The sequence below is a fragment of the Plantactinospora sp. B24E8 genome (assembly GCF_039871735.1).
Classification (GTDB): domain Bacteria; phylum Actinomycetota; class Actinomycetes; order Mycobacteriales; family Micromonosporaceae; genus Plantactinospora.
In genome coordinates, this window is record NZ_JBDPMH010000050.1 from 1 (window position 1) to 40,887 (window position 40,887).

At 72.9% G+C, this 40,887-nt stretch carries 39 protein-coding genes; 23 read left to right on the forward strand and 16 right to left on the reverse strand.

Features of this window, described 5'->3' with window-relative positions; all coding sequences use genetic code 11:
- Positions 1-38: 38 nt before the first annotated feature.
- Positions 39-1,346 carry an extracellular solute-binding protein gene (locus ABGB21_RS35025; protein WP_347658438.1) on the reverse strand — a complete coding sequence of 436 codons (1,308 nt, stop codon included), beginning with the start codon at positions 1,344-1,346 and terminating at the stop codon, positions 39-41.
- Positions 1,347-1,761: 415 nt separating this feature from the next.
- Positions 1,762-2,307, reverse strand: a complete 546-nt coding sequence (locus tag ABGB21_RS35030) for a plasmid pRiA4b ORF-3 family protein (RefSeq protein ID WP_347658440.1) — start codon at positions 2,305-2,307, stop codon at positions 1,762-1,764.
- A gap of 148 nt (positions 2,308-2,455) precedes the next feature.
- Between ABGB21_RS35030 and ABGB21_RS35035 the strand changes: the two genes are divergently transcribed.
- The 10 genes from ABGB21_RS35035 (at position 2,456) to ABGB21_RS35080 (ending at position 15,546) form a co-directional block, all read left to right on the forward strand.
- Positions 2,456-3,217 carry a pyrimidine reductase family protein gene (locus ABGB21_RS35035; protein ID WP_347658442.1) on the forward strand — a complete coding sequence of 254 codons (762 nt, stop codon included), beginning with the start codon at positions 2,456-2,458 and terminating at the stop codon, positions 3,215-3,217.
- Between the two features lie 178 nt (positions 3,218-3,395).
- A complete protein-coding gene (locus ABGB21_RS35040) occupies positions 3,396-5,153 on the forward strand; it encodes an ATP-binding protein (RefSeq protein ID WP_347658444.1) in 1,758 nt (585 codons plus the stop codon).
- 18 nt (positions 5,154-5,171) lie between these two features.
- A complete protein-coding gene (locus ABGB21_RS35045) occupies positions 5,172-6,317 on the forward strand; it encodes an exonuclease SbcCD subunit D (protein WP_347658446.1) in 1,146 nt (381 codons plus the stop codon).
- Entirely contained in the window at positions 6,317-8,800 is a 2,484-nt protein-coding gene (locus ABGB21_RS35050; protein WP_347681467.1) for an SMC family ATPase, read from the forward strand. The genes ABGB21_RS35045 and ABGB21_RS35050 overlap by 1 nt, the downstream gene beginning before the upstream one ends.
- On the forward strand, positions 8,797-9,783 hold the full coding sequence (locus tag ABGB21_RS35055) for a hypothetical protein (protein ID WP_347658450.1): 987 nt from the start codon (positions 8,797-8,799) through the stop codon (positions 9,781-9,783). The genes ABGB21_RS35050 and ABGB21_RS35055 overlap by 4 nt, the downstream gene beginning before the upstream one ends.
- A gap of 56 nt (positions 9,784-9,839) precedes the next feature.
- Positions 9,840-10,697 (forward strand): fused MFS/spermidine synthase, encoded by an 858-nt coding sequence (locus ABGB21_RS35060; RefSeq protein WP_347681469.1) that lies wholly within the window; start codon positions 9,840-9,842, stop codon positions 10,695-10,697.
- A 186-nt stretch (positions 10,698-10,883) separates the two neighbouring features.
- The gene (locus tag ABGB21_RS35065) at positions 10,884-11,573 is read left to right on the forward strand and encodes a sigma-70 family RNA polymerase sigma factor (RefSeq protein WP_347658453.1); all 690 of its coding nucleotides are present in this window, start codon (positions 10,884-10,886) and stop codon (positions 11,571-11,573) included.
- The gene (locus ABGB21_RS35070; protein ID WP_347658454.1) at positions 11,570-12,316 is read left to right on the forward strand and encodes a zf-HC2 domain-containing protein; all 747 of its coding nucleotides are present in this window, start codon (positions 11,570-11,572) and stop codon (positions 12,314-12,316) included. The genes ABGB21_RS35065 and ABGB21_RS35070 overlap by 4 nt, the downstream gene beginning before the upstream one ends.
- A 1,218-nt stretch (positions 12,317-13,534) precedes the next feature.
- Positions 13,535-14,530 carry a Pecanex-like protein 1 gene (locus tag ABGB21_RS35075; protein WP_347658455.1) on the forward strand — a complete coding sequence of 332 codons (996 nt, stop codon included), beginning with the start codon at positions 13,535-13,537 and terminating at the stop codon, positions 14,528-14,530.
- 89 nt (positions 14,531-14,619) lie between these two features.
- Positions 14,620-15,546: a DNA-3-methyladenine glycosylase 2 family protein gene (locus tag ABGB21_RS35080; RefSeq protein ID WP_347658456.1), complete on the forward strand. Its 927-nt coding sequence runs from the start codon at positions 14,620-14,622 to the stop codon at positions 15,544-15,546.
- 132 nt (positions 15,547-15,678) lie between these two features.
- Here ABGB21_RS35080 and ABGB21_RS35085 read toward each other — a convergent pair whose 3' ends face one another.
- The 3 genes from ABGB21_RS35085 to ABGB21_RS35095 form a co-directional block, all read right to left on the reverse strand.
- A complete protein-coding gene (locus tag ABGB21_RS35085; protein ID WP_347681471.1) occupies positions 15,679-20,046 on the reverse strand; it encodes a S8 family serine peptidase in 4,368 nt (1,455 codons plus the stop codon).
- A 273-nt stretch (positions 20,047-20,319) separates the two neighbouring features.
- Positions 20,320-20,454 carry a hypothetical protein gene (locus tag ABGB21_RS35090; RefSeq protein ID WP_347681491.1) on the reverse strand — a complete coding sequence of 45 codons (135 nt, stop codon included), beginning with the start codon at positions 20,452-20,454 and terminating at the stop codon, positions 20,320-20,322.
- A complete protein-coding gene (locus tag ABGB21_RS35095; RefSeq protein WP_347681473.1) occupies positions 20,397-21,014 on the reverse strand; it encodes a DUF5937 family protein in 618 nt (205 codons plus the stop codon). Before ABGB21_RS35095 ends, ABGB21_RS35090 begins: the two co-directional genes overlap by 58 nt.
- Before the next feature lie 167 nt (positions 21,015-21,181).
- Here ABGB21_RS35095 and ABGB21_RS35100 point away from each other — a divergent pair, with 167 nt between their 5' ends.
- Together ABGB21_RS35100 and ABGB21_RS35105 are read left to right on the forward strand one after the other, a co-directional pair.
- Positions 21,182-21,484, forward strand: coding sequence for a hypothetical protein (locus tag ABGB21_RS35100; RefSeq protein WP_347658460.1), 303 nt, complete (start codon positions 21,182-21,184; stop codon positions 21,482-21,484).
- A 133-nt stretch (positions 21,485-21,617) separates the two neighbouring features.
- A complete protein-coding gene (locus ABGB21_RS35105; protein ID WP_347658462.1) occupies positions 21,618-22,649 on the forward strand; it encodes a glutathione S-transferase C-terminal domain-containing protein in 1,032 nt (343 codons plus the stop codon).
- 60 nt (positions 22,650-22,709) lie between these two features.
- On the opposite strand, the gene ABGB21_RS35110 is transcribed toward ABGB21_RS35105, so the two are convergent.
- From ABGB21_RS35110 to ABGB21_RS35120, 3 genes are read right to left on the reverse strand one after another with little or no spacing between them, the layout of a single operon-like run.
- Positions 22,710-23,135, reverse strand: coding sequence for a hypothetical protein (locus ABGB21_RS35110; protein ID WP_347681475.1), 426 nt, complete (start codon positions 23,133-23,135; stop codon positions 22,710-22,712).
- Positions 23,113-23,316: a helix-turn-helix transcriptional regulator gene (locus tag ABGB21_RS35115; RefSeq protein WP_347681477.1), complete on the reverse strand. Its 204-nt coding sequence runs from the start codon at positions 23,314-23,316 to the stop codon at positions 23,113-23,115. The genes ABGB21_RS35110 and ABGB21_RS35115 overlap by 23 nt, the downstream gene beginning before the upstream one ends.
- Positions 23,317-23,358: 42 nt before the next feature.
- Positions 23,359-23,667 (reverse strand): hypothetical protein, encoded by a 309-nt coding sequence (locus tag ABGB21_RS35120; RefSeq protein WP_347681493.1) that lies wholly within the window; start codon positions 23,665-23,667, stop codon positions 23,359-23,361.
- Positions 23,668-23,701: 34 nt separating this feature from the next.
- Between ABGB21_RS35120 and ABGB21_RS35125 the strand changes: the two genes are divergently transcribed.
- The 3 genes from ABGB21_RS35125 to ABGB21_RS35135 all read left to right on the forward strand — a co-directional run bounded on the left by ABGB21_RS35125 (position 23,702) and on the right by ABGB21_RS35135 (position 25,158).
- The gene (locus ABGB21_RS35125; RefSeq protein WP_347681479.1) at positions 23,702-24,202 is read left to right on the forward strand and encodes an FAD-dependent monooxygenase; all 501 of its coding nucleotides are present in this window, start codon (positions 23,702-23,704) and stop codon (positions 24,200-24,202) included.
- Positions 24,199-24,801, forward strand: a complete 603-nt coding sequence (locus tag ABGB21_RS35130) for an FAD-dependent monooxygenase (RefSeq protein WP_347681481.1) — start codon at positions 24,199-24,201, stop codon at positions 24,799-24,801. The genes ABGB21_RS35125 and ABGB21_RS35130 overlap by 4 nt, the downstream gene beginning before the upstream one ends.
- A 153-nt stretch (positions 24,802-24,954) precedes the next feature.
- Positions 24,955-25,158, forward strand: a complete 204-nt coding sequence (locus tag ABGB21_RS35135) for a hypothetical protein (RefSeq protein ID WP_331217862.1) — start codon at positions 24,955-24,957, stop codon at positions 25,156-25,158.
- Between the two features lie 176 nt (positions 25,159-25,334).
- On the opposite strand, the gene ABGB21_RS35140 is transcribed toward ABGB21_RS35135, so the two are convergent.
- The gene (locus tag ABGB21_RS35140) at positions 25,335-25,550 is read right to left on the reverse strand and encodes a hypothetical protein (RefSeq protein ID WP_347681483.1); all 216 of its coding nucleotides are present in this window, start codon (positions 25,548-25,550) and stop codon (positions 25,335-25,337) included.
- A 131-nt stretch (positions 25,551-25,681) separates the two neighbouring features.
- On the opposite strand from ABGB21_RS35140, the gene ABGB21_RS35145 reads away from it, so the two are divergent.
- On the forward strand, positions 25,682-26,779 hold the full coding sequence (locus tag ABGB21_RS35145; RefSeq protein WP_347681485.1) for an ATP-dependent DNA ligase: 1,098 nt from the start codon (positions 25,682-25,684) through the stop codon (positions 26,777-26,779).
- Positions 26,780-27,033: 254 nt separating this feature from the next.
- A complete protein-coding gene (locus ABGB21_RS35150; protein ID WP_347681495.1) occupies positions 27,034-28,575 on the forward strand; it encodes an alpha/beta hydrolase in 1,542 nt (513 codons plus the stop codon).
- A gap of 128 nt (positions 28,576-28,703) precedes the next feature.
- Here the strand turns inward: ABGB21_RS35150 and ABGB21_RS35155 are convergent, their stop codons facing one another.
- Complete coding sequence (locus tag ABGB21_RS35155) at positions 28,704-30,437, reverse strand: cellulose-binding domain-containing protein (RefSeq protein WP_347681487.1); 1,734 nt, start codon at positions 30,435-30,437, stop codon at positions 28,704-28,706.
- Between the two features lie 366 nt (positions 30,438-30,803).
- Positions 30,804-31,436 (reverse strand): hypothetical protein, encoded by a 633-nt coding sequence (locus tag ABGB21_RS35160; RefSeq protein WP_347651989.1) that lies wholly within the window; start codon positions 31,434-31,436, stop codon positions 30,804-30,806.
- A 166-nt stretch (positions 31,437-31,602) separates the two neighbouring features.
- On the opposite strand from ABGB21_RS35160, the gene ABGB21_RS35165 reads away from it, so the two are divergent.
- Positions 31,603-32,124 (forward strand): GNAT family N-acetyltransferase, encoded by a 522-nt coding sequence (locus tag ABGB21_RS35165; protein WP_347651990.1) that lies wholly within the window; start codon positions 31,603-31,605, stop codon positions 32,122-32,124.
- Between the two features lie 62 nt (positions 32,125-32,186).
- Here ABGB21_RS35165 and ligD read toward each other — a convergent pair whose 3' ends face one another.
- Both ligD and ABGB21_RS35175 read right to left on the reverse strand, forming a co-directional pair.
- Positions 32,187-33,224 carry a non-homologous end-joining DNA ligase gene (gene ligD, locus ABGB21_RS35170; RefSeq protein ID WP_347651991.1) on the reverse strand — a complete coding sequence of 346 codons (1,038 nt, stop codon included), beginning with the start codon at positions 33,222-33,224 and terminating at the stop codon, positions 32,187-32,189.
- 78 nt (positions 33,225-33,302) lie between these two features.
- Positions 33,303-33,782 carry a hypothetical protein gene (locus ABGB21_RS35175; protein ID WP_347651992.1) on the reverse strand — a complete coding sequence of 160 codons (480 nt, stop codon included), beginning with the start codon at positions 33,780-33,782 and terminating at the stop codon, positions 33,303-33,305.
- A 187-nt stretch (positions 33,783-33,969) separates the two neighbouring features.
- Here ABGB21_RS35175 and msrB point away from each other — a divergent pair, with 187 nt between their 5' ends.
- Genes msrB through ABGB21_RS35190 form a run of 3 tightly spaced genes read left to right on the forward strand, consistent with a single transcriptional unit; the run spans position 33,970 to position 35,223 of the window.
- Positions 33,970-34,404, forward strand: a complete 435-nt coding sequence (msrB, locus tag ABGB21_RS35180) for a peptide-methionine (R)-S-oxide reductase MsrB (protein ID WP_347651993.1) — start codon at positions 33,970-33,972, stop codon at positions 34,402-34,404.
- 34 nt (positions 34,405-34,438) lie between these two features.
- The gene (locus ABGB21_RS35185) at positions 34,439-34,699 is read left to right on the forward strand and encodes a Prokaryotic metallothionein (protein WP_347651994.1); all 261 of its coding nucleotides are present in this window, start codon (positions 34,439-34,441) and stop codon (positions 34,697-34,699) included.
- Positions 34,700-34,728: 29 nt separating this feature from the next.
- Positions 34,729-35,223 carry a GNAT family N-acetyltransferase gene (locus ABGB21_RS35190; RefSeq protein ID WP_347651995.1) on the forward strand — a complete coding sequence of 165 codons (495 nt, stop codon included), beginning with the start codon at positions 34,729-34,731 and terminating at the stop codon, positions 35,221-35,223.
- A gap of 5 nt (positions 35,224-35,228) precedes the next feature.
- Here ABGB21_RS35190 and hemQ read toward each other — a convergent pair whose 3' ends face one another.
- The 3 genes from hemQ to hemE are packed head-to-tail and all read right to left on the reverse strand — an operon-like array spanning position 35,229 to position 38,502.
- Complete coding sequence (gene hemQ, locus ABGB21_RS35195; RefSeq protein WP_347651996.1) at positions 35,229-35,945, reverse strand: hydrogen peroxide-dependent heme synthase; 717 nt, start codon at positions 35,943-35,945, stop codon at positions 35,229-35,231.
- Positions 35,942-37,396, reverse strand: a complete 1,455-nt coding sequence (gene hemG, locus ABGB21_RS35200) for a protoporphyrinogen oxidase (RefSeq protein WP_347681489.1) — start codon at positions 37,394-37,396, stop codon at positions 35,942-35,944. Before hemG ends, hemQ begins: the two co-directional genes overlap by 4 nt.
- A 23-nt stretch (positions 37,397-37,419) precedes the next feature.
- Positions 37,420-38,502, reverse strand: coding sequence for a uroporphyrinogen decarboxylase (gene hemE, locus ABGB21_RS35205; RefSeq protein ID WP_347651998.1), 1,083 nt, complete (start codon positions 38,500-38,502; stop codon positions 37,420-37,422).
- 188 nt (positions 38,503-38,690) lie between these two features.
- Between hemE and ABGB21_RS35210 the strand changes: the two genes are divergently transcribed.
- Both ABGB21_RS35210 and ABGB21_RS35215 read left to right on the forward strand, forming a co-directional pair.
- Positions 38,691-39,263 carry a DUF3000 domain-containing protein gene (locus ABGB21_RS35210; RefSeq protein WP_347651999.1) on the forward strand — a complete coding sequence of 191 codons (573 nt, stop codon included), beginning with the start codon at positions 38,691-38,693 and terminating at the stop codon, positions 39,261-39,263.
- Positions 39,264-39,468: 205 nt separating this feature from the next.
- A complete protein-coding gene (locus ABGB21_RS35215; RefSeq protein WP_347652000.1) occupies positions 39,469-40,791 on the forward strand; it encodes a ribonuclease D in 1,323 nt (440 codons plus the stop codon).
- Positions 40,792-40,887: the final 96 nt, after the last annotated feature.

Genomic DNA, 40,887 nt, shown 5'->3' on the forward strand with positions numbered 1-40,887 from the left:
GGCAAGGGGCGCCCGCGGACCGACAGGTCACCGGCGACTCAGCTGGCCGCCTTCTTGGCCTCGTCCATCGCCTTGGTCCAGGCGGCAGCCGAGGCGATCTGGCCGCGCTCCGCCGCCTGCATCTGCGGCTCGACGATGGTCTCCCAGACCTGCTGGTGCTTGGCACCGAGGAAGACCGGCTTCATGTTCTTGACGCTGTCGCTGAAGATCTGACCGATCGGAGCGTTGCTGAAGTACTCGCTCTTCTTGTCCTTGAACGCCGGGTCCTCGAGCGCCGGGATGCTGGACGGCATCGCCGCCGCCTCGGCGAACGCGGCCAGGTGGCCGGCCTTGCTGGTCAGGTACTTGGCCAGCTCGAAGGCCTCCTTGGGGTGCTTGGTCTGGGCCGGGACCGCCAGGTACGAGCCACCCCAGTTGCCGCCGCCACCCGGGATGGTGGCGATGTCCCACTTGCCGGCGTTGGCCGGGCCGGACTTCTGGGCGATGATGCCCTCGGTCATCCAGGACGGGCAGGGGATGGTGGCGAAGGCGGAGTTCTTGAACGCCGCGTCCCAGTCGGCGCTCCAACGCTGCGCCTTGGCGGTCAGCCCGTCGGCGGCCATCTGCAGGCCCAGGTCCCAGGCCTGCTTGACCACCGGGTTGGTGTCACCGATGAACTTGTTCTCCTTGTCGAAGAAGAAGGTCTCGGAGTTCTGCATGATGTACGGCTGCATCAGGCTGGTCGCGCTGTCCAGCCAGGCGGCCTTGACCCCGCTGGCCTTGAACTCCTTGCCCAGCGCGACGTAGTCCTGCCAGGTGCTCATCCGCTGCGAGACCTCGGTCCGCTCGGTCGGCAGCTTGGCCTGCTCGAACAGGTCCTTGCGGTAGCACATGGCCAGGCCGCCGACGTCGGTGCCGAGACCGATCAGCTTCTTGCCGTCCGGGGTGAGGGCGTTGTTCCACTTCCACTCCGGCCAGTTGCTCTTCAGGTCCGCGGCACCCAGCTCGAGCAGGTTGGCGAACTTGTCGTGGTTCTGCACGTACTGCAGCAGCACGCCCTCTTCGAGACCGACGACGTCACCGGCACCGCTGCCCGCGGCGAGCCACTGCACCAGCTTGGGCTGGAAGTCGCGCAGCTCACCCATCCGCTGGTGCTCGACCTTGATGTTCGGGTGGGCCGCCTCGAAGTCCTTGAGGGCCTGGTCGTAGCCGAAGTTGCTGAAGGTCTGCAGGACCAGCTTGACCTGGCCGCCCTCGCCGGTCGAGCCGCCGTCGTTGCTCTTGCTGCAGGCCGCGCTGCCGAGAGCCATGCTCGCGGCGACCGCGGCGACCGCGGCGGTGCGGAGCCGGCGCCTGATGACGCTCATCCCTGACCCCTCTCAGGTGGGTGACTCGTGATGTGGTGGTGGTTGCTGTGTGTCCGACCGTGCTGCGTCGCAGCGGGTGTTCCGGGTGTCACAGATCTTTTCGGTATGTCCGCCCGCCGACGGCTCCGAGGCTGTCGCCGCGGAGCCGTGCGGTGGGGTTTCGGTTTTGGACGCTGCCGCGACGTGCCAGGTGGCTTGCGCCACAACCCGCCGGGAGCGCTCCCATGAGATTGCCGGCGGGTTACCGGAGTGTCAATGGGCCAGTGGGAGCGTTCCCATTTCGTTACCGACGGCGTACGGTCACTCACCCGCAAAGCGGACGTTATCCCCGAGGTAACGAACGGCACGACCCGTCACCGGACCGGGACCCCGGCCCGGGTCAGGTCCCGCTCACCAGCTGGACGGGGCGGGCGGGTCAGCCGAACCGGCGGACCAGGGTGCTCGCCCGCTCGACGTCGAAGTCCGTCGGCACGAACGGCCGACCGAGCCAGCCCCGCATCGCCTCGTACTCCGGATGGTCCGGGTCGGCGTACGCGGCCAGGAACCGCCGGTAGCCGAACGGTCCCCCGACGTCCTCCGGCGGGCACGCCCCGGCCCCGGCCGCGCAGCGCGGGTACCGCTCCTCGGGATCCGCGCCGAAGACGTCCTCGACGGTCACGTCGTGCTCCCACCAGTCGCCGAAGTCGTACGTGTAGCGGAACCGGCCCCCCTTGGCCGCCACCTCGTCCAGCCGGGTCTCCAGTTCGTCCCGGAACGCGAGTTCCTCGTCCGGATCCGGCTCGCCGTACTGCACGCCGTTGATGTCGAACGAGTGCAGGTGACAGTTCTGCCAGCCCATCGCGGACTGGAACACCCGGTGTACCCGGTCCAGGGTGTAGCCACCCGGCACCAGCACCCGCCGCCACACCTCCGGCGTGACGTCGGCCAGGGTCACCCTCAGCTGGAAGATCTGTCGCGGCACGTCTCCGAACCTCCCGGCATAGGCTTACCGGCATGATCTGCCGAGCGTGCCGGGAGGCACGGCACGACAACTGCCGGGGCCGCAACTGGTGCGACTGCCAGCACCGTACCCCCGGACCAACGCCTCCGGTCACTGGTCCGGCCAGCGAATGACGGAGAATGTCGCGATCACCCGCCTCTGGCCGCTGCCGGACGCGGGTCCGCTGGACGACCCGGCGCTGGCCGGGCTCTACCCCCGCACCACCACGTCCCACCTGCGGATGAACTTCGTGACCAGCATCGACGGCGCGGTGGAACTCGAGGGGCACTCGGCCGGGCTCTCTGGTCCCCCGAACGGACCGGACAAGCGCGTCTTCGGCGTGCTCCGGATGCTCTGCGACGCGCTGCTGGTCGGCGCCGGCACGCTGCGACACGAGGCGTACCGGGCACTCCGGCTCGACGAGCGCCGCCGGGCCTGGCGCCGGGAGCAGGGACTGCCGGAGTACCCGACCCTGGTCGTGGTCTCCCGGACGCTGAACCTCGACCCGGAATCGGCGGCCTTCGCCGAGGCACCGGTCCGACCGGTGGTGCTGACCCACGCCCAGGCCACCGCGCCGCCCGGTCTCGAGACCGTCGCCGACCTGGTACGCCGGGGCGACGAGCGGGTCGACCTCGCCGCCGGACTGGCCGAACTGCGCGACCGGGGCCACCGACATCTGCTCTGCGAGGGCGGTCCGCACCTGTTCGGTTCGCTCACCGCCGCCGACCTGGTGGACGAGATCTGCCTGACGGTGGCGCCGCTGCTCACCGGCCCGGGTGCCGGTCGGATCACCGCCGGCCCGACCACGCCGCCCCGGGGCATGGCGCTGCGGCACGTCCTCGCCGGTGGCGACAACTCGCTGTTGCTCCGGTACACCCGGTCCGAGAGCTGACCCCTCCGGCACGGGGCGGTACGGCCCCCCGGTCGGGGTCCGGCGGATGTGACCGCCGGGACGGCCGGTGTGACCGGTACGGCCCGGCCGCCGCGTCGCGTGGCGCACTGTCGTACCCGTGAGGCAGGATGCGACTCGTGTGTCTTGACCTGATTCCCACCCTGACCGGGTCGCCGCGGTGACCGACATCCCGCCAACCGAGCCCGAGACGGCGGTCGGTCGGGTGCTCGGCACCGCCGACGCCACCCCGCTGCAGTTCTGGACCGCGGTCACCCCCGGCAGCTACCTGCAGCTCGACGACGTGGTGGTGACCCGGCGGGAACTGCCGGACCGCGAGCCGGTCACCATCGCGGGAGTGGTCACCCAGGTCCGGGCCCGGCACGAGGGCGCGCAGTTCGACTCCGACGTCTTCGCCATCGCCGACGGCACGCTGCCGGCGCTGGTGCAGGAGGCGGCCGAGATCACCACCACCCGGGTGGACCCGGAACTCTACGTCCCGCCCTCCCCCGGTGCCCCGGTCTTCCGGGCCGAGGGCGACGCCCGGTCCGCCGCACTGCACTTCGACCGGATGGAGCGGCGGGTGCCGATGGGGATCGGCCGGGACGGCGTACCGGTCTACCTCAACGCCGACTTCCTGGACGGCACCCGCGGAGCGCACGTCTCGATTTCCGGCATCTCGGGGGTGGCGACCAAGACCAGCTTCGCCACCTTCCTGCTCTACTCCGTCTTCCGCTCCGGGGTGCTCGGCGGCGACGCGGTCAACGCCAAGGCGTTGATCTTCAACGTCAAGGGCGAGGACCTGCTCTTCCTGGACCACCCGAACAGCCGGCTGGACGCGGCCACCACCGCGACGTACGCCAAGCTCGGGCTCAGCGCCGGGGCGTTCCCGGACGTGCGGGTCTACGCGCCGCCCCGGGCCGGGGACTCCTCCGGCACCCCGGACGTGAGCAGTCGACTGACCGGGGTCGACAGCTTCTACTGGACGCTCACCGAGTTCTGTGCCGACCGGCTCCTGCCGTACGTCTTCGCCGACGCCGACGACGAACGCCAGCAGTACACGATGGTGGTGCACTCGGTCGCCGCCCACCTGGCCCGGTACGCCCAGCCCGCCGACGGCGGGGTGAGCATCGACGGGACCAGGCTGAACTCGTACCCGGACCTGGTGGACTTCGTCGTCGAGCGGCTCACCGACGAGGAGACCCGCTCGGACTGGGCCGGCAGCGCGATCAACACCGGTACGGTCAACGCCTTCGCCCGGCGGTTGATCGGCAGCAAGAAGGACCTGGCCCGGCTGATCCGCGGCGACCTGGCCACCCGCCGGCCGCACCGGGTCAACACCTCCGAGTCCGCCCAGGTCACCGTGGTCGACCTGCACAACCTGCCGGACCGGGCGCAGCGTTTTGTGGTCGGTGTGACGCTGAAGAGCGAGTTCGAGCGCAAGGAGAAGGCCGGCACCGCCAAGCCGTTGCTCTTTGTCGTCCTGGACGAGCTCAACAAGTACGCCCCCCGGGAGGGCTCGTCGCCGATCAAGGAGGTGCTGCTCGACATCGCCGAGCGGGGCCGCTCGCTCGGGGTGATCCTGATCGGCGCGCAGCAGACCGCGAGCGAGGTGGAGCGGCGGATCGTGACCAACTCGGCGATCCGGGTGGTCGGCCGGCTCGACCCGGCCGAGGCGTCCCGCCCGGAGTACGGCTTCCTCCCGGCCGCCCAACGCCAGCGCGCCCTGCTGGCCCGCCCCGGCACGATGTTCGTCAACCAGCCGGACATCCCGGTGCCGCTCTGCCTGGACTTCCCGTTCCCGGCCTGGGCGACCCGGGTCTCCGAGGCCGGGGCGACCCCGTCCGGCACGCTGCGCTCGATCACCCAGGCCGCCGACCCGTTCGCGGTGGTCGGTTCCGGTCACGGGGCGCTCTCCGACGACGACATCCCCTTCTAGCCTTCTCAGGGACGGCGTGTGAAGATCCTGCACACCTCCGACTGGCACGTCGGCAAGGTCCTCAAGGGACAGTCCCGGCTCGGTGAGCAGCGCGACGCGCTCGCCCAGCTGGTCGAGGTCGCCCGGGCCGAGTCACCCGACCTGGTGATCGTCGCCGGCGACCTCTACGACACCGCCGCGCCGACCCCGGAGGCGACCCGGCTGGTCACCCGGGCGCTCTCCGCGCTGCGCCGGACCGGCGCCCAGGTGGTGGCGATCGGCGGCAACCACGACAACGGTCCGGCGCTGGACGCGCTGCGGCCGTGGGCCGAGGCGGCCGGGATCGCGCTGCGCGGCGGCGTACGGGACGACCCGGCCGAGCACGTCATCGACGGCGCCACCGCCGCCGGGGAGCCGTGGCGGCTGGTCGCGCTGCCGTTCCTCTCCCAGCGGTACGCGGTCCGCGCCGTCGAGATGTACGAACTGACCGCCGCCGAGGCGGTGCAGACGTACGCCGACCACGTGGGGCGGCTGCTCGGCCGGCTCACCGAGAGCTTCGACTCGGCCGACCGGGTACACCTGGTCACCGCGCACCTCACCGTGGCCGGGGCCCGGACCGGTGGCGGCGAGCGGGAGGCGCACACCGTACTCAACTACGCGGTGCCGTCGACCGTCTTTCCGGGCAGCGCCCACTACGTCGCCCTCGGGCACCTGCACCGGGCCCAGCCGGTGCTCGGCCCCTGCCCGATCCGGTACAGCGGCAGCCCGCTCGCGGTCGACTTCGGCGAGGAGGAGAACATCCCCTCGGTGACGATGGTCGAGGTGAGCACCAGCAGCGCGGCCCGGGTACGGGAGGTGCCGATCACCGGCTCGGCGCCGCTGCGCACCGTACGCGGGACCCTGGCCGAGTTGGCGGAGCTGGACGACCCCACGGCCTGGCTGCGGGTCTACGTCCGGGAGGCCCCCCGGGCCGGGCTGCGCGAGCAGGTGCAGGAGCTGCTCCCCCGGGCGCTGGAGGTACGGATCGACCCCGACCTGCTGCCGGCCCCGGGCGGCTCCCGGGCCGCCCAGCGCGCCGGACGCTCGCCCCGGGAGCTCTTCGGCGACTACCTGGACAGCCGGGGACACGCCGACGACGGCGTCCGCGAGCTGTTCGACGAGCTCTACGAGGAGGCGACCAAATAGTGCGTCCGCTCCGGCTCGACCTGGCCGGCTTCACCGCCTTCCGGGACGCCACCACCGTCGACTTCACCGACGCGGACTTCTTCGCCCTGGTCGGTCCGACCGGCGCCGGCAAGTCCAGCGTGCTCGACGCGATCTGCTTCGCGCTCTACGGCACGGTGCCACGCTGGGGCGGTGCCCGGGGCCTGGCGAACGCGCTCGCCCCGTCCGCCGCCGAGGCCCGGGTCCGGCTGGTCTTCGAGTCGGCCGGCGCCCGGTACGTGGCGACCCGGGTGGTCCGGCGGGACAGCCGCGGCACGGTGAAGACCGGCAACGCCGGACTGCAGCTGATGCCGCCCGGCTTCGACGTCACCAAGCTCGACACCGGGCTCAGCCCGGACGACCTCGGCGAGGTGATCGCCGGCACCCCGGCCGAGATGGACGAGGCGGTGCTGGAGGCGGTCGGGCTGCCGTACGAGCAGTTCACCAGCTGTGTGCTGCTGCCGCAGGGACAGTTCGCCGACTTCCTGCACGCCAAACCGGCGACCCGGCAGCAGATCCTGGTCAACCTGCTCGGGCTCGGCGTCTACGAGGAGGTCCAGAAGCTGGCCACCGCCCGGGCCGGAAAGGCCGAGGCCGCCCTCGCCGCCGTCGACCGGGTCCTCGGCGGGCTCACCGGGATCGACGACGAGGCGCTGGCCGCCGTCTCGGCCCGGGTCGACCAGCTCCGCGACCTCGCGGCCGGGGTCGACGCGGCGGTACCCGAACTACTCCGGGCCCGGACCGCCGCCGGTGCCGCCGAGCAGGCGCTCGCCACGCTCGACGCCGAACTCGCCGAACTGACCCGGGTCCGGCCCCCGGCCGACCTGGCCACGGTCGCCGAGGCGGTCGCGGCGGCCCGGGCCGAGGCGGCCGAGGCGACCGCCGCGGTGGCGGTCGCCGAGGAGCGCGAGGAGAAGCTGCGCGGTGAGCTCGCCGCCGCCGGTGATCCGGCGGCGCTGCGGCTGCGGCTGCAGGCGCACACCGAACGGGACCGGGTCGCCGTCGAGGCGGCGACGCTGGCCGAGACGGTGACCGAGGCCGACGACGCGCACCGGGCGGCGGTGACGGCGGTGACCGCGGCCCGGGCCGCCGCCGAACGGGCCGACCAGGAACTGGAGGCGGCCCGGGCGGCGTACCAGGAGGCACAGACCGCCGACCGGGCCGCCGCGCTCCGCGCCCACCTGCACGCCGGCGCGCCCTGCCCGGTCTGTACCCAGCCGGTGACCGAGGTGCCGGCGCTGCCGGCCGGCTCGGCGGTGCCGGCGGCCGAGGCGGCCGGAAAGTCCGCCCGGGCCGCCGCCGACGCCGCCAACCGGCAGGTCACCGACCGGGACCGGGCCGCCCGCGAGCTGGAACGGACGCTGGACGCGGCCCGGGCCCGGCACGAGCAGCTCACCGCCCGGCTCGCCGACCTCGACGGAGCCCTCGCCGACTCACCCGGCCCGGAGACACTGCGCCGGGAACTCGACGGCATCGCCGGGTTGCGCCGGGACCTGGAGACCGCCGGCGGCGCGGTCCGGGCCGCCCGGGAGACGGCCCGGCGGGCCCGGGCCGGCGTCGAGGCCGCCGAGGAACGGTTGCGGGGTGCCTGGCGGGCCTTCGACACCGTCCGGGACGCGGTCGCCCGGTTCGGCCCGCCGGCCGCCGACCGGGACGACGTCACCGCCGCCTGGACCGGGCTCTGCGACTGGGCGGCCGGGGCCGCCGACGAACGCCGGGCCGGCCGGGCCGCCGCGGTCGGGGCGGTCGACGCCGCCCACGCCGACGCCGAGGCGGTGCTGGCCCGGATCGGTGCGCTGTTCACCGCCGCCGGCCTGGACGCGCCGGCCGGCGACCACGACCCGGTACGGCTGGCGGCGGTCGCGGTGGAACGGGCCGAGGCGGAGCACCGCCGGCTGGAGGAACGCCGCGAACAGGCCCGGGAGCTGACCGAACAGCGCGCCGGACACGAGCGGGAGAGCCAGGTCGCCCGGACCCTCGCCGGGCACCTGCGGGCGAACAACTTCGAACGCTGGCTGCTCGCCGAGGCGCTCGACCTGCTGGTCGACGGCGCCTCCCGGATCCTGCGGGACCTCACCGGCGGGCAGTACGACCTCGGGCACGACAAGGGTGAGTTCTTCGTCGTCGACCACCACGACGCCGGGCTGCGCCGCAACGTCCGGACGCTGAGCGGCGGCGAGACGTTCCAGGCCTCGCTGGCGCTGGCGCTGGCCCTGTCCGAGCAGCTCGCGGGCATGTCGACCACCACCGCCAGCCTGGAGTCGATCGTGCTCGACGAGGGCTTCGGCACCCTCGACGCGGCGACCCTGGACACCGTCGCCGCCACCCTGGAGAACCTCGCCGCCCGGGGCGACCGGATGGTCGGCGTGGTCACCCACGTGCCGGCGCTCGCCGAACGGATCCCGGTCCGGTTCGAGGTCCGCAAGGACGCCCGGGGCGCCCACGTGGAACGGGTCGGCCGGTGAACGCGGCCGGCGCGGCGCCGGAACCCCGGACCGACCGGCCCCGGCTCTACGTCGACGCCTGGGATCCGGCGTACGGGGCGTCGTTCGAGGCGGCCGGCGGCCCGGCGGCGCCGAGCAGCGCCCAGGTCGACGCCGGGGTGGAACTGCCGCCGGAGGAGTGGCGGGCGGTACCCGCACCGGACGGGGTCGAGGCGCCGGACGTCGTCCTGCTGGTGGACGGGGTACGTCGGATCGACGCCAGCCTCTGGATCGAGGAACCGGACGGTGGGTCGTACCCGGGGGTGGCCGCCTCGTACGCCGCCGGGGTGGTCCGGTGCGACCTGCGCCGGGGCGCGGCGGAACTGGCCGGCGCCGAGGTCGAGCGGGGGCTGTTCACCGCCAGCCCGTCGGCCGGGGACGTGCTCGCCGGGCAGATCCGGTACGCCGTACACCGGCTCGGCGGCAGTGGCGAGTTGAGCAAACTGCCGGCGGCGGTCCAGGGCCCGTTGACCGCGCTCGAGGTGAAGGTCTCCGGCGCGGTCCGCGACGACGGTGACCTGCTGGTGGTGGACGGTCCGCTGCGCAACCGGCGGCAGCTTCCCCGGACCATCGGCTACATCAAGACGCAGCACAGCCAGTACCTGGACGCCCGGCTGAGCGCGGTGGTGACCGGGCTGCGGGCCCGGGAACGGTCCCCGGTCTTCCGGCTCGGCACGGCGTGGGGCGGCTACTCGTGGTATCTGCGGCTGCCGGGTTCGGCGCGCGGGCCGTGGGCCGGAATCGTCCGGGTGGAGTGCTCGGCCGACCTCGACGAGCGGAAGGCGATCGAACTCGCCGACCTGTCGCTGGTCACGCTGCCCCGGTTCGCCTCCACCGCGTACAAGGACCCGCGCGCGCCGCAGAACCTGATCCCGATCGCCGGCCTGGAGCGCCGGCTGCGGGCCCGGCTCGGCGACGGTCGGCTGCTGCACCGCGCGCTGACGTTGAGCAGCCACCGCCGTTAGGTGTGCCCTTCCTGTACCCGAGCAGGTGTGGAGGACCCCTTCCCTAGACTGGGGCGGTGGGACGGAGGCGGCGTACGGACCTGGTGGCGGCGCGGGTGGAGAGCGGGCTGGCGGAGGTCTCCCCCGACCCGGACCGGCCGCACTCGTACACCCTGCTGGTCGACGGGGCACCGCAGTCGCACGTCGACCTGACCGACCCGACCCACCTGGAGTTCGAGTACGTCCGCCGGATGGCGATCATGATCGACCTCGCCGCGCCGGCCGGGGAGCCGCTGCGGGTGCTGCACCTCGGCGGCGGCGCGTTGACCCTGCCCCGGTACGTGGCGGCGACCCGGCCGGGGTCCACCCAGCGGGTGGTGGAGGTGGACGGGGCGCTTGTGGAGTTGGTCCGCCGGGAACTGCCCTGGCCGGCCGATCCCCGGTTGCGGGTCCGGGTGGGTGACGCCCGCGCGGTGCTCGCCTCGGCGCCGGACGCGGCGTACGACCTGATCGTGGCGGACGTCTTCGCCGGCGCCCGGACGCCGGCGCACCTGACCTCGGTGGAGTTCGCCGCCGAGGCGGCCCGGGTGCTGCGACCGGACGGCAGCTACCTGGTGAACATCGCGGACGGGTCGCCGCTGCGGCACGCCCGGGCCCAGGTCGCCACGGTGCGGACGGTGCTACCGGAGGTCTGCGTGATCGCCGACTCGGCGGTGCTGCGCGGCCGGCGGTACGGCAACCTGGTCCTCGTCGCCGCCCGGACCGCACTGCCGGTGGCCGACCTGACCCGGCGGGCCGCCGGGGACTGGTTTCCCGGCCGGGTGCTGCACGGTGCGGAGTTGGAGCGGTTCACGGCCGGGGCCCGGGCGGTCGGGGACAGCGGGGCGCAACCGTCGATGCCACCACCGCCCGGCACCTTTCACGTCGCCCGCTGAACCGCACCGGGCACCTTCCACGTCGCCCGCTGAGCCCCACGACGGGTTGGCCGACGGGGTCCGCGAAGTTCGCGGGGCGGCCGTTGATCCGAGCCGGGTCGAAATCCGTATGCAGGGTCGGCCCCACCGTGGGCCCGGTGGGGCCGACGGTGGAGCCGACACGTCCGACGCGGAGGTAGGGGTGCGATGCAGGCGGTAGCCGGCGGCTGGCGCGGTGACCTGGTCATGCCGGGGCGAATGTGCTCGACCGCGCATCGCCGGTCAATTCGGTACCGCAAAGGTCTCGACGCGCGGCCCGTGGACCGGAATGATGAGCCGGTGACGTCGCGACCGGCTGCCGGCCGCCACCACGCAGAACCGGCGAATACCCGACATTCCGAAGAGCTCGTCCGGTTGCTGTACGAGGAACACGCCAAGCCACTCCTGATGTTCGTGCTGCGGTTGACCGGTGGCGACCGGCAACGGGCCGAGGACGTGGTACAGGAGACCCTGCTCCGGGCCTGGCGCAACGCCGACCGGCTCGGCGCCAACGGGCAGTCGGTGCGTCCCTGGCTGGTCACCGTCGCACGGCGGATCGTCATCGACGACCACCGCAGCGAGCAGGCCCGGCCGGCCGAGACGTACGACCGCGACCTGGACGCGTTCTCCGAATCGGACGCCACCGACCGGGTACTTCGGACGATGACGGTGACCGACGCCCTGCGTACGCTCAGTCAGCCGCACCGGGAGGTGCTGGTGGCGACGTACTTCCAGGGGCGTACCGTGCCGGAGGCCGCGGCCGAGTTGGGGCTGCCGCTCGGGACCGCCAAGTCCCGGGTCTACTACGCGCTCCGCGCGCTGCGTTCCGCCTTACAGGAACGGGGGGTGACCGGGTGACCGGCGAGGCGCACCGGGACGTCGCGTCGTACGCGCTCGGGGTGCTGGACGACCGGGACAGCACCCGGTTCGAGGAGCACCTGGCCGGGTGCGACACCTGCGCCGCGGAACTGGAGTCACTGCTGCCGGTGGTGGAACTGCTCGGCGACGTCGACGGCCAGGACCTGGCGACGGTGGAGGAGTACACCCCGGAGAGCCCGCATTTCGAGCGGGTGCTGGCGGCGGTCGGCGAGGACCGGCGGCGGGCCCGCAGCCGACGGCTCTACACCCTGGCCGCCGGGATCGTCCTGGTGGCGATGTTGACCGGGCTGGGATTCCTCGCCGGCTCCCGGTCCGCCGGCCCGGACATCACCGCCCAGCCCCCGGGCACGCCGGCCGATCCGTGGCCGAGTGGTCGTCCCGGCTCGCCGGACGGCGAACGGTTCGGCACCACCGACCAGACCTCCGGGGTGCACGCCGACTTCGTCGTCGAGTCACGACCCTTCGGCACCCGGGTCTTCTTCGCGCTCAGCGGGATCTCCGGCCCACGGGTCTGCCGACTGGTGCTGCTCCCCGAGTCCGGCCCGGCCGAGGTCATCTCCAGTTGGTCGGTGCCGCCCGCGGGCTACGGCACCGCGGCGCAGAAACAGCCCCTGCTGCTCCAGGCCGCCAGCGCGACCGAACGGACCGACATCAAGGGGATCCGCGTCGAGGAACTCGACGACCGGGGAGAGGCCACCCCGCTGGTGACGGTGTCGCTCTGACCCGAGCCGGGCCGCGCTGACCGAGGCGGGCGCACACCCGAGGTCGGCAGCCCGCCGGTTCACGTACGGTGTCGTGGCGGACACCCGACGGATAATTTCGTCCACGGAAAACCGGCCTACGACACCTGACTCGGCATTCGCGAAACGCCGTCCCGGCCCCGTCGCCGACAAATCAATAACGTATCCGCCGGTCAGTCGGTTCAACCATTCGCCGTGAGATTGTCCACGGTGAATCCGGTGATCCGGCAGAGTACCGCGACACGTACCCGCCGACAACCGAGCGAGCGGAGGGACCACGTGACACCGCCGGCACACAGCGGCACCGTTCCGCCTCCTGAGGTGCCGGCCGGCGCCACCACCCGCGGATCCACCTCCGTCGACCCGGGCGCACCCCCGGGCCACCCCGGGCGCGACCGCACCCGGACCACCGCCACGGCCGGTCAGCCGGGCGCCCGACGGCGCTCCGGTGTGGACGGACGAGGTGGATCGCCGGCCAGCCCGGTCGCCACCTCGTCGAGAACAGCGCCTCCCACCAACCGATTCGCGCCATGACCGGCGGCAGGAGCGGTCCGACGAAGCGAACGGACGGTACGAATCGGATCACCGACGGTCACCACGTCGATCGATGCCGCCGACCGGGAGAGCCAACCAGCCAAGCCGCTCCCTCAGCCCCGGCGGCCGGTCGTTGCCGCGGTGGGCGCGGCCGGCCGCCGGCCCGGTCCGGGGCGCGGCACCCGGCCGACAGCGTCGCCCCGGACATGACGCCGGCGGCGTCGCCGCAGGTCCGGGCCGTCCCGCCCCGACCTCGTCGACCCGGGCCGTCCCAAAACATAAATTCCTTTTAAGTGGACCCTAAATAATTCCTATCTGGGCTATCTCGGTTTGACTCTCCCGCGACGTATTCCGTAGGTTTTTCGCAGCGTTACCGATCGATTATTCGGAAGGCAGGGAGATGGTGACGATCCACCGGTTGCCACGAGGCGACCACGATCGTCCCCGGCACTCCCCCCGACCGGCCGACCGGTGCGCCGGCCGCCGGGGCACCGGTCCGTACGCACCCCCCGACGTACCCGTCGGCGTACGGATCCGCGTTGCCGTCCCGGCCAGCGCCACGCTCCACACTCCGAGACCGGCGGTTTCCCTGGCCGTCGGTGTCCCGCCAGGTCCGGCTGAACCGACCGCGCTCACCGAACCCTCTGCAGAAAGAGGTGGCACCACGTGAAGAACACCCCCGTCCGCTCCTCACGGCGGCGCTCGAACCGTCCACCCCGCAACAAGCGCCTGATCGCCGTGCTGGCCACGCTGGGCGTGTTCGGCGCCATCGTCGCGGTCACCCAGGTCTCCAACGCGGGCACCTGGGGTCGCCCGCCCAAGGCCAAACCGTGCCCGACCACGACCACCGCACCCGCGAGCCCGGCCGCCGGAGCCGACGCTGGCGCGGAGGCACCCGCCGCCGACCCTTCGGCCGCGGCCAGCAACCCGGGTACGGCAGCCAGTCCGGCCACCCGGTCGTACCACGACCACGGCGCCACCCAGCACCCCGGCGACGGGCAGCAGGGTGGTGCCCCGATCGGCCAGCGCGGCCGGGGCGGCAACCCGGGCAACGCCAACTGCACGCCCAGCCCCGGCACCTCCCCCTCCAGCAGCACGCCGGCCGACCCGGCGGCGCCGCTCGAGCCGCTCGGCAACAACTGCTCCGGCAGCCAGCTGCAGCCGCACGACGGCTTCCAGAACGGCGAGCGGTGTGTCGGCACCGCGTTCGGTGAGGTCGCCGCGCCGGAGGCCAACCCGTCGCTGCTGATCACCGCCGCGCCGCAGTCGGTCCGCCGCAACCAGCAGTTCACCCTCCGGGTCAGCACCCGCAACCTGGTCCGGGACCGGTTCCTGCCGGCCGGGCGGGGCGGCTACTACCTGGAGAGCTCCTTCCTGACCGACGAGGGCATCGTCCGGGGCCACTTCCACTCCGCCTGCCGGATGCTGACCAGCACCCGCAACGCGCCCGACCCGGCGCCGGTCCCGGCGTTCTTCGTGGCGACCGAGGACGGCCGCGGCGGTGTCGACCCGGACACCGTGACGGTGACCGTGCCGGGTCTGACCGAGCGTGGTGTGGCGCAGTGCGCGGTCTGGGCCGGTGACGGCTCGCACCGGGTGCCGATGATGGCCCGGGCCAACCAGGTCCCGGCGTTCGACGTGGTCCGGATCACCGTCCGGTGATCTGACCAACTCCCGTCCGAACGGCGCCGGAACGCTGTCGCGTTCCGGCGCCGTTCTGTTTCCGCAGCTCGGCGTGGCAGAGTGTCCGGGTGGACGGGACAGCGGCGACGGCGGACCGGGTACTGCGACCACCAGCCGGCTACCAGTTCGCCGCGTCGCTGCGGCTCCTGGCGATGGGGGCCGGGGTGCACGACCCGTGTGCCCGGTTCGTCCACGGGGCCTTCTGGTGGGCCACCCGTACCCCGACCGGGCCGGGCACACTCGGCCTGCGCCGGGTCGGTGCCGACCTGGTCGCCGAGGGGTACGGGCCGGGAGCGGACTGGGTCGTCGACCGGGCCGACGCCGTCGCCGGGCTCCGCGACGACCTGACCGGTTTCGCCGAGCTCGTCGCCGAGCACCCGGTGCTGGACCGGCTGGCCCGCAGTCACCGGGGACTCCGGCTGCCGACCACCGGCCGGCTCTTCCCCCGGCTGCTGCGGGCGATCCTGGAGCAGAAGGTCACCGGCAAGGAGGCGTACCGGGCGTACGCGGCGACGGTCCGACACTTCGGCGCGCCGGCGCCCGGCCCGGTGCCCGGACTCTGGACCCCGCCGGATCCGGCGGCGATCGCCGCCGCGCCGTACTGGGTCTTCCACCCGTTCGGGGTGGAGCAGCGGCGCGCCGACACACTGCGCCGGGCGGCGGCCGAGGCGGACCGGTTGGAACGCTGCCTCGATCCGGCCGAGGCGACCCGTCGACTGACCGCGATTCCCGGGATCGGCCCGTGGACGGCGGCCGAGGTCGTCCGGACCGTCTTCGGTGATCCGGACGCGGTCAGCGTGGGCGACTACCACATTCCGAACACGGTCGCCTGGGCGCTGGCCGGTGAGGTACGCGGCGACGACCGCCGGATGCTGGAGCTGTTGGCGCCGTACCGGGGGCACCGGGGTCGGGTCTGCCTGCTGCTGGAGGCGGGCGGGCTGCACGCGCCCCGGTTCGGGCCCCGGATGCCGATGCGCTCCTTCGCCCGATACTGACCGGCTCCACCGGCCGAGACTTCCGACGGCGGTGGCCCCGCCGGACCCGCAGTGGGTCCGACGGCCACCGGTGGGCCGGTCCCGACGGTCAACAGCGCGCCGTCAGGACCGGGGCGGAGTCGGGTGGGCCGGTCAGATTCCGCCCAGCCGGGCCGCGCAGGGCGAGGACGGCTCGAGCGTGACGTCGTACGTCAGCGTGAAGCCGGCGCTGACCGTCTGCCGCCTGACCAGCGGGGTCCAACCGTCCCGGCTGACCACCACCTGGTACGTCCCGGCCGGCACCCAGTAGGCGTAGCGGCCCTGGCCGTCCGCCTGGGCCGGGTAGCCGGTGCCGCCGTTGCCCTTGCCGGTGAGGTTGAGTCGGACCCCGGCCGGCAGCGGCAGGAGCTGCCCGGAGCAGCTCCGTCCGGTGACCGTGCCCTGGATCTTGCCCCAGTCCTCCGGCGGTGCCACACCGACCTTCACCGTGACCGCCGGCGTGGCGTACGGGCTGTCCGAGGTGAACCCGAACTCGCCCCGGTAGCTGCCGGGCTGGCTGATGCCGGCCGCCGGGGTCGCGGTCAGGGTGACCGTGACGGTCTTCGACGCGCCCGGAGCCAGGGTGAAGCTGGTCGGGGTGGTGTCCAGCCAGGAGAGGCCGGCCGTGTCGCAGTCACCGAGGCCGGTCAGCCGCTCCGCCTCGGCGGTGACCACGTCGGTACCGCCACCGATCTTGAACACCCCGCATGTCATGGCGCCCCGGTAGGCGGGGACCCCCACGTTCGGCAGGTCCCGCCAGGCCCGGGCGACCGGGTCGTAACCGACGGTCCGGTTGGTGACCACGGTGTTGCCGGCCGTCATGCCGCCGGCCAGGATCAACAGGTCGCCGGCGACGGCGGTCTGCGCCCCCCACAGTTCCAACGGCAGGTCCGGCAGCGGGGTCCAGACCTCGCTGGTCGGGTCGTACCCGTAGGTGCTCCGGTAGGTCCGGTCGGCGACCCCGCCGGCGCAGTAGACGGTGCCACCGATGCCACCGCAGGCCAGGTACGACACACCCGTCGGGTAGTCGGCGCCGGTGTGGAAAGTCCGGCTGGCTGGGTCGAAGACGACCACGTCGTCGCTCGGGGTGCACTGACCGTCGGCACAGCCGCCGACCATGACGATCCGGCCGTCGACCACCGCCGTGCCGGCGGCGGCCCGGGGTGCCGGGTTGCTCAGCCCGACGATCGTGCTCCAGCTGCCCTGCGCCGGGTCGAAGACGTCCACCGTCGGCACCGGCACGCCCTCGGTGGACCAGCCGCCGAGCACGTAGAGCTTGCCGTCCACCACGGCGGCCGACGGCTTGCTCCGGCCCCGGGGCATCTGCGCCAGGCTGGACCAGATGTTGGTCGCCGGGTCGTAGACCCAGGTCGACCGTTCCATGCCGCTGCCGGCGCCGCCGCCGACCGAGTAGACCTTGCCGCCGATGGTGACGGCGGCGTTGTCGTAGACCTGCGCCGGGGCGTTGGCGATCCGGGTCCAGGCCAGCTCGTCGGTGGCGGTCGTGCCGACCGACGGCGCCGGGGCGCCGGCCCCGCCGCCGAACCCGGTCCAGCTCTTCACGCCGGTGACCTTCCGGTCCGCCAGCGGTGCCCCGTGTCGGGCGAGCAGTTCGGTACGGCCGGCCCGTTCCAGGGTTTCGACGGTGGCCGGGGCACTGCCGGTGTTCTTCACCGTCAGCGTGGTGCTCCGGGTGCTGCCGTACGGCTGGTTCACCTCGACGCTGTGCTGGCTGACCGTGATCCGGCCGGCGGTGAGCGCCAGGTTCGCCTTGGTCAGCCGGTCGGCGGTGAGCGTCACGTCCTTCGACGCTGGCTGGTACGGCAGCAGGCCGGCCCGCACCGGGTGTGTTCCGGTGAGGCTGGAGACGAACGAGTAGAACCCGTCGGTGATGTTCGGGTCGTCCGGGGTCGCCATGGTGACCGCCTGCTCGGTCGGGGCGTCCGGGCTGGCCACGGTGACCCCGGTGAGTCCGGCGCCGGTGTTGCGGTCGGTGACGAAGCCGGCGACCAGGCTGGCCTGGGTCGGGGTGCAGACCCGGTCGACTAACTCGACGTTGTCCACCGCCCACCACCAGCCGAAGGTCGCACTGTAGCGGAACCGCAGCTGCGCCTTCGCCCGGCCGGCGGCCGCCTCCAACGGCACCAGTTCCTGCACCGGGCCGCGTCGCCAGTCGTCGCCGTGCCAGACGTTCGTCCAGGTCCTGCCGCCGTCGGTGCTGACGTCGACGTCGCCCATGTCGGCGCCCGCGGTCGCGTACAGGTCGCTGTGGAAGCGCAGGTACGGTGCCCGGACGTCGGTGAGGTCGTACACCGGGGAGACCAGGTCGGTGTCCTGGCTGGCGTCGAGCCCCTGGACGAAGCTGTCCACGATGGCGAAGTTCCCGGTGCCGCCGGTCTGGTTGCCCCGCTGGCCGGGGTCGTCGAAGGTCCAGCCCGGGTGCGCCGTCCGGTTCACCACCGACCAGCCGGCCGGTGCGCCGGCGCCGTCGAAGGTCTCGGTGCCGAACAGCGGCGTGGAGTAGGCGCCGGAATAGCCGGCGGCGGTGCAGCCGTGGTCGACCGGGACCCTGAGGTTGAGGGTCCGGTCCTCGGCGGTCACCTTCACCGTGCTGGTGAGCGTGCGGTAGCCGGCGCGGCTCGCCGTGGTGGTCACGGTGTACGTGCTGTCGGCCGGCACGCTGAACGCGTACCTGCCGGTGAGCGGGTCGCTGCGTACCGGATCCCCGGGGCGGCCGGCGACCTCGATGGTGGCGTAGAGCGGCCAGCCGTGTCCGGAGCCGTCGACGACCTTGCCGGAGACGGTCACCATCGGCTGCGGCGCCAGCGCGAGGTCGGCGGTGGCGGCGCCGCGCTCGGGCAGGGTCACCGCGACGCTCCGGCTGGTGTAGCCGTACGCGGTGGCGGTCACGGTGTGCCCGCCGAGCGGCAGGGTCAGGGTGTAGCCGCCGTCGGTCCCGGTCACCGTCCGGGTGTCGCCGGCGGTCACCTCCACCCCGGGCAGCGGTTCCCCGGTCGCCGCGTCGGTGACCCGGCCGCTGACCCGGCCGACCGCGCCACGCGGCGCCCTGAGCACCGCCTGGTACGCGTTGAGCCGTCCCTCGCCGAAGACGTTGTTGTTGGCGGCGGTGCCGCCGCACTCGGTGGCGTCCACGTCGGTGGCGGTCTCGCCGAGCAGCTTCTCGGTGCCGGCGATGTCCCGGCGCAGGTTCGGTGCGGCGGACCAGACCAGTGCCACCGTCGCGGAGACGTGCGGGGCCGCCATCGAGGTGCCGCTGATCGTCGCGTACCCGTTGCCGGGCCAGCTGGACCGGACGTCCTCGCCGGGCGCGGAGATGTTCGGCTTGATCCCGCCGTCCACCGCCGAGCTGCCCCGGCTGGACTGCTGGTAGACCTGGTTGGCCGAGTTGTAGCCGCCGACCGCGTACGACTCGGGGTAGTCACCCGGCGAGTTCGCGGTGTTGCAGGCCGGGCCGGAGTTGCCGGCGGAGAAGACCGGGAAGATGCCGGCGGCCCGCCAGGCGTCGACGGTCTCCCGGTACCACAGTGCGCCCTGGCCGCCGCCCCACGAGTTGTTCACGATGTCCGGCCGCAGGTCGGGTCGGGGGTTCTGACCGTTGCGGTCGGTCGGGGCGAGCATCCACTGGCCGGCCAGCAGCAGCGAGGAGTCCGAGCACCACTCGCGCTCGCAGGCCTTGGCCGCCATCCAGGTCGCGCCGGGGGCGACGCCGATCTGGTTGCCGGCGCCGTCGTCGCCGACCATGCTGCCCATGGTGTGGGTGCCGTGGCCGCCGGTGTCGCAGGGGGCGAACCCGAACTGGCCGCAGACGCCACTCGGGTCGTACCAGTTGTAGTCGTGGCTGAAGGTGCCGTCACCGTTGTTGCCCCGGTAGGAGCCGACCAGCGCCGGGTGGTCGTACTGGACCCCGCCGTCGATGTTGGCGACGACGACGCCCTCGCCCCGGTCACCGAACTCGTCCCAGACCCGGGGTGCCTCGATGCTCTTGACGCCCCACTCGGCGCCGGTCGCGGCGGCCCTGGTGGTGGTCTGCCGCGGTGGCGGTTCCTCGAGCCGGTAGGACCGTACCGGCTCGATCCGGGCGACGTCGGCCCGGGCGGCGATGGTGTCGAGCAGTGCCCGGTCCCCCTCGACCCGGATCATGTTGGCGATCCAGTACGGGGTGTAGGTCGCCCCCTCGCTGGTGAGCAGACCGCGCAGGCCCTGCTGGGTGCGCTCGGCGGTGCCGGTGAGCCGCCGGTGCACCTCGACGGCGCGGGCGTCGCGGTCGGCCAGCCCGGCCGCCACGTCCAGATCCGCCCGCTCCTTCAGGTAGACCAGGAAGCTGGTGCGGCCCACATCGGAGAGCTCCCGCAGCACCTGGCTGTCCACATCGGCTCCGGTCGGGGCCGCGTGCGCGGCCGGCGGCTGGGCCGTCAGGCCGAGGACAACGGCCGCCGCGACGGCGACCGCGGGCCGGAGCACACTCCGGACCGGTCCTCGACGTGATCGTCGTACTGACAACGTTCCTCCCACTCCAGCGGCGCGCGATCGGTTCGCGGCGCCGGCGTCGGCGCCCCGGGATGCCGGTGCCACCGGATCGGCGGGCCCGGAGACAGGGGCCGGCCACGCCGAATCTTGATCATCTTGTGGGTGCGACGACTCATGATCAAGTCATCCGGGCGCCAGAGATCCGGACGCGGACCCGCAGGGAGTCCGTTATGGAGTGAACACAGTGGACGGCTGGTCCGTGCCGGGTCAGCCGGCGACCGAGAGCAGGGCGTCGGCGACGGTGGTCCGGAGGTTGAGCACCTTCCGGCCGTCCCGCTGGGTCGTCACCAGCCCGGCGGCCCGCAGCACGGCCAGGTGCTGCGACACCCCGCCGGCCGAGATCCCGGTACGCCGGGCGAGTTCCGTGGTCGACACCGGCGCCCGCATCTCCACGAGCAGCCGGGCCCGCCCCCGGCCCAGTACCGCGCCGAGGGCGTCGGAGGTCCGGGCGCCCGCCTCCCAGAGCGTGCCGACCCCCGGGCCGGGTACGCGAGCTGTGGCGGTGTGCCCTGGGCCACGCTGAGCACCGAGGGCCAGACGAAGACGGACGGGACCAGGACGAGCCCGCTGCCGTCCGGTACGTCGGCGGTGGTGCAGTGGCGTTGGGCGATCGACAGCGTCTCGCCCTCCCAGCGAACCCGTTGGTGGAGGTCGTTGAGCAGCCCGTCGGCGCCGTCGGTGGCCAGCCGACGGGCCCGGTGCTGCACCTCGGCCTCGAGCAGCAGCCGGATCCGGGCCCAGTCCGGGGCGAGCGCGATCTCCCAGTAGGCGGTGATCTCGTCGGCGAGTCGACGTAGTCCCGCCACCGGGTCGGCGCGCAGGGCGCGTACCGCCGGGGGCGGCGCGGCGTCGTAGCGGTCCAGGTCGGCCCGGAGCACCTCGGGCGGGGTGGCCCGCAACACGGTCAGTTCACTACCGAGGTCCGGGGTCAGCCCCTGCGGTGGCGGGGTGAGAAAGTCGGGCAGGTAGCGCGGGCTGGCCGGGGACGAGCTGCCAGAGCAGGCCGCCGTCGGAACGGGTGCCGGTGGAGCCGTCGCCGACAGAGCCGGTGCCGATCAGGCCGGCGGCCATGAGCGGGGGGCGGACCCGGTTCGCCCAGGGCAGGTGGATCGCGTGGTCACCGGTGTCACGCAGCACCCGTACGCTCGCCACGACCTCCCAGAGGCAGGAGACCGCGAACCGGATCCGGGCCACGGCGGTGGCGGAGCTGGCGACGCTCGGGGTGGCCCGGGTCAGCCTCGGCTCGTCGGTCGCCGAGGCGGCGTACGGGGTGGCGCGGCGGGCCGCCGAGGAGGCGTTCGGGACCGGCACCTACCAGGCCCTCGCCGACGCCCTGGACTACGGCACGATCAACGCGCTCATGCGCCACTGAACGCGTCGTCGGCAGCCGGCCCGCGGACCGGGGCGGGACGCGTCGTCGACAGCCGGCCGGCCGGCGGACCGGGGCGGGGCCCCGGTTCCGGCCTGCTGTCGTGTCGACTCGCCGATTGCGCGACGATGGCGGTATGGCAGAGACAGCAGAGACCGGCAGCTACGTCAACCCGGGCGGGGAGTTCACCCGCGACCAGCGCTACATCGCGACCCGGATCACGGCGGACGGTCGGGACGGCTACCCGGTGGAGCCCGGTCGGTACCGCCTGGTGGTGAGCCGGGCCTGCCCGTGGGCGAACCGTACGATCATCGTCCGCCGACTGCTCGGTCTGGAGGACGTCCTGTCGATGGCGGTCGCCGGCCCGACCCACGACGCCCGGAGCTGGACGTTCGACCTGGACCCGGGCGGCCGGGACCCGGTGCTCGGCATCGAACGCCTGCAGGAGGCGTTCTTCGCCCGCTTCCCCGGCTACGAGCGGGGCATCACCGTGCCGGCGATCGTCGACGTGCCGACCGGGCAGGTGGTAACGAACGACTACGCGCAGATGACCCTGGACTTCTCCGGCGAGTGGCGGGCCTACCACCGGCCGGGGGCGCCGGACCTCTACCCGGAGGAGCTCCGGACCGAGATCGACGAGGTCAACCAGGTGGTCTTCGCCGACGTGAACAACGGCGTCTACCGGTGCGGTTTCGCCGGCAGCCAGGAGGCGTACACGAAGGCGTACCACCGGCTCTTCGACCGGCTGGACTGGCTGTCGGCCCGGCTGTCGGGGCAGCGTTACCTGGTCGGCGACACCATCACCGAGGCGGACGTCCGGCTCTTCACCACGCTGGTCCGGTTCGACCCCGTCTACCACGGCCACTTCAAGTGCAACCGGCAGAAGCTGACCGAGATGCCGGTGCTGTGGGCGTACGCCCGGGACCTGTTCCAGACTCCGGGGTTCGGCGACACCATCGACTTCGACCACATCAAGCGGCACTACTACGAGGTGCACCGGGACATCAACCCGACCGGGATCGTACCGGTGGGGCCGGACCTGGCCGGCTGGCTCGAGCCGCACGGCCGGGAGGCGCTCGGCGGGCGTCCGTTCGGCGACGGCACTCCGCCCCCGCCGCCGCGCGCGGACGAGGTGGTGCCGGCCGGGCACACTCCGCTCGCCGGCTGAACCACCGGACCGGGGGCCGGGCGGCCCTGCGGGTCCCCGCCCCCGGTCCGGTGGCAGTACCTAACGTGCCCGGTGGAGGAACCAGCGCAAACTGCCCTCGTACACCAGCGCGACCAGGAGGAACAGCCAGAGGAACGAATCGGCCCGGTCATCGGCGGAGAGGAGGGCGGCCCCGGTCACGGCGACCAGCAGCAGCGCGAAGGCCACCTGACCGGTGACCGCCCAGGCCCGCAGTTGGGCGTAGGCGCCGTACTCGTCAGCCGCCCGCCCGTCCGTCACCGAGGCGACCCGGGGCGCCGCGCCGGTGCGCCGGGCCAGGTTCCGTTGGGTCAGGATCGCGGCCAGGATCGCCCCGATGGCCAGGATCGTCAGCGCCCGCGTCTCGTCTCCGTCCCGGAGGGCGTCGGCGGCCAACGCCAGCGCTGCCACACAGCCCAGCAGCTCGAAGGTGAGCGACACCCGGTTAGCCGTTGTTGTTGTCCACATGGAAGATCTCCTCCACCGTCCGTCGGAAGAACCGCGCGATCCCGATGGCCAGGGGCAGCGTCGGGTTGTAGCGGCCGGTCTCGATCGCGTTGATGGTCTGCCGGGAGACGTCGAGTGCCTGTGCCAGGTCAGCCTGGGTCAGGTTCCACGCCACGCGCAGCGCCCGTACGTCGTTCCGCACATGTAAAGGGTGCTTGTCATTCGCACCCAAGTCAAGGGTCCTTTACATCCCTGTCCCTGGGCCCGGAACCGCTTCCGACCGACGGGCCGACCAGGGCGTGACCGGAGGATCTACGGACGGGCCTCGACGGATCCGGGTCCCGGTGCCGGGGTGCCGATCGGGTCGCCCGGGCCGACCATCACGGTGAGCACGGTCCGGGTCCGCCACGCCGGCCTGGGCCAGGAGGGTCCTGGCCAACGCCCGGGACGCCCGGCCGTACGCGAGGATCTCCCGTAGTTCGGGGTGGTGGGTCGCCTCGAGCAGGCAGGCGTACCAGGCGAGGGTGCGGGCACGCCCGACGGTCAGAAGGATCCATCACGGGCACGGTCGGACAGGAGGTACCGGCATGACGGAGCGCACCGCGGTGGTGGTCGGCGCCGGAATCGGCGGGCTCTGTGCCGCCCAGGGGCTACGGGCCCGAGGCTGGCAGGTCAGCGTCCCGGAGCGGGCACCCGCGTTCGGCACGGTGGGGTCCGGCATCACCCTGATGTCCAACGCGCTGGCCGGTCTCGACGCGCTCGGAGTCGGTGGACGGATCCGCGCGGCCGGCTCGTTCGAGACGCCGGGCGGGGCCCGCACCTCCGACGGTCGCTGGCTGTTCCGGGTCGAGGCGGCGACCCTCGCCGACCGGCTCGGCACGGCGTCACTCGGCATCCACCGGGCGACCCTGCACGAACTCCTCCGCGACGCCCTACCGGCCGACTCGATCGTCACCGGCGCCGAGGTGGTCGACCTGCTCGCCGGTCCGCCCGCCGAGGTCGGCTACCTGCGCGACGGGGTCCGGCACACCGTCCGGGCCGATCTGGTGGTGGGCGCGGACGGGCTGCGCAGCACGGTCCGCGGATGATCCCGCTCGGCGACGGCCGGGTCTACTGGTTCCGCGCGGTGAACGCCCCGGCCGGTCAGCGCGCACCGGACGAACTCCGGGCGGTACGGGACCGGTTCGGCGACTGGCACGACCCGATCCCGGCGCTGCTCGACGCCACGCCGACACAGGCCGTGCTGCGTAGCGACATCCACCACCTGGGCACCCCGCTGTCGACGTACGGGCGCGGCGCGGTGGTGCTGGTCGGCGACGCGGCACACGCGATGACCCCGAACCTGGGCCAGGGTGCGGCCCAGGCCGTCGAGGACGCAGTGGTGCTCGGCGCAGTTCTGGACGAATTCGGGGACCTGCCGAATGCACTACTCCGGTATGACCGGGAGCGACGCCCGCGCTCGCAACAGATCGCCCGGGCCTCCTATCGGATCGGTCGGTTCGGCCAACAACCGGAAAGTCGAATCGCGGTCACGCTCCGCAACATCATGCTGCGACTCACCCCGTCGGACACCGCTCCGGTCGATGGCCCGGTTCGCCGACCGGCGCCCACCGCCAGCGACGTAGCGTGCCCCGGCGATTGCCGAGAGCGTCGATCGCGCCGCCTGGCCCTCCGACACACCCTGTGAGTATGGCCGCGCCCGTGGATGAATCAACATTCAGTTAGATTCATGCCCGAACGGTGCGGTGATCCGTGCCCGATCATCCGGAATAGTTGCATAATGCGTCACAGGTCGCCAGGCATCAGGCTGAAGCGGCATAAAGGAGCGAAAGGCGCGAATGTGAAGCTCACCTTTGTTCGCAAGACGGCCCAGTCACAGGTCAACAACTGCCCGTCGCTGTACCGCACCGACCGTGGCACCTTTGTCGTCCAGGGATGGCGGATCTCCGATCCGGAGGCGCTCTCCCAGCTCGACATCCCGCCACACGAGACGGCGGTGGAGGTGCCGGCCGACGTACTGGCGGAGATCGCGAAGACCCTGTAACAGCGGCCGGGCCGCAGCCAACGGCGGCCGGGCCCGGTGGTACCAACGGCCGATCGGCTCACCCGGTACGCGGGGAGGCGTACCGAACCCCGACGTGGTGGGCCGATCGCACCACAGCACCTCCCGCGAGCCGCCCCCGCGCCGGCCCCGGAGCGGGCGGGCCGACCGGTCGATCCTCAGGCGGCCGGCAACTCACGCAGGTCGGCCAGGGTCACCGGGGTACGCGCCGCGAGCAGTCGCTCCAGTCCCACCACGTCAGCCACCTCGCCGACCACGTCCACCCCGCCGACCTCCCGGCGGTAGCGGTACGCCAACCGGTACAGGTACCGGCCACCGACCCGCTCGACACTCACCCGCCATCGTCCGCAGCAGGAACACGCCCAACCCCGCATCCCGCGAACATAGCTCTGACCTGTGAAAACGTTCAGATCGCCCGGTCGGTACGGTGCTGCTGGGGCCGCCGGGGCGGCTGGGACGGCCGAGCCGCCCCACCCAGCGGCGACGATCTGGTTGACTTGGCCGGGTGAAGCTGCCGATCAACCCACCGGTCGAGCCGATGCTGGCCAGAAGCGTGCCGAAGATGCCGACCGGCGACGGCATGACGTACGAGCCGAAATGGGACGGCTTCCGCTGCATCGTCTTCCGGGACGGCGACGAGGTGGAGCTGGCCAGCCGGGGCGGCAAGACCCTGACCCGCTACTTTCCCGAGGTTGTCGCCCAGGCCCGCGCACAGCTGCCGACCCGGTGCGCGGTCGACGGCGAGCTGGTCGTGATCCGTCGGGACGGGCCGGACGGCCAGCCCCGGCTCGACTTCGAGCTGCTGAGCCAGCGCATCCATCCGGCCGCCTCCCGGGTGAACATGCTGGCCGAGACCACCCCGGCCGACTTCGTCGCCTTCGACCTGCTCGCCCTCGACGACGAGGCACTGCTCGACGAGCCGTACGAGCGGCGCCGGGCCCGGCTGGTCGAGGCACTCGGCGCGGTGGTCCCGCCGGTGCACGTCACCCAGACCACCACCGACCTGGCGACCGCCCGCCGCTGGTTCGAGATCTTCGAGGGGGCCGGGCTGGACGGGCTGGTCGCCAAGCCGGCCGACATCCCGTACGAGCCGGGCAAGCGGCTCATGTTCAAGGTCAAGCACACCCGGACCGCCGACGTGGTGGTCGCCGGCTTCCGCTGGCACAAGTCCGGCCCGGTGGTCGGCTCGCTGCTGCTGGGGCTCTACGACGAGGCAGGGGTGCTGCACCACGTCGGCGTCTCGGCGTCGTTCACCGCCACCCGCCGCAAGGAGCTGCTGGACGAGTTGGCGCCGTACCGGGGTGACGAGGTCGCCGCCACGCACCCGTGGGTGCACGGCGACCACACCAGCGGGCAGCGGATCCCGGGCGGGCCGAGCCGGTGGTCCGGCACCAAGAGCCTGGAGTGGGAGCCGCTGCGGCCGGAGCTGGTCGCCGAGGTCGGCTACGACGCGATGGAGGGTGACCGGTTCCGGCACACCGCCCAGTTCGTCCGCTGGCGGCCCGACCGGCAGCCCCGCTCCTGCGGGTACGACCAGCTCGACCGTCCGATCCGGTTCGACGTCGACCAGGTGCTGCGCGGCGACCCGACCGCCACCACCTGACCCCGGACAGCGGCGACCCCCGGACAATCCCCGAACCGGACACCGCCGGACCCCCCGGGCGATGCCTGAACCCGGCGGCGGCCCGACCACTGCCCGGTTCACCGCCCCGGCTGCCGGGCCCGGTGGTCACGCCCCGCCGTTCGCCCGGACCGCGTAGCCTGGCGATCGGAGAAGATCACGGAGGGATTCTCTTGGCCCGCACGCACCTTCGCCGGTTCTTCCCGGCCGGTACCCGTCGGCTTCCGCTCGCCGGCCTGCTCGCGATCGTCCTGCTGACCGCCGGCTGCACCCTGCCCGGGTTCGACCGGGGCGACAACACCGACCGGCGTGGCCGGGCGGCCGGCACCGCCGGCCCCGGCGCCCCGGACTGGAAGCCCTGTCCGGACGTCCCGCGCAAGCTCGTCGGGCGGGGCGCGGCGAACATGCGGTACGACTGCGCCACGATCGCCGTACCCGGGGACTGGAACGCGGCCGCCGGCACCACGCCGAACGGCGAGGGCAGCGGTCTGGAGATCGCCCTGCTGCGGATCCGTTCCACGAAGCAACGGGACCGGATCGGCTCACTGTTGATCAACCCGGGTGGCCCGGGCGGCTCCGGCATCGACACGGCGGTCTACCTGTCGTTCGGGCCCTCCTTCGGCGGGCTGCCCGACGACGTGACCCGACGGTTCGACATCGTCGGCTTCGACCCCCGGGGAGTGTCCCGCTCCTCCCCGGTCAAGTGCATCTCCGACGCCGACCTGGACAGCACCTTCGGCTACCGGCCGGACCCGGAGAGCCAGGCCAGCTTCGACGGGCTGGTCGCGCTGAACCGCCGGATCGGCCAGACCTGCGGCGACAAATACGGCGACCGGCTGCGGCTCTTCTCCACCGAGCAGGCGGCCCGGGACATGGACGCGATCCGGACCGCGGTCGGCGACGAGAAGCTGAGCTACCTCGGTTTCTCCTACGGCACCCTGCTCGGGGCGACGTACGCGCAGCTCTTCCCCCGCAACGTCCGGGCGTTGGTGCTCGACGGCGCGGTCGACCCCCGGCAGGACCTGATCGCCGGCTCGGAGAGCCAGGCCAAGGGATTCGAGCGGGCGTTCGACAACTTCACGAACTGGTGCGCGCGGACACCGCGTGACTGCCCGATCGCCCCGGACGCCCGGGGCGCGGTGACCGAGGCGCTCGACAAGGCCGAGGTCTCCCCGGTACGTGGCGAGGGCGGTCGGGAGGCGACCGCCGGTTGGGTCTTCTACGCGGTGATCTCCTCGCTCTACACCGAGTCCGGCTGGGAGAAGCTCGCCGCCGCGATCGACTCGTTGCGGGGCGGCGACCCGAAGGGCGTCTTCGAGTTGGCGGACGCGTACGCCGAACGGGACGCGGACGGCCGGTACAGCAATCTCTTCGACGCCAACCTGGCGGTGAACTGCGCCGACGAGGACTCGCGCCCCGGGGTGGACCGGATCCGCGCCCTGCAGTCACAGTGGCGCACGAAGTACCCGCTGTTCGGCGCCCCGCTCGCGGTCGGGATGCTGAGCTGCGAGTTCTGGCCGGCTCAGCGGGACCCGTATCCGACCGGGGCGGCTGTCGGCGCGCCACCGATCGTGGTGGTCGGCACCACCGGGGACCCGGCCACCCCGTACGAGCAGACCGCGAAACTGGCCGACATGCTCGGCGTGGGGCGGGTGCTGACCTGGGAGGGCGAGGGGCACACCGCGTACCCGCAGACCCGGTGCGTCACCGACGCGGTCGACGCCTACCTGATCGACCTCAGGGTGCCGGCCGAGGGGACCCGCTGCCCGGCGCGCTGAGCACGACGACCGGGTCCCCGTGGCCTGACCCGGGACGGGCCCGTACCGGACAGCTCCGGTACGGGCCCGTCGTGGTTGATCCGCCCTGACGGAACCGCCGTGGGTTTGGCTCCGCCGTGGTGGACCGGTCAGTTGGGGGCGTGCACCCCGGTGGCGTTCCAGTCCCGGGTGGCGCCCCGGACGTACATGGTCGACGACTGGTTGCCGGAGAAGTACTGCCGGATCGAGCCGGCGAACGGCGTGCTGGAGGCGTTGCGGCCGTACACGTCGGTGTAGACCGTGGTCGGGCCGCTGTTCTGCACCTGGAAGGTGCCCGGCCGGAACTCCCGGAGGGTGCCCTTGAACGGCGAGCGGGGGTCGTCCCAGGCGAGGTTCTGCCCGGCCTGGCGGGCCTGGTTGCAGTAGTCGCCGCCGGCGAGGTTCGTGTAGCACAGGTCGACGATCCGGCCCAGGTTGTTCGGCTTGCTCGGGTCGTAGTAACGCGACGGGTTGACCACGTAGAACAGCGGCGCGAGGCGGAAGTTCAGCCCGGAGCCCGTCACCGAGAAGTCGGAGAACCAGAAGTCGTCCATGTCGGAGACGGTGAACGGCACCGGGTTCGGGTAGAGCGGGTCGTAGTGCGTGCGACCCTCGCGGATCGCCTGGACGCAGCCCGGCTCGGTGATCAGCCGGCCCAGCGACCGGGTGTCGGACGGGGAGTCCGCCGGCACCGCGGGTTGGACGTTGATGAACGCGCCGCCGAAGCCCGGGCACTCGCTGGGGCTGAACCCGCCGGCCCGGCCGAGCGGGATCATCGCGTTGTAGCGGGCCTCGGTGACCTGGCCGCCGTTGCTCGCGACGCAGCGCTGGTTGAAGAGCAGTTCGTGGACGTTGTTGCTGAACGCGTCCGGCGAGTGGGTGCCCTGGTGGAACTTGAGCAGGGTGTCGCAGGTGGCGATCGTGGTGCCCTGCGGCGGGAAGAAGCTGGTGCCGTTGTCGCCCTGGATCACGTTGACGTTGTTGACGGTGAGGACCTTGTGCCCGACGTGGTCCTCGTGCCGGTGGCTGTGCTCGGCCATGTTGTCCAGCATCACCTCGCTGGTGTAGCCGAACGCCGGCCAGCCGACCGTGCTGTACAGGTCGGACGGTCGGGGGTCGTCACCGTGCTCGTGGCCGAAGTTGCAGCCGCTGGGGTCGCGGGTCGGGTGCCAGGTCGGGTAGACCTTGCCGTCCGGCCCGTACGTCCAGTACCGCGCGTGGATCTCGACCGAGCACTCGCCGGAGCGGGGCAGGTAGCCCTTCTCGTTGGCGGTGGCGATCAGTTCGTACGCCCGGCTCTTGGCCGCGCCGGCCGGCGGGAGCGCGGTCCCCCAGGTCGGGTTCCCCGGTGGCGGGGTCGTCGGGGGTACGGTCGGTTGACCGGTCGGCGGGGTGGTCGGCGGGGTGGTCGGCTCACCGACCGCGCCGGTGCACGCGGTGCCGTTCATGGCGAACTCGGTCGGTGTGGTGTTGCTGCCGGTCCAGGAGCCGTTGAAGCCGAACGTGGTGCTCGCTGCGGTGCCGAGGCTGCCGTTGTAGCTGGCGTTGCGGGCGGTGACCTGACTGCCGCTCTGCGACACGGTGGCGTTCCAGGCCTGGGTGACCCGCTGACCGGACGGGTAGCTCCAGGTCAACGTCCAGGAGCTGACCGGGTCGCCGAGGTTCGTGACGGCCACCGAGGCGGTGAAGCCACCCTGCCACTGTGAACCGACGGAGTAGGTTACCCGGCAGCCGGCCGCGGCGGCTGCGGGTGCGGCGACGGTGATGGCCGCTCCGCTCGCGGCGACCACGGCGGCTACGGTCGCGGTTGGCCACAGCCGGGACCGATAGCGGTGGATGCGCATCTCCTGATCCTCCAAACGAAGGCGGACGGGTCGACGGAAATGCGCTCCCTCAGGACGGTGACCGTGCCAAAAAGGTACGGAGCGGGCGTACCTGCTCTGATTCGAGCCCGGTCCGCAGGGGCGACGGGAGCCGGTGCGAACCGTTTCGGCGGGGAGACAGAAGCGTTTCCATCGAAATGTTTCTATCTATGTTACTGACCGTTTCGACGCTGTCAACGCACACCGGGCAACCCCGACCCCACCACCCGACACCGCCCCGGCCGGCACCGCCCGACCCCGCGTCGACCAGCCCGAACCGCCGGCAACGGGACGTCACGACAGCGATTCGACCCGGGATCCCGACCGGACGTACCCGCGCCGACCCGCTCAGCCGGTCGGCGCGGTGAGGTACGTCCGGGCGGCGGCGACAAACGCGTCCGGGTCGTCGGCGTAGAGACGGACCCGGGCGGTCGGCTCGCCGGCCCCCTTCGGCAGGGCGAGCGGGAGCGGGTCCCGGAGTACGACGTCCACACTGGTCTGACTACCCACCCCGAGGTGGACGATCGGGCCACCGTCGTCGTGTTCGACCTGGACGGCCTTACCGGAGGGCAGCGACCGGTACCGCTTGTGCACGGCCGTGACGGCGTCCCACGGGATCGTCAGGTCCAGACTGACGCCGTTGCGCACCCGGATCCCGTGGCGGTCGAGGACGTGCGGGTGGAGTTTGAGTATGGCGTACAGCCCGAACATCCAGATCAGCCCGTAGATGCCCAGCACCAGGACGAGGTAGCGGGCCGGCGACCACGGCACGAGCCGACTGACGATCAGGTCGAAGATCGGGATCTCCACCGCGGAGAGCACGATGAACATGACGAGGATCGGCCGCACCACCCCGAGGTAGCCGAACGTCACCGCGCCGGGCGGGTACGCGACCGGGCGGCGCAGCAGCCAGCGGAAGAGGCTGCCCCACATCGCCGACTCGTAGGCGACGGCCCGTCGAACCAGGGATGTACGTTCCACCGACGTCGCCTCACTTCCGGCCCGGAACCAGTACGCCGAGCCACCCGAGTTTTACAATGCGACTGAAATGTAACCAGCTTCCCGGCCGGTTGCAAGACGATCGCAATGTGATCATGGGGGGACCATGGTCGGATGCTCCGCCGCACGGTGTGCCAGGCTGTCCCCCATGGCAGAGCTGATCTTCCGTACCGCAGGCCGCCCGGACGTACCGGCAATCGTGTCGATGCTGCTCGACGACGAGGTGAGCGCCGCCCGGGACCCCGGCCATCCGGTCAGCGAGGAGATCGACGCCGCCTACTGGGCCGGTTTCGAGGCGGTCGACGCCGATCCGCGCAACGAGCTGGTCGTCGTGGAACAGGACGGTGAGCCGGTCGGCACCATGCAGCTCACCTTCATCCCCTCGCTGAGCCGGCGGGGCGCCGAGCGCCTGCAGATCGAGGCGGTACGGGTCCGCGCCGACCTGCGCGGGAACGGCATCGGCCGACGGATGATGGTCTGGGCGGTGGACCAGGCCCGGGAACGCGGCTGCGGGCTGGTCCAGTTGACCACCGACAAGCGGCGTACGGAGGCGCACCGGTTCTACTCGTCACTCGGTTTCGAGGCCAGCCACGAAGGAATGAAACTGACCCTGCCGAGGAACGGGGACAGCCGCCCCGTCCACACCGGGGACTCCGCCGCCACCGCCTGAGCATCTCTGTCGGTAGCAGCCGGACCGGACCACCCGGCCTCAACGCCGCGGCACCGGTCGACTCACGACGTGCGGTCGCGGTCCTTGGAGGGCTGCACCCGCTTCGGTTCGCCGGGCATCTTCGGATGGTCGGGTGGGTACGGCAGGTCGCCGCCGGCACCGTCCCGTTCGTCGCGGTCGGCCCACTCCAGCAACGGGGTGATGTCCCACGGACCGTCGTCGATCCCGGCGTGCGGGTCACCGATCTTCGCGAGCCGTTCCGGCACCGTCCGCAGGTCGAAGTCGTCGGGCTCGACGTCCGGCAACTCGTCCCAGGTGACCGGGGTGGAGACGGTGGCCCGGGCATTGGCCCGCAGCGAGTAGGCACAGGCGATGGTCCGGTCCCGGGCCATCTGGTTGTAGTCCAGGAACACCTTCTCGCCGCGTTCCTCCTTCCACCAGGAGGTGGTGACCAGATCGGGACGGCGTCGTTCGATCTCCCGGGCGAAGGCGATCACCGCGCGGCGTACCTCGGTGAACGTCCACCGGGGCGGGATCCGCAGGTAGATGTGCACGCCCCGGCCGCCGGAGGTCTTCGGCCAGCCGACCGCGCCGAGCTCGGCCAGCAGCGCCCGCACCTCACCGGCCGCCTCCACCGCGTCGGTGAAGTCGGTGCCCGGCTGCGGGTCGAGGTCGATACGCAGCTCGTCGGGACGGTCGACGTCGTCGCCCCGCACCGGCCACGGGTGGAAGACCACGGTCCCCATCTGGGCGGCCCAGGCGACGTGTGCGAGGTCGGCCGGGCAGAGTTCGTCGGCGCTCCGACCGCTCGGGAACTGGATCCGGGCGGTCCGGATCCACGGCGGTACGCCCCGGGCCGGCACCCGCTTCTGGTAGAACATCTCCCCCTCGATGCCCTCCGGGAAGCGCTGCAGCGCGGTCGGCCGGTTGCCCAGCGCCCGCATGATGCCGTCACCGACCGCCAGGTAGTAGTCGAACATGTCCTTCTTGGTGAACCCCCGGCGCGGGAAGTAGACCCGGTCGGGGCTGCTCAGTCGTACCGTGTGCCCGGCCACCTCGACCTCGACGGGCTTCGCCTTCCCGGCGCCACCACCAGCCATGGGCCGACCCTAGACCACCGGTGTGACGTCGACGGCCCGACGCGGTGACGCGGCGCCGCGGGTCGGCAACGCCGGAGCTCACGACCGGGGACCGGTCCCGGCGGAGGTGCAGCCGTACCGGTGCTCCTCCCAGAGTTGCGCGATCATGACGAGCTTCCGCTCGAATCGCGGGTCGCGGTCGAGCGGGCCGCCGTCGTACGGCACGCGCAGCCGCAACACCGCGCCGTCGGAGAGATAGACCGCGACGAGGGTACGCCCCCGGCGCCGCTCCGCCCGGACGTCGACCACGAGTCGCCAGGGGGCGACACGGCCCGGACCGTAGCCCCGGGTCCGCACCCCGGCCCCGTCCAGGGTCGTGCCGGCCCAGGCACGCAGCACCACGCCGCAGAGCAGACCGGCCGGGAGCGGGGCCAGGACCACGACCCAGACCACGTCCGGCAGGTCCCGCCCGACGGGCGCGACGGTGGCCACCACGAGCAGCGCCGCGCTGCCGACGCCGCCCGCGCGCAGCCCGTGCACCAGCGACTGTCGCCAGGTCAGCCGGTACTCGGCCAGCACCGGTCGTTGGTGCCGGCCGCGCCTGATCCCACCCGGCCGGAGGGCCGCCCGCATGTCTGGTCAACGACCCGCCGGGCGGCCGGTGATTGCCGACGGTCGAGATCGGCGGCTGATGATCACCGACGGCCGAGATCAGAATCACCCGGACCGGGTACCAGGGGGAAGATCGCCGCCGTACCGTGGAGGCATGGCTGCCGACGACAGGAATCCTCCCCTCGACCAGGACACCGGGCTGCCCACGAGCGAGGAGGAGTGGCGGGTACGGCTCAGCCCGGAGGAGTTCCGGGTGCTGCGCCAGGCCGGTACGGAGCGTCCGTGGACCGGCGAGTACGTGGACACCAGGACGGCGGGCACGTACCACTGCCGGGCCTGTGGTGCGGAACTCTTCTCCAGCGACACGAAGTTCGACTCGCACTGCGGCTGGCCGAGTTTCGACCAGGCGCTGCCGGGCGCGATCCGTTACCTGGAGGACCGCTCGCACGGCATGGTCCGGGTCGAGGTGCGCTGCGCCCGGTGCGACTCGCACCTGGGGCACCGGTTCGACGGTGAGGGCTACACGCCGACGAACGCCCGCTACTGCATCAACTCGATCTCGATGCGCCTGGACCCGTCAACCACGTAGGATCGCGACAAATATCCGAAACGGGGGATTTGTCATGGCGTCCTGCGAGGTCTGCGGCAACGACTACTGGATGGCGTTCGAGATCCGTACGGTCAGCGGCGACGTGCACACCTTCGACTCGTTCGAGTGCGCCGCCCACAAGCTCGCCCCGGTCTGCGAACACTGCGGCGTCCGGATCCTCGGCCACGGGGTCGAGGTCTCCGGACGCTTCTTCTGCTGCGCCCACTGCGCCCGGGTGGTCGAGGGCGAACGCGGGGCGGAGATCCGGGACGCGGTGGGAGCCCGGCCGGCCTGAGCCGAACCGGCGCCGCCTACCATTCCGGCATGTCCGCCCCACAGACCCGTACGCCCTCCGCCGCCGGCGACCTCGACCTCCGGATCGCCTCCTTCGCCGACCTCTCCACCCGCGCCCTGCACGACCTGGTACGGCTGCGGGTGGACGTCTTCGTCGTCGAGCAGGAGTGCGCCTATCCGGAACTGGACGGTCGGGACGTCGAGCCGGGCACCCGACACCTGTGGTTCGCCCGGGACGGGGTGCCGCTGGCCTACCTGCGTCTGCTCGCCGACCCGGGGCCGGCCGGGGAAACCGGCGCCGTGGCCCGGATCGGCCGGGTGGTGGTCGCCCCGCAGGCCCGTGGCGAGGGTCTCGCCGGACGTCTGATGACCGAGGCGTTGACCCTGGTCGGGGCCCGGCCCTGCGTCCTGGACGCGCAGGCCCACCTGGTCGACTTCTACGCCCGCTTCGGCTTCGCCCCCAGCGGCCCCGAGTACGTCGAGGACGGCATCCCACACGTGCCGATGCGCCGCGAACTGACCTGAGCCCCTCAGGGCAGGGTGTTGACCAGTTCGCCGATGCTGCGCCGGCGGCCGGTGTAGAACGGCACCTCCTCGCGGACGTGCCGGCGGGCCCGGGAGGCCCGCAGGTCACGCATCAGGTCCACGATCCGGTGCAGTTCGTCGGCCTCGAAGGCAAGCATCCACTCGTAGTCGCCGAGCGCGAACGAGGCGACCGTGTTGGCCCGGACGTCCGGGTAGCCGCGCGCCATCCTGCCGTGCTCGGCCAGCATCTCCCGGCGCTCGGCGTCGGGCAGCAGATACCACTCGTACGAGCGGACGAACGGGTAGACGCAGATGTAGTCGCGGGCCGGCTCACCGGCGAGGAACGCCGGGATGTGACTCTTGTTGAACTCGGCCGGCCGGTGCAACGCCATCTGCGACCAGACCGGGGCCAGGTGCCGGCCGAGCGCGGTGCGGCGCAGCCGCCCGTACGCCTCCTGGAGGGCGTCGCTGGACGACGAGTGCCACCAGATCATCAGGTCCGCGTCGGCGCGCAGCCCGGAGACGTCGTAGCTGCCCCGGACCACCACGTCCTTGCCGGCCAACTCGTCGACCAGCGACCCGACCTCGGCCGCGACACCATCCCGGGCCTCCGGCAGCGGGCCGGTGGCCCGGAACACCGACCACATGGTGTACCGGATGCTCGCGTTCAGCTCCCGCAGCCGGGCCGCGTTGCTCTGCTCCGACGACTGTTCCGCACTCATGCTCTCGATGCTCCCCACACCTTGATGATCTCCTCCGCCGCCGTCTCACCCGACCGTACGCAGATCGGGATCCCGACCCCGTCGTAGCCGGCACCGGCCAGCGCCAGGCTCGGGTACGCCTCCCGCAGCGCCGCCCGGGCCGCGGCGACCCGGTCCAGATGGCCGGGGGTGTACTGCGGCAGGGCGCCGCCCCAGCGCTGCACGTGACTGGCGACCGGTACGGGCAGCCGCGCCCCGTCCCCGGCGGCGCCGACCACCAGCGCGCCCAGTTCCCGGTGCACGGTCGAGACGAGTTCGTCGTCGGAACACTGCAGCAGGTGCTCCTCGCCGTACCGGCCGACCGAGGCGCGGACCAGCACCGTGCCGTCGGCCCGCCGCAGGTGCGCCCACTTGGTGGTGAAGAAGGTCGCCGCCTTGACCAGGGTCCCCTCCCCCGGCGGCACCAGGAACCCGGAGAGACCGGTCGGCAGCAGGTCGGCGGCCGTCGCCGGCAGGGCCAGGCTGACCAGCGCCACGCTGGCGTAGTCGAGCCGGCCGACCAGGGCACCGACCGCGACGTCGACCCCGGCCAGCAGTCGGGCCGCCGGACGGGCCGGCAGCGCCAGCACCACCGCGTCGACCTCGACCAGTTCCGGGTCCCGGGTCGGTCCGACGACCAGCCGCCAGCCGCCCGGCACCGGGATCAGCTCCCGGACCGCCGCGTTCAGCCGGATCTCGGCGCCGCTCGCCTCGGCGGCGGCGGCCACCAGGCGGCTCACCCCGCCGGTGACGGTGGCGAAGACCGGCGCGCCCGGCGACCGGGGCGTCGCCGCCTGGGCCGCCCGGACCGCGCCACGCAGCGTCGACTCGTTGCGGGCCGCCCGGGCCAGCGCCGGCATGGTGGCGGCCAGCGACAGTTCGTCGGCCCGACCGGCGTAGACCCCACCGAGCATCGGGTCGACCAGCCGGTCCACCACCTCGGCGCCGAGCCGCCGCCGGACCAGGTCCCCGACCGTCACGTCCTCGTCCGGGCCGAGCAGCGGCCGACCGCCGTCGTGGTCCCGCTCCGCCTCCGGCCGGGCCACCGTGGTCACCGCCGCCAGATCCCCGGGTACGCCCACCAGGGTGCCCGGCGGTATCGGGCGCAGTTCGCCGCCGATCGCCAGTGCCGCCCGCCCGGTGGCCGGGTGCACCAGCGCGTCACCGAGTCCGACCCGGCGGGCCAGGGCGACCGCGGCGGAGTCACCACCGGCCGGATCGCGGACCAGGAACGCCTCGGCGCCGAACTCGACCGTCGAGCCGGCGAGTGACCCGGTACGCAGTTTGCCGCCGAGCGTGCCCGACTGCTCGTACACGGTGATCCGGGTGTCGGCGGGGAGCCGGTCGCGCAGCCGTACGGCGGCGGCCAGCCCGGCGATCCCGCCGCCGACCACCGCGATCCGCGCGCCGTCGCGTCCCACGCGCTCACTCACGCCGTCACCTCACTCAGCCTGCGTCAGCCCGCGGACGCCTCGTGGACCAGGGCGACGACCCGGGTCAGTACGTCGGGATCGGTTTCCGGAAGTACCCCGTGACCGAGGTTGAACACGTGCCCCGGGGTGACCGTTCCCTCGGCGAGGACCCGGCGCACCTCGGCCTCGACGACCGGCCACGGCGCGAACAGCACCGCCGGGTCGAGGTTGCCCTGCACCGCCTTGTCCTGCCCGATCCGCACCGTCGCCGCGTCCAGCGGGGTACGCCAGTCGACCCCGACCACGTCCGCCCCGGCCTCGCCCATCGCGGTGAGCAGTTCGGCGGTGCCGACCCCGAAGTGGATCCGTGGTACGCCCGCGTCGGCGAGCCCGTTCAGCACCGCCGCCGAGTGTGGCAGCACGAAGCGGCGGTAGTCGGCCTCGGAGAGCGCGCCGGCCCAGGAGTCGAAGAGCTGCACCGCGGAGACGCCGGCGCCGATCTGCACCCGGAGGAAGGCGAGGGTGATGTCGACGAGCCGGGCCAGCAGTGCGTGCCAGACGTCGGGCGCGCCGTGCATCAACGCCTTGGTGCGTACGTGGTTGCGCGACGGCCCACCCTCGACGAGGTAGCTGGCCAGGGTGAACGGCGCACCGGCGAAGCCGATCAGCGGGGTGTCGCCGAGTTCCGCGACGAGCAGCCGTACCGCTTCGTCCACAAAGGAGACGTCGGTGGGGTCGATCGGGCGGATCCGCGCCACGTCGTCGAGGGTCCGCACCGGCTCGGCCACCACCGGCCCGGTGCCCGACACGATGTCCAGGTCCACCCCGGCCGCCGCCACCGGTACGACGATGTCGCTGAACAGGATCGCCGCGTCGACGCCGTGCCGGCGGACCGGCTGCAGGGTGATCTCGGCGACCAGGTCCGGCCGTCGGCAGGACTCGAGCATGCCGATGCCCTCGCGTACCTTCCGGTACTCCGGCAGCGATCGGCCCGCCTGCCGCATGAACCAGACCGGGGTGTGCGGCACCGGCTGCCGGCGGCAGGCCCGAACGAACGGGGAATCACCCGGCCCGGGTACGGCCGGTTTGTCGTCTCGGGCGGCATTGCCCGTACTCGTGGCGCTCATCGGCGCAATCGTGCCACGCGGGTCGGGAGGGGCGTCGCGCAGCGCCGGGTTTTGTGGCGTGGGCGGCTGATCGGGCGGGACCCCGGCGTCCGGCCGCCCTCTCTCCGCCCCCACCACCGGCACCGCCACGGGCCCGGCTACGGCGCGGCGCTCCCCCACCGCGCCGACGATCGGCTTAGGCTGCGGATATGGCCCCCCCGATCGTGCAGCCCGAGACCTTCGCCCGTGCGGTGGCGGGGTTGCGCTCGGCGGTGCCGCGCGAGGAGATCGTCCTCGAGGAGGTCGGCGCTCCGCAGCGGCTCGCCCCGTACGCCTTCGCGCTCAGCGCCACCGTGCACCGCGACGGCGACGAGGTGGCGACCGGGCGGCTGATCCTGCTGTACGACCCGGCCGGCCACGAGGCGTGGGAGGGGACCCTGCGGCTGGTCACCTACGTCACCGCCGAACTGGAGATCGACCTGGCCGCCGACCCGCTGCTTCCCGGGGTCGGCTGGACCTGGCTGACCGACGCGCTGGAGGCGCGGGAGGCCGGATACCGGGCGATCGGCGGCACGGTGACCCAGACCATGTCCACCCGGTTCGGCGATCTGGCCGGCCCGCCGGCCGCCGGGGACGTCGAGATCCGCGCCTCCTGGAGCCCGACCGACGACAATCTGCGGCCACACCTGCTCGCCTGGTGCACCCTGCTGGCCTCCACCGCCGGGCTCCCGCCGCCGGGTGTCACGGTGTTGCCGCACTCCCGGCCGGCCGGCGCGGCCTGACCGGATCCACCGCCACGCCCCACCGGCGCCGCCACCCGACCCCGGCCCACCGGCGCCGCCACCCGATCCCGGGCCGGTCCGGTGTCGGCACCGTCACCCGCCGGACGGCCGTCCCAATCGCTTCACCGGCACCACGAGCCGCAGTGGGCCCGAAACGCCGGACCGGCTGCGTCCGGGTGATCCGGGCGAAGACTAGGGTTGTCAGGTGACCGACGAACCACCCCTGCGCCGTCGGGCCGCGCAACGCCGAGCAGGGGACGAGCCGCACAGCCTGCCGGCGCCCGCGCCGGTGCCCGAGACAGTGGGGCCCGACCCAACGCCCGGCGGGCCCGTACCGCTGCTCACACCCCGCGACGGCACCCCTGCCCCCGTCGAGACCTCCGCCGGCCTGGCCGAGGTGGTGGGCCGCTTCGCGACCGGCACCGGCCCGGTCGCGGTGGATGCCGAACGCGCGTCCGGATACCGCTACAGCCAACGCGCCTACCTGGTGCAGCTACGCCGGGCCGGTGCCGGCACGGTGTTGATCGACCCGCTGCCGCTGGGCGACCTGAGCACCCTCGACGAGGCGATCGCCGACACCGAGTGGGTGCTGCACGCCGCCAGCCAGGATCTCGCCTGCCTGGCCGACCTGGGCCTGCGGCCACGGCGGCTCTTCGACACCGAACTGGCCGCCCGGCTGGCCGGGTTCGAGCGGGTCGGCCTGGCCGCTCTGACCGAACAGCTGCTCGGCTTCACCCTGGAGAAACACCATTCCGCCGCCGACTGGTCCAGCCGGCCGCTACCGGAGTCCTGGCTGACCTACGCCGCGCTCGACGTCGAGATGCTCACCGAACTGCGGGACGCCCTGGCGCTGGAGTTGGAGCGGCAGGGCAAGGAGAAGTGGGCGGCCGAGGAGTTCGCCGCCCTGGTCGCCTGGGGCGCCCAGCCGGCGCGGCAGCGCCCTGACCCGTGGCGGCGTACCTCGGGGATCCACCGGGTCCGGGGGGCGCGGGCGCAGGCCCGGGTCCGGGCCATCTGGTACGCCCGGGACGAGATCGCGGCCCGCCGTGACTCGGCTCCCGGTCGGGTGCTGCCCGACGCGGCGATCATCGCGGCGGCCGAGATGGATCCCAAGGACGAACGGACCCTGCTGATGCTGCCCGGCTTCGGTGGCCGTTCGGTACGCCGGCTCGCCCGGATCTGGCTGGAGGCGCTCGCCGAGGCGCGGCAACTCCCCGACGACGCGTTGCCGGTCGCCCCGACCGTCGACGGTCCGCCGCCGCCGCACCGGTGGGCGGAACGGGATCCGGTGGCGGCGGCCCGGCTGGCCCGCTGTCGGGAGGTGGTGACCCGGATCGCCACGGCGCACACCCTGCCACCGGAGAACCTGATCACCCCGGACTCGGTACGCCGGCTGGCCTGGATCCCGCCGGAGGAGATCACTCCGGAGACGGTCGCCGAGACGCTGCGCGGCTACGGCGCCCGGAGCTGGCAGGTGGGTCTGATCGCCGACGAGCTCGCGGTGGCGCTGGTCGGCCCGCCGGCCTGACCAGGGTGGGACGTACCCGCACCTACGCGGTCGGGTCCGGGCCGAGGACCTCGGTGCGCTTGCGGGCCCAGGCCAGCGAGTGCCGGATGCCGTCGG

Coding starts and splice junctions, on each gene's coding strand:
- ABGB21_RS35025 (WP_347658438.1), bottom strand. CDS start 1,346: ATGAGCGTCATCAGGCGCCGGCTCCGCACCGCCGCGGTCGCCGCGGTC.
- ABGB21_RS35035 (WP_347658442.1), top strand. CDS start 2,456: ATGACGGAGAATGTCGCGATCACCCGCCTCTGGCCGCTGCCGGACGCG.
- ABGB21_RS35065 (WP_347658453.1), top strand. CDS start 10,884: ATGCAGGCGGTAGCCGGCGGCTGGCGCGGTGACCTGGTCATGCCGGGG.
- ABGB21_RS35100 (WP_347658460.1), top strand. CDS start 21,182: ATGAGCGGGGGGCGGACCCGGTTCGCCCAGGGCAGGTGGATCGCGTGG.
- ABGB21_RS35105 (WP_347658462.1), top strand. CDS start 21,618: ATGGCAGAGACAGCAGAGACCGGCAGCTACGTCAACCCGGGCGGGGAG.
- ABGB21_RS35110 (WP_347681475.1), bottom strand. CDS start 23,135: ATGTGGACAACAACAACGGCTAACCGGGTGTCGCTCACCTTCGAGCTG.
- ABGB21_RS35125 (WP_347681479.1), top strand. CDS start 23,702: ATGACGGAGCGCACCGCGGTGGTGGTCGGCGCCGGAATCGGCGGGCTC.
- ABGB21_RS35130 (WP_347681481.1), top strand. CDS start 24,199: ATGATCCCGCTCGGCGACGGCCGGGTCTACTGGTTCCGCGCGGTGAAC.
- ABGB21_RS35140 (WP_347681483.1), bottom strand. CDS start 25,550: ATGCGGGGTTGGGCGTGTTCCTGCTGCGGACGATGGCGGGTGAGTGTC.
- ABGB21_RS35155 (WP_347681487.1), bottom strand. CDS start 30,437: ATGCGCATCCACCGCTATCGGTCCCGGCTGTGGCCAACCGCGACCGTA.
- ABGB21_RS35165 (WP_347651990.1), top strand. CDS start 31,603: ATGGCAGAGCTGATCTTCCGTACCGCAGGCCGCCCGGACGTACCGGCA.
- ligD (WP_347651991.1), bottom strand. CDS start 33,224: ATGGCTGGTGGTGGCGCCGGGAAGGCGAAGCCCGTCGAGGTCGAGGTG.
- msrB (WP_347651993.1), top strand. CDS start 33,970: ATGGCTGCCGACGACAGGAATCCTCCCCTCGACCAGGACACCGGGCTG.
- ABGB21_RS35185 (WP_347651994.1), top strand. CDS start 34,439: ATGGCGTCCTGCGAGGTCTGCGGCAACGACTACTGGATGGCGTTCGAG.
- ABGB21_RS35190 (WP_347651995.1), top strand. CDS start 34,729: ATGTCCGCCCCACAGACCCGTACGCCCTCCGCCGCCGGCGACCTCGAC.
- hemQ (WP_347651996.1), bottom strand. CDS start 35,945: ATGAGTGCGGAACAGTCGTCGGAGCAGAGCAACGCGGCCCGGCTGCGG.
- hemE (WP_347651998.1), bottom strand. CDS start 38,502: ATGAGCGCCACGAGTACGGGCAATGCCGCCCGAGACGACAAACCGGCC.
- ABGB21_RS35210 (WP_347651999.1), top strand. CDS start 38,691: ATGGCCCCCCCGATCGTGCAGCCCGAGACCTTCGCCCGTGCGGTGGCG.